Origin of the sequence: Desulfomonile tiedjei (genome assembly GCA_016212925.1) — a bacterium.
Taxonomy (GTDB): Bacteria; Desulfobacterota; Desulfomonilia; order Desulfomonilales; family Desulfomonilaceae; genus JACRDF01.
The window spans coordinates 57,672-115,342 of the sequence record JACRDF010000020.1 but is presented as its reverse complement, the minus strand read 5'-3'; the positions used below and the strand labels follow the sequence as shown (position 1 = coordinate 115,342).

Genomic DNA, 57,671 nt, shown 5'->3' with positions numbered 1-57,671 from the left:
GAGGAATTGGACAATGAACCGCAAGACTATTAGAGAAGCTCTGTTTGTGGCACTGATTGCATTGACGGCGACTGTTGTCGCTGTCCAGAAGGCTGATGCGTGCACCCGCGCGGTCTATCTCGGCCCAGACGGCACGATCATCACGGGGCGGTCGATGGACTGGGCTGAAGAGACGGGTACCGACCTCTGGGCCTTTCCGCTCGGCATGAAGCGTGATGGAGCATCAGGGCCAACCTCGATCAAATGGGTATCGAAGTACGGCAGCGTGATTTGCTCTTTCTACGGGGTCAGCTCTGTCGATGGAATGAATGAGAAGGGGCTGGTTGCCAACGTTCTGTATCTGACGGAATCTGAGTATCCCAAGCCAGACGAAAAACGGCCGACCATGTCCATTGCGGCTTGGGGCCAGTATGTGCTCGACAACTACGCCTCCGTGACCGAAGCCGTCGACGCCTTGCGCGATGACCCTTTCGTGGTTATAGCCCCGGACCTACCTGGTGGAAAACGTGGAGCAGGACATTTGGCGCTTTCCGATCCTACCGGTGACTCTGCCATTTTCGAATACGTCAAAGGTAAACTCGTCATCCATCACGGCAAAGAGTATCCAATTATGACGAACTCGCCTGTTTTTGACCAGCAGCTCGCCCTGAACACCTACTGGGAGCAGATCGGAGGAATGGTCTTCCTACCGGGCACCATTAGAGCATCGGATCGTTTTGCCCGTGCTTCGTTTTTCATTAACGCCATTCCCAAAACGGCCCACATGTTCCAGGCTGTGGCTAGCGTCTTCGGCGTCATTCGCGGGGTCTCCGTACCGCTGGGGATAACCACTCCGGGTCAGCCGAACATTGCGTCGACCTATTGGCGCACGGTCTCCGACCATAAGAACAGGGTCTACTACTATGATTCGGCCACGAGCCCGACCACGTTTTGGGTACCGCTGACGGAACTGGATTTGAAAGAAGGTGCGCCGGTCAAGAAGCTCACTCTGCAAGGTGGAAAGACTTATTCGGGCAGCGCTGCCAGCAAGTTTGAACCGGCTCAACCTTTCGAGTTTCTGCCTGCTTCAGCGAAATGAGAGTCAGCTATCGGTGGGAGTCTGGGGTTTCCTGTCTGGCTAGTGAGGTTTCCACATCCGGATCGTGATTCATTATCATTTCTCCCTGGCACGCGTACTTGGCTCCGCTAAGATTGAGGGGTCTAGTCTCGCTTGGCTCATGTTGGGCAGCCGTGACACGGGCGGGCCATATCACGGCCTTTTCTCACTAGCCTTGCAGGCGCATGGCACGACGCTATGCACGGGTGAGCCCATTTCCTATTTCAAAAAAGAAAGGCCATCCAATGGGCGGCCTTTCTTTCTGCTTTTCCTGGTACGCTGGGAGAGGATTTGAACCTCCGACCCCTGCCGTGTGAAGGCAACGACATCCCCCTGATTAACAAACGCCCTGATCCATTTACCTAATCATTTCAAGTCAAATCAATTCGGTTGAGGTAGTTTCGGTCCGCTTCAGCCTGAAAAAAAGGTAACAAAACGGAAACAAGGTGCCCTGTCACTCATGGCACCCTTGTACGCCCATAGCCTCTCGCAGCATCCTAATGATCTGCTCCACCATGAAACGATTCCGCTTCGTGCTGACCTACTATCGGCCTCAGATTGTGCCACAAGTCTCACTCAGAACCCGGACCAGGTTTTGGAGGTCAGGCCAGCTTGAGGATCCGGCTACAGCTTTCCCCTTGCCCCGGCTCTACCAGGCTGTGTTCGGCTGACGGTCACCCAAACCACTTGACCGGCGGCGTTCGGTGGGGTACGCTCAGAAACAGGAAAACACGGGTTTTTCGCCAACACGAAGACGGTCTTGCCTCTGTCGCGTCTTCTGGGAATGAGCCAGGGCAACTCTTTTGGGGTTCAAGGGAACCATCCCTTGCCCCTTATCGCCCCGCCGACTCCCAGAATGCCAAGCGTGCCGCATAATTCCGGTTTTTACGGATTGCCATTGAATATTTCCCGAATGGCCGACTGTAAGAGGCCCGTTGTCTTCGTTTTGCCTTCGTTGAATCGGACATTTTTTTAGCAAACGCTATAGCTCCAAAACCAACCGGTGGGGATTGGAATTCCTACACAGGAGTCGTCAATGAGAGTTCTCCTAGCAAATCCAGGGTACCCGCAAACCTTCTGGTCTTTCGACAGTGTTCTGAAGATGATAGGCAAAAGAATCCTCTTTCCGCCTCTCGGACTATTGACGGTTGCCGCATTGCTTCCCGAGAACTGGGATGTCAAGATCAGGGACTTAACCGGCCAAGACATATCGGACGAAGATTGGCGGTCTTGCGATGTGGTCATGATTTCGGGAATGGTCACTCAATACACCGGAATCGTCGAACTGATCCGAGAAAGCAAACGCAAGGGGAAGTCTGTTGTCGTAGGCGGTCCCTTGGCATTTCACATTCCGCAGGACATGTTGGAATTCGGCGCGGACATCGTGGTCAGAGGAGAGGTGGAAGAAGGTGTTCAGATGCTCGTGGAGGCACTTGAACGCGGGCGATCAGGGTTCATCATCGAGACGCCTCCCCGACCGGATCTGAAACATTGTGTCCCGCCGAAATACGATCTGTTGGACCTCGACATTTATGAGACCATGGCTATTCAGTTTTCCAGGGGGTGCCCTTTCCGCTGTGAGTTCTGCGACATTACTCTCATGTTCGGGCGGTCGGTCAGGACAAAAGCGCCGCAACAAGTTCTAAAAGAACTCGATATTCTTTACGATCTTGGTTGGAGAAAAGGTATTTTGTTTGTCGACGACAACTTCATCGGGCAGCCGCTCAGCGCAAAGGCGCTGCTGAGACAACTGATTCCATGGATGGACGAACGAGGCTATCCATTCGAGTTCATCACTCAAGCATCTGTGAACCTTGCCGCAGATCCCGAAATGCTGGATTTGATGGTCCGAGCGGGATTCTTCAGAGTGTTTATGGGGATCGAGACACCGGATCGTGAATCCCTTCGTCAGGCAAAGAAATTTCAGAATACTTCGGTGGATCTCGACCAGGTATGCGAGACGGTGAACCGGGCCGGATTGCAGGTAATCGCCGGTTGCATAATAGGCTTTGACAATGAGGAGCCAGGGGCCGATCAACGTTTGATCGAGTTCGCCAACCGCAACCACATACCGGAGATGTTTGTTACCCTGCTGCAGGCAGGGCCGGGAACGGAGATCTGGAAGCGGCTACAGGCTGAAGATCGGCTCCTCTCAACCAGCTGTGACGACAGCTTCGGTAGTCAAACCGGCCTGATGAACTTCCTTCCAACGAGGCCGATGAGCCAGATCGTTGAGGAGTTCATTAATATCCATGAGGTGCTTTATGAGAGGGAATCCTATCTCAAACGCACTTTCGAGCATTTATCGCGGATGGTTCCGCCTCCGGTAAGCAAGGGCTTTGCCACACCGTCACTGTTGGAGACATTGGCAGCGCTAAAGGTTGTTCTGCGCTTAGGGGTAATCCACTCTTCGAGATGGACATTCTGGAAATCACTAATCCGGGGAATGATAAAGTTCCCCAAGAGGATGGGTCATTTTTTCGCCTACTGTGTCACGCTGGAGCACTATTACGCTTACCGTCGAACCATTAAAGACCAGTTGACGGCAAAATTGCCGAAAATTCAGCAGGAAGCTCGCGTTCGACGGTCTGTACCGTTTCAGACAGGTCAAGAGGAAAAAGGTGTTGGGTGTTGAATTCTCCCCTGTAGCTCGTCTTGTGCTATCTCGGAGCCGGTAGCATCATCTGCTCCTCCTTAATCCTGTACAGGGTTCTGCCGCCTGCCCCCTTTGAATCCCGGCCGGGCGCGTCCTGAGAGGGGTCGAGTCTCTTCTTGGCTCATGTTGGACAGTCGTGACATGGGTGCGCCATGCCATAGCCTTACGAATTGGCCTTGCAGGCGCAGGGAACGACGCCATGAAAACGGGTGAGCCCATCTCCCATTTCAAAAAAAGAAAGGCCATCCAGTGGACGGCCTTTCTTCGTGTTTTTCCTGGTACGCCGGGAGAGGATTTGAACGTCCGCCCCCTGCCCGTGCGCCGAATTGACCCAGGAAGCCGTCAGCATCGCTTTTCTGTGGTCGACCAGGACGCTGAGGCAACTCCGAACATGAGCCAAGAGCAGACGTGACCCTTTTCACTTACGTCAAAAGGGGGGGCTCCCATTGAACGCCGAGCATGCCCGGAACGAAAAATAGGATGCTCCTTTTCACGGTTAACATCCTGTTCCCACGTTGCTGCTGGTCATGCGACACCGTGTTGCTGATACAGGTATTTCTGGAAGCCACTGAATACCTCGCTGATCTCATGCGGTCTGCCGAGGTCGGCCACGGCGTCAGAAATGGAGTTGTGGTATTTCAGGCGGAGCAGCGGTGTCAGCTTTTCCTGGTCGAGTTCATCCACCCCTATACTCACATAATGGGACAGCACGAAGTCTAGGAAGACCTGCTGCTTCGTGTTGAAGCGGGTACTAATGACGACCTTGGCCCTGGCAGCGCGCTCCTCGCGGGTCAACGGCGGCAGTGCGTAAGCAACATGGGCCAGCACATCGAAGAGGTCACTCTTTTCGGCATCAATAATCTTTTGCATCTCGGCCAGTTGGTCGCGGCCAAACCCTTTCTCGGCAAGCCCTTGCAAAAGCTTCTTGCGTGTGTCGGGGGCGCTCCAGACGGAACGGAGTTCGGCTTCGTCCTTGAAGAACTCCGGCAGCTTCCCAAACAACAACTCCATGAACTGCTGAGCGGACATGGGCGTGCCGTCGGGATGCCAGAAGCTGGTGCACATCATGTGCTGAATGGTCCGCTCCTTACCGTCGGCCAGTTTCACCTTCGCCCTTTTCTTGCAAACACACGGGCGCTGGCCGCATTTCGGGCAAGTCTCGGGTTCGCAGACGCACGGTGACTGACCGCACGCGTGACAAGGTTGTGGAGGCTCCTTTTAGCACTCGCAGGGGCGGGACCCGCATTTCGGACACGGCTTCGGCTCCTCCGGTTCCATTGGTTCGCCGTCCCATTCCGGATCGCTGAAATGATGATACGCCTTCACGAAATCGTAGATCGTAAAGTAATCCTTGTCGTCATAAAGCCGCGTGCCGCGCCCGATGATTTGCTTGAACTCGATTATGGAGTTGATCGGGCGCATCAGCACGATGTTCCGGATGTTGCGGGCATCCACCCCGGTTGAGAGCTTTTGCGAGGTCGTAAGGATCGTGGGGATGATCTTTTCGTTGTCCTGAAAGTCGCGCAGGTGTTGCTCGCCCAGCTCGCCGTCATTGGCCGTGACCCGCTGGCAATAGTTGGGGTCTTTGCTCGTCTTGATCTGGTTGACCAGGTCACGCACGGCAAGCGCATGATCCTGCGTGGCGCAAAAAACCAGCGTCTTCTCGTCTTGGTTGATCTCCTCCATGAACAGATTCACGCGGTGCTTCTCGCGTTCCTTGATCTCAATGATCTTGTTGAAATCGTTCTCCTGATACAGCTTCCCGGCCTCAATCTCACCCTCGACCAGCGTGTCGTCGGGCGTATAGACATACTCGTCGAGCGTGGTGGAGATTTGCTTCACCTTGAACGGGGTCAGGAAGCCGTCGTTGATGCCGTCCTTGAGCGAGTAAATGTAGACCGGGTCGCCGAAATATGCGTAGGTATCCACGTTGTCCCGACGCTTGGGCGTAGCGGTGAGGCCGAGCTGCACCGCCGGGGCGAAATATTCGAGGATGCCGCGCCAGTTGCTCTCGTCGTTCGCACCGCCGCGATGGCACTCGTCGATGACGATAAAGTCGAAGAAGTCCGAGGGGTATTCGCCGAAATAGGGCGACGGCTTGCCGTCCTTGGGCGGCCCGCTCATGAAGGTCTGGAAGATGGTAAAGAACAGGCTGCCGTTCTTCGGAACTTTGCCCTTTTTGCGGATGTCCGCCGGCTCGATACGCACCAGCGCATCCTCGGGGAAGGCGGAAAAGGCGTTGTAAGCCTGATTCGCCAGGATGTTCCGATCCGCCAGGAACAAAATGCGCGGGCGGCGGGAGGGTTCACGGCTCAGATTCCAGCGGCTGTAGAACAGTTTCCAGGCGATCTGAAACGCGATGAACGTCTTGCCCGTGCCGGTGGCCAGTGTGAGCAGGATGCGCGGCTGGGGCTCCGCAATGGCCTCCATCACCCGTTCGACGGCGATGTCCTGATAGTACCGGCTTGGGTGCGAGCCGCCCTTGTCCTCGAAGGGCACGGCGGCGAAGCGGTCGCGCCAGGCGTTCTCTTCAGCAAAGGTCAGATTCCAGAGCTCGTCCGGCGTGGGATAGCGCGAGAGTTCGCCCTCCTGGCCAGTCTGCATGTCAATGCCGTAGATTCCGCGGCCATTGGTGGAATACGCATACCGCAAAGCCAACTTGCCGGCGTAGTTCTTCGCCTGCGCCACGCCTTCGGTCAGCTCTTCATCCCAGGCCTTGGCCTCGTTCACGGCCAGCTTGGTGTTGCGATAGATCAACACGTAATCCGCCGTAAGCGGCTTTCCTCGCCGCCCGAGGCCTTCGATACGGCCCGGCGTGATGGGATACTCCCGCCGGATGCGGCTGCCTTCGACCACGCCCCATCCCGCCGCTTTCAGGGCGGGGTCAATATGTTCGGGTCGGGTTTCGGCTTCGTTCATATTTCTTTGTGTCTCGCAGATGAGATGTTGATGTGATTATGTCTCATATATCGTCATTCATGAGACATAAGTTGTTTTGTGTCTCGTAGGTAAGACTCAAAACACCTCTTTTCCCTCAGCGATGTTCAGCAACTCCCGAAATGCAAAAATTCCTGGGCGTCGCCCTCTGCCCTCTTGAATCGTGTGCAAAAGATTCTCGCCCCGCAAAAGGGTCAAAATGCGATTCGCAGTCGGCCGCGGAATTTCCGACTGTTGCGTGAATGTTGGCGCCCTGAAAATGGGCGTCTGAAAAATGAAATCAACGGCCCGGATCGAATGCTGTGAGTGCGTCAGATCAACCACTTGAGTCTTGACACGATCGTAAAGCGACAGGATGGCCCTGGCTTTGCGCTCGTTCTCGGCCGCCTGTTCACGGATTCCCTGGAGGAAAAACCTGCACCATCTCGTCCAATCGCCGTCGCGGGAAACGGCTTGCAGGCGTTCCTGATATTCTTCCCGGTTTGCTTCAAGATAACCGCTCATATAAAAATCCGGACTGGTAAGCAGCTTGCGTTGGCAAAGAAAGAGCGGGATCAACATTCTACCCAAGCGGCCGTTTCCGTCTTTGAAAGGGTGAAGGGCCTCGAATTCAACATGCAGGATGGCGAGTTGAACAAGTGCGTCAGGCTCGGAGTCGCTGCCGAGATAGCGTTCCCAATCGTCCATGCCTTTTTGCAGGTGCTCAGGGGCAATCGGTACAAAGCGGGCTTCCTCGATTGTGCACCCTTTGGGGCCGATCCAGTTCTGATCATTCCGGTAGCTTCCCGGCGATTTGTCCCGGCCTCGAACCCCCTGCATGAGCAGGCTGTGCGCTGCTCTCACAATGTGCTGGGAAAGCGGGCGGTACTCCATTTCCGCAATGCACGCCCGCATGGCCCTGCGGTAGTTGAGCACCTCTTCCGCTTCGTCTCGTTTGGGTTGGGTAATTGTAGCGGATTCCCCGCCGGCCTCAATTTCAAGAACCTCCCCCATAGTCACGTGCGTGCCTTCGATCTTGGAAGAGAGAACCGCTTCCTGTGTTGTGAGGGGTGAGAGGAGAATGTTGGCGTTCGGGATAGCAGACAGCAAACCGTCGTAACGCGCCAGCCCCGCACTGGCTGGGCCGATCAGCGGGATCAGTTGCGACCAGTCAAGTTCCTTCGGTGGGAATCCTCCAAGGTGATAGTGTACAGGTGACGATTTCATGGTTGGCGATCTTTATAATTCTCCGCTGAAGGCTTGGTGCAGCAGCGACTTTTTTAACTCCTCCAGCGCGGCGAGCTTGCGCTGGTAGATGGAGGAGAGGAGTCGGGTTTCTTCGTCCAAATCGTTCAGCGTGGAAACAATCTTCTTTTGCACCCCCAGTGTGGGAAAAGGGAATTTCTGGCCCTCGAATGTGCCGAGATTGATGTTGTCACGGGCTGTTCCCTTTCCCTTTTCCTTCAGAATGGCCTTAAAGGACTGAAGCAAATACTCAACATACTCGTGATCGGCGAGCTGCTCATTTACGACAATCCCGATGACGCTATCTGGGAAACAAGCGTCGAAATCCAGAATCGCCGTCTCTCCAACCGTTGCTCCAACGATGGCAATGCAAATCGTTCCCTTAGGCCACAACTTGCTTTGTGCCAAACCGTCCTCGCCATAAGTCTGCGAGTAACTAGTGATCCGGTGGTTTGCGTTGCTGATGTCACCGGTTTGAACAAAAGGGAACTTCCCACCGTATAGTTTCGGCTCGTTCCTTGGACGGTGCTTCGACTTTCCTCGACCAAAGACCTTGGCAATTTCGGCTAGCCGCTTCTCCACCCACCCCGGCCTGCCCTGGGTGAAGACGGCTTGGAGGTGGCTTTCAAACAGAGCGCGAGCGTTCTGGAGGTTCTTTTCGGCGTTGGCTTTGGCGGTGGCGATGCCCTCAAACGCTTTGTCGAGGATGCCGACGATCCGCTGCTGTTCGGGGAGGGGTGGGAGCGGAATGGGGATCTCTCGGAGACTGCCTTGATTGAGCTTCGGGACTGTCAGACCATTTACAAACTCAGACAGGTCGGAGTGGTTGAGAAAATAGATCAGCCAATTGTCGAGAACCGTATTGCGGTGCAGACGGAGCACGTGCGCGTGATTGTTCACCCAGCATTTGCCTTCAACACTGAATGCTGTGTTCTCACCCGATCCCCATTTCGCTCCGTCTTCTCCTACCAGAACAAGCTTCTCGTCGAAAAGATAACCTTCAATATAATCAAGAACACCTGTCGCACCGTAGTAAGGGTATTCACCAGCCACACGATCCCGCTTTGTGATGGGCTTGCGCTTGTGATCGAGCACGTCGCAAAGTTCACCGAGCGACTTTGTTTTCCACCCGTCCTTCATAGGAGGCCCCTGATGTTCCCCAGCACCTCCGCGCTCTCCCCATCCAGTGCGGCTATCTCGTCCATGATCTCCTGCGGGCTGCGGTGGGTGACTTCTTCGCCGCCGTTCGGGTTCTTCACGGAGAGGTCGAAGGTTGTCTGGTCTATGCTCTTGGCATCCAAGCTCCAGCTCTTGGGCGAGTGGGCGAAGGTCTTTTGCAGCTTCACGAACTCGGCGAGGTCGTCATCGTTGAGCGGGTTGGTCTTACCAAGATTGCGGCCAGGGTCGAGCTGGTAGAACCAGACCTTTCGCGTAGGTGCGCCTTTCTGGAAGAAGAGCACCACGGTCTTCACACCAGCGCCTTGGAACGTTCCGCCGGGACAGTCGAGCACAGTATGTAGGTTGCAGGATTCGAGCAGCAGCTTGCGTAGGCTCACGGAGGCGTTGTCAGTGTTGGAGAGGAAGGTGTTTTTGATGACCACACCTCCGCGTCCGCCAGCCTTGAGGATTTTGATGAAGTGCTGAAGAAACAGAAACGCCGTCTCGCCGGTGCGGATGGGGAAGTTCTGCTGAACTTCCTTGCGTTCCTTGCCGCCGAAAGGAGGATTGGCCAGCACAACGTCGAAGCGGTCTTTCTCCTGAATGTCGGCGAGGTTCTCGGAGAGGGTATTGGTGTGGATGATGTTCGGCGCCTCGATGCCGTGCAGGATCATATTCATGATCGCGATAACGTAGGCGAGGGACTTCTTTTCCTTGCCGTAGAAGGTGCGGGTCTGGAGCGCGGTGAGGTCGCGCGTGGTGAGGTTGCCATTGGCCTTCAGGTAATCGAATGATTCGCACAAGAATCCCGCCGAGCCGCACGCGCCATCATAGATTTTTTCTCCGAGCTTCGGCTTCACCACCTGCACGATGGCGCGGATGAGCGGCCGCGGGGTGTAATACTCGCCGCCGTTGCGCCCGGCATTGCCCATTCTCTGAATCTTCGCCTCGTAGAGATGCGAGAGTTCATGCTTCTCGGTCTGCGAGCGGAAGTGCAGTTCGTCGATGTGGTCGATGATTTCGCGTAGGTTGTAGCCGCTCTGGATTTTGTTTTTTATCTCACCGAAGATTTCGCCGATTTTGTATTCGATAGTGTTCGGCCCGCTGGCCTTTTGTTTGAAACCGTGCAGGTAGGGAAAGAGCTTCTGGTTGACGAACTCTGTGAGGTCATCACCGATCAACGCCTTGTTGTGGTCAATCTTGCCATCCTTGCCCTTCGGCGCAGCCCAGCTTTCCCAGCGGTAGGGCTTGTCGAGGATGAAGGAGTATTCCTTGCCCTCCAGCTCGGCCTCCATGGCCTTTTCCTGCTCCATCTCGTCCAAGTATTTCAGGAACAGCAGCCAGGATGTCTGCTCGGTGTAATCGAGTTCGGTGGTGCATCCGGCCTCTTTCCAGAGGACGTCGTCGATGTTTTTGAAGGCTTGTTCGAACATGGGTGCTTTTTTTCCGTCAGATGGATACCTTATGAGGCACCGGGGCGCAAAGGACGTCGTGCTCCAATGTGCCAGAATATACCTCTCCGCTCGTCACCAGGGCAAGCCCGATCTTTCACCGGCCTTCGCCTCAGCGCGGTTCGCTGGTGTCCGGCCACGGAAAATGCCGAGACGCACGGATGGAGCCGTTAGAAGCGGACCTGTACCTCTTTGCATCGGTGTAGACGGGCCTTAGAGGCGTCAAGTCTCGTCTTGGCTCATATTGGACAGTCGTGACAGGGGGGCGCCATATCACGGCCCTTACGCATTGGCCTTGAATGCGCATGCCACGACGCAACAAACAGGTGAGGCAAATTCCCATTCCAAAAAAAGAAAGGCCATCCAGTGGGCGGCCTTTCTTCGTGTTTTTCCTGGTACGGCGGCAGAGGATTTGAACCTCCGACCCCTGCCGTGTGAAGGCACGTTGCCGTCGAATAGTTTGCCAACTACTCTTGTAGTTCATCGAGGATTTCCCGGATTCTCTTTTTGAGTCTCGGAATGTCCCGTTCTGCGGCCACCCAGACTTCGTCCAGATCCACTGCAAAGTAATCGTGAATTAGAATGTTGCGCATGGCTATTATCTGAGCCCAAGGAATTTCGGGAAAGGTCTCCTAGAGATCACGGTCGAGTTTAGACGCGGCCTCGCCCACGGTTTGCAAGTGATGGATCATCCAGACCTGGAGGAGTTCCTCCGAATCAAACGCCTTTTTTCCCTTGGCCACATATCGCTCGATCTTTTCGATGGCCTCCAGCATATCGATCAAGCGTTCTCGGTCGCTCCTCATAGTGGGATAGCCTCTTTCAAGACCCGTTCCCGCATTCGAGGTCGCAAGCCTTTCTCGCTCACCACGTCCACTTCGCACCCCAGCAAGTCCTGCAATTCGATCAACAAAGCCGCATGATCCAAGAGGCTTCTCCCCGCTTCCATTGTCACAAGTAGATCAAGATCGCTTTTCTCGTCAGATTCACCGCGGGCTACGGACCCGAAGATTCTCACATTACCGGCGCCGTGGCGAGCCGCCACGCGAAGAATTTCTTCCCGTTTCCTGTTCAACAGATCCTTGATGCCCATGACTTGATCCCTTGATTCGAATGGCCCCTTTTGTCTATTTATTCTTTTGTCTCGGTGAGTCGAACATAGTTCATAGACTGCTTAACGATCTTCGGAAGAGAAAAAAGGCCCTGCCAACTTGCAGGGCCTAGCTCTTATTCTCTGGTAGGCGGGAGAGGATTTGAACCTCCGACCCCTGCCGTGTGAAGGCAGTGCTCTCCCCCTGAGCTACCCGCCCAGAACACCCCTAGAATAAGTTTCTGCCGGGACTATTGTCAAGGGGTATTTGCCCGAAGGGGCTGACCTGTCTCTTCGCCTGAGACATTTCTCGTATCTTTTCCGTTCCGCCGCGGCGGCTGGCCTGGATGTTCGGTGGGACAGGCTTCCAGCCTGTCTATTAGCACGACCGGCAAGATGAAACTGGCTCGAAGTAAGGGATTGCACACCTCGCCCGTACGGCTCGGTTCGTGAACTGCCCGAAATCAGGGCGCTTCTCGAAGCGCGCCGTACCCGAAAATCCGTCCAATTCAGGGTTTTGCGACAGTCTCTAAATGGTCGGGCTACTCTCCTATCATCCCTGCGGGACGAACAGGATTAACAAGTAGACTAGAGGCTATGCCCGGTGCACGCTTCAAAAAACTCTATGTCACTTGCTTGGCAATTCCGCGAATAGCGGAACCGCCAAGCAAGCAGAATATAAAAGTTTTTGGAGAGGGGTGCGGGGAGACCCTTTTTACAAAAAGGGTCTCCCCGCTATTCCCCCGCATTACTTGTCCGCGGTGGATACCGCGGCTTCCTCGAAGGTGGCCACTTCAGTAAGAATTCGGACAGCGGCTTCCACCAACGTCATTGCCAGGGCCGCTCCGGTGCCCTCTCCCAAACGGAGGTCCAAGTCCAGCAGAGGCTGCTTTTTCAAATGCTCCAGCGCAATACGGTGTCCCTGCTCTACACTGCGATGAGCAGCAATCATGTACTCTGAGGCTGCCGGCGCGAGCCCGTGAGCGATCAACGCTCCGGCTGTGGATATGAACCCGTCGATCAACACCGGCTTGCGCATCGAAGCAGCACCCAGGATCAAGCCCGCTATGCCTCCGATTTCGAAGCCGCCCACCTTGGCCAGCACATCCAGAGCATCTTCGGGATCAGGTTTGTTCTTCTCTAAGCATTTCTCGATAACCGCTACCTTGTGCTCGAACTGCGCATCATCTATACCCGTGCCGCGGCCGGTAACTTCAACCACCGGCCGTCCCGTGACCGCAGCAACGATGGCGCTACTGGGAGTCGTGTTTCCTATCCCCATTTCGCCGGTGCCGAAAAGATCTGTGGTATCGCCCAATTCAGTCGCCACCTGTATGCCGGCCTCAATAGATCGGACACCGTCTTCTCGAGTCATCGCCGGCCCCTGAGCCATATTCATTGTGCCGGACCCGATATGTCTCGACATGATCAATCCCTTTTTTGCCAGATCGCTCAAATCGCCTGCGACGCCCATATCAATTACCTGCACTTTGGCCGCGGCTACACGTGCCAGAGCGTTGATGCCGGCACCACCGTTGACAAAGTTGTAAACCATCTGGCAGGTGACTTCCTGCGGATATTTGCTTACTCCTTCAGCCACGATGCCGTGGTCGCCTGCCATGGTAACGACCACTCTATTCCGTATTGGCGGATTCATGGAACCGGTGATGCCTGCCAGGTCCATGGCCAGGTCCATGAGCCGGCCCAGCGCCCAATACGGCATGGTAAGCTGATCCAGACGTTCCTTGGCCTTGGCGCGGGCATTGGAATCCTGGGGTGATATTTTTCGAATGGTTTCGTCTAAAAGGCTCATTGACATATTCCTTTCTTGTAATGGTTCACCGGGCGCACCACGCGGAAGCGTGGAAGCCCAGAGAACACTTACCCTTTCTTCAACTGTAATGGCAGGCCGCAAGCGACCAAGACCACTTCATCCGCGGCTTCGGCCACGGTCTGGTTGCATCTGCCGACAAGGTCGCGGTAAAGCCGGGACAAAGCATTGTCCGGCACTATCCCCATGCCGACCTCGTTGGTGACAAAAATCGAGGTAGCGTCAAGGTCCGAGCACACCTGGATCACTTCCCGGCATTTGCGTACCATATCGTCTTCTGTAATGTTTTCCCCGGACTGCTGCGCGTGATAGAGGACATTGTTGACCCATAGGGTCAAACAATCCACCAGCAGCACCTTGAAATCTCCCGACCTTCGCAAGGTCTCCGCCAAATCCAAAGGCTCCTCGATCGTATGCCAGCCACGGTCTCGGCGTAGCTCTTGATGCTTTCGGATACGATCTGCCATCTCAGCATCCACAGCCGTGCAAGTCGCGATAAATGCCCTCGGACCGTCCAAGGCTTCCGCGATTTTCCTGGCGTATTCGCTCTTTCCGCTTCTACTGCCTCCGGTGATCAAGATGAGGCGCGACATGGTTCCTCCAGAGCCCAGGCAAAAAAAATCCCCGAGCTTCAAACTCGGGGATGCCGTTTTTCATCCCTGCTGCCTTTGCTCACGATCCGCGGGGAGCAAGAACAGGAAAGGCCGGAAGCAACATGCGGGGGAAACTTTTTTGTGTAAAAAAGTTTCCCCCGCTCCCCCTTCAAAAAACTCTCTAACTCGCCCGCTGGGCCGCTTCCGCTAACAGCGGAAGCGGCCCAGCGGACAGGATACAGAAGTTTTTGGAGAGGGGTGTGGGGAGACCCTTTTTACAAAAAGGGTCTCCCCACAAATTCCGCTTCAAGCCTACTCCAGCGTGGGCAGGTCTTCTGACTTCCGGATCGTTCTACAGGTCGCCCCTTCCCATCGTCTTGGACAGTGGTTCTGGCGACCTTCGTCCCCGGTCACAGCGGCGGGCCCGTAACGGATTCGCACCGTATTCCCTTAGAAATGGTTTCAAAACCTGAGAGTTTCCGGAAGAGTTTCCGGGGAGGGCGTTTTTGCAAAAACGCCCTCCCCGGACCCCTCCCCAAAAACTCCCATGATTTTACACCATTGTCATCAGCGGGCGACAATGGCGGGACGTGAGCAACTCTGACGGCCGCTCCTGCTAAGGGGTTTTGAAACCGTTTCTAGATCCCCGAAAGGGATTTCCCACGAGGCGCACGGATTATAGCACGCGTTAAACGTCCGCAGAAAGGAAATAAAGCCAAGGCAGGCCGTTCCCTATGACGAGGGTTCAAGCTTCATTACCGTTCAATCTGCCGCTGGTTTACATCGGCCTTGACACGTGAGTTTCCTTTTCCTATCCTAGTCAAGACGGGCTAAGGTTTCGATTTTTCGGCAGTGGAGAGGTATGGAACAATGAATATCTTGGTCTCGGGCTCTTTGGCCTATGACCGAATCATGGATTTCCCCGAGAAATTCTCGGACCACATCCTTCCGGACAAAATCCACATCCTCAATGTCTGTTTTATGGTCAACGGCCTCAAGGAGCAGTTTGGAGGCACAGCGGGAAATATCGCTTATAACTTGGCTCTTCTCGGCGAAAGCCCGCTGATTCTGGCCACAGCCGGCAAGGATTTCGATACCTATGAAAATTGGCTACGGGACCACAAATTGCCACTGGAAGGTATTCGACGGCTGACTGATGAATTCACCGCAGGAGCTTATATAACCACCGACAAAGCGGACAATCAGATCACCGGATTCAATCCGGGCGCGATGAAGTTTCCCTGTGAATACAGCATCGACGGAGCATCCGCCGATGACACCCTGGCTATAGTGGCACCTGGAAATCTGGATGACATGGTCACGTATTCCAGATATTTCAAAGACCGGTCGATCCCTTACATCTTTGATCCGGGACAGTCCATCCCTGCGTTAGCTACCGACCGGATCATCGAAATGCTCACCGGTTCGATGCTGTTCATTTCCAACGACTATGAGCTTGAAATGGTGTCGCGTGGGTCGTCCATGCAGAGGGCGGATTTGCTGAAGCTCACGGGAGCTGTGATTACAACGCTTGCCGAACGCGGAGCGGTGTTGTCCACCAAAGACGGAGACGTGGAAATCCCCGCTGTCAAAGCTGACCGAGTGATGGACCCCACGGGCGCGGGCGACGCGTTCCGCGCGGGCCTTATCAAGGGCCTGGTAATGGGGAAAAGCCTCCCGGACGCCGCGAAGATGGGCGCAGTCTGTGCCAGTTTTGGCGTGGAATGTCAGGGAACTCAGTGTCACAGATTTTCACAGGAAGATTTCTGGGCCCGCCATAAAGCGAACTTCGGATGAAGAGCTAGTGTAAGACTTGAGTCTGCGAGGTGAGCGATGTCAAGCAACTCGGAGATAGGAAACATCCTGGCTGGAGATTGCGCCGGTAGACTGCCGAACGTGGTTTTTCGTGAGATTCGCAATGCCTTCGTGGAACTTGGGATCTTGAATCAGGATCTTTCGCTCGAACACGAGGGTGTCAGGTATAGGATCTCCTGCGATGACAGGATGTTCATGGTGTACAGGGTTAACGAAAACACGGCTCTGCGCCACCACGTGCCGGGATGGCCTGTTTGCCTCGTGAACTCCGAAACCATCTTTGAAGAGTCTTGCTCGCCGGGACTTGGAGATGACCACTACACATGCGGCCTTAATATTGAAGAATGGCTCGAACTGATAGGCAGCCGTGCCTGGTAGGACCTCATTTCAAGGGGTCTGACGGGGAACAGCTTTGTGCAAAGAGGAATTCCCCGGCTCCCTTCCCCCAAAACTCCTACAGATTTTTCGTAAAAGGCCCAATGGTTCGTGAAGAGCGGCAGGCTCCGTTCATTGAAGGCAACATTCCCTTGGCTTTCTAACAACATCTGCAAGGACTTCCTATGCGATTCTTGGTGACAGGAGCGACAGGCTTTATCGGGAGCCATATGGCGGAGCTGATCCTGGCAAAGGGCTGGGAAGCAGTCTGTCCGGTTCGCGACTCTTTGGCGCTGCGCAATCTCAAGGGAATTCCGGTACGGGTAATCGCCGCTGGTGATTTGGAGGCAGAAATCTCGGTTAACGGCGCCTTCGACTACGTCATACATCTGGCCGGCGCAACCAGGGCACCAGATTACGACGGCTACTGGGAGTCGAACGTCAAGTGGACGCGGGAGTTGCTGGAAAAGCTTGTCAATTCCTCTTGGAAAGACTCGCTGAAACGGTTTGTGCTGGTCAGTTCCCAGGCCGCAATCGGACCATCGACTGACGACGGGGCCTGCAAGACCGAATCCGACCCTTTGTGTCCTGTTTCATTATACGGCCGTTCCAAAGCCGAGGCCGAGCAAGTGGCTCTGAGCTTCATGGACCGCGTGCCGGTCACAATCGTCCGCCCTCCAACTGTTTTCGGGCCGAGGGACACGGATGTCCTCGGGGTTTTCAAATGTGTCCGTTATCGAATAGCGCCATATATAGCAGGGCCTGACAGGCTCGTAAGCATAATTTACGTGGAAGACCTGGTAGAGGGGATCCTCGCCGCGGCTATGTCACCGGCTTCGGAGGGCGGGGTCTATTTTCTGGCGAACCCGGAGCCTGTTGTGTGGCGGAAGTTCGCTCTGGAAGTGGCGCGTGTAATGGGTAAAAGCTCTGTGGCTGTGCCGGTGCCTCTATTCGCCATGAAGCTCTTAGCCCGTGCCGGCGACATTGTCGGCAAGTTCCGAGGTGTGACACCACTTTTCAGAACCGAGAAATTGGAAGAAATGAAGCAGATCGCATGGGTCTGTTCGCCTGAAAAGGCATTCACAGACCTGCGATGGAGACCCCGTTTCTCTTTGGATGAAGCGATCCGTAAGACCGCTGCATGGTACCGGGAAAACGGTTGGTTGTAAGGACAAACCGGTGCACACCTAGCACCCGAATGCTCTCCCGCCACAACAACTCTCCCCAATTCCAAGAGCAATGCCGTGCATCTCGGCAAGCCCGTTGACAGGTCTTCCCGTTCAATTAGCTGTATATCATCCCACAGCGGTATATTGTCACAACAGTCGCCGCCGCCGGCCGAATATTAGTGAAACTATGAACAACACCAGAAAAACGACGAAGAGGATCTTCGCTATTTCCATCGAAATTCCTGCTACTCCGACGAACCCCAGCACGCCGGCGACGAACGCAATGATCAAAAAAGTTATTGCTAAGCCCAACATGGCTCTTCCCTCCTATCCTTGCTGGTGCGCCACCCGTGTTGCAGACTAGCAGTCCACAATCAATACTTCGGGCGAAGCCTTACGAACATAAGATGCACCATGTTGGATTAGGATTCCGACGGAGGTAAGGCTATGACTTGACGCCCGCTTTGCACGGGGCCTATTTGTGTTCGCCCTGCCTTTCCATGAGGCATTCGTATATTTATCTGAAGGAATAGGTCTCAATTAATGGCCTTTACCAATATCGAGTCCGCGGTTTTGTGATCCAAGAGAATTTCGCTGCCATCCTGACGCCTTATGGTCCACAGAGTATCGTCAGCTTTGCGAGGTCCTATTGTAACCAATTCTCCCGAATGGAGATTCAGGAACTGAGCTTCCTTGCCTGCTTCCGCTATTTTGGCGGTTCTACCTTCTCGGAGTGAGCTGATGCGGTAGACCATTCCTTTGTCAGCTTCGATAGCGTTCTCAGGGATTTCAGAACCATGCGGGTCATGGGTGGGATGCCCGAGCAGCTCGTCCAAATAAGCAACGGATTCCACATCGTGAACATGTTCAAGCTCATGAGCGCGTGCATGAACTTCACTCGGCGCCATGCCGACGTGGCGTAGGTACGTCTCCCAGAGTCGATGAGCCCGAAGAATGCGCCTGGCCTCCTTTTCGCCTTTCGAGGAGAGGATATACCCTTCGTTTTGGCTCACGAGCAGCCCGTCTCTCACCATGCTTTTAACCGCGGGGGCCAGCGCTTCCTTGCGGGTTGCCAAAAGCTCGCTCAAATCTGCAATTGCCGCCGGTCGGTCGCGGAAACGCACAACTGAACCCAGAATGTCTTCGACCAATTGTTGTGGAACCATGCGTTTCAAACGCAGCCAGTTAGACAACAGCCCGTACCGCGGGGCCATTATCAGGACCACAAGGAATTGGAATGTGCAGAAGAGCATTACCGCCCCTCCACCCGCCGAGTCCAGCCAGATACACAAATAGAGGCCGCCAACCACGCTCGTTACTCCAAACACGGCAGCCAGGACCATCATCCTATCGAGTCGATCGCAGAGCAGATAGGCGGTTGCAGCGGGCGTAATGAGTAAGCCGACGACCAGAATCACCCCGACCATGCTCACGGCACTTACCACAACCAACGAAACGCAGGTAGTCAGCGCATAATCGATCAGAGCCACCGGCATGCCAATGGACGCGGCCATCACCGGATCAAAGCTAGTGAGCTGGAATTGTCTGTAGAACAGCACAATTACCGACAGCACCAAAGCCGCGGCGATCGCGGCCACCCACAGGTCCTGATCAGCCACGCCGAGCACGTCGCCCATGATAAAATGAACGAGATCAATGTGGATGTAATTCCTGAAGATGGAGACCAGCACCACACCGGCGGCAAAGACACCCGTGTACATGATGCCGATAGCTGTGTCCTCTTTGACCCGTGAAACCCTGGAGACAAACCCAATGGAAGCCACAGTGACCACCGCAGCGATTAATGACCCAAGCAGCATGGAAGGAGCATGGGCTTCGGTATTAAACAGGACCTTCATGAACAGGTAGCCGCCGGCCACACCCGCTATCATGGCGTGTGACAAAGCGTCTCCCAGAAAGGCCATGCGCCGGAGAATAACCAGGCAGCCCACCACGCTGCACACGACGGCAGCCACCGAGCCGCCTATGAGGGCTTTAATAAAGAAGGTTTCACGAAGAGGTGCGATTAAAGTGTTATAGATCAATTCCATTATGGTTCTTGGCCTGTTCGTGGCAAGTTGGCGAAAATGCGCAGCTTACCTTCATACACCTCGGAGAGCAGCTCAGAGTTCAGCACCCGGTCAGGACTGCCGTACGCAAAGACCCGTTGCTTGATCAATACAAGCCGGTCAAAGTATTCCGCCGCGGTGGCAAGATCATGGTGAACCACCACAAGGGTTTTGCCGGTGTTTTTCGCACGATCCAACACATCGAGAATCGCTCTTTCGGTAGCCGCGTCCACACCGGCGAAGGGCTCGTCAAGGAGCAGAATGTCAGCGCCTTGAGCCAGTGCCCTGGCCATGAATACCCTCTGCTGTTGGCCGCCCGAAAGCTGGCCGATCTGGCGGTGGCGAAGATCTTCCATGCGTACCATCTCAAGCGCTTCGTTGGCCAGCCGCTTGTCCTCGGGGGTCGGGTCTCCCCACCAAGGGATGCTCCCGTAGCGCCCCATCATGGTGACCTCATACACGGTTATAGGATAATCCCAATCCACGGCCCCTCGTTGAGGCACATAGGCCATTCGTCCCCTCGCTTGTTCCAGCGGGGTCCCGAACAGACTGATCGTGCCTATGTCGGGTTTCACGAATCCGAGAACCGCCTTGACCAGAGTCGATTTGCCTGCCCCGTTAGGGCCGATCACTCCCACCAGAAGTCCCTGATCTATCCGGAGAGAAACGTCGAGAAGCGCGGGCTTCGGGCCAAAGCTTACCGTGAGATGTTCCACCTCAATGGCCGGAACGTTACTCAAGTCAGTGGCCATGAGTGTCTGCCTCCGGAGTCTTTTCGGGCTCGATATCCACGCGGAACGTGGTGGCTACCGTCGAGCCGGCTTCGGACCAGATAGATTGATCCGCTACGGGCATGGAGCCTCTAAAAACTCTGACTCTCACTGCCAGGGAACGGTCCGCTTGCTCCACAGGCGGATTCGCCTCGAGGTATATTTCATTGTGACCTTGAACCAACCCCGGAACAGGCTCCAGTCGGAAAGGGACCCCCCTTTCGACTCGGTCGTTGCGGCGGAGCGCTTCCTTGCCGTTGACTCGTACCAATAGGGCAGGGGCTTCGCTTTCCGTTTCGGTTTTTAGAGCAAAGGGATCGGGTTCCAGGTCAAATGTGGTGGTAACTTCCAGGGCAAAAGGCTCTGTAACTGCACGGACTTCATAAGATCGCGCGGGGTTGATCTTTTCTCGCGCGTGCATGTAGGCACTCAGTCCACCCACCAGGGCCACCCAGATAAGAACCGCGAGAACCGGACGCATTTGGAATCCTTGCTATAACCGTTGACTAAGACAAGCTCAAGGAGCTGGAATCGCGATGAAGGAACCAATATCCCTTTACCTGAGGGAAGTTGCTATTACCAGTACGTTCTCTCGCATCATTCCAATGTATGACTCGCCAGCAGACCCGGCCGGGCCCATTGAGTCCGAGTAAAGTTCTCCACCGACTTTTACTCCCGCTTCGTTGGCAATTTCACGTACGAGCTTCGGGTTTACGCTAGTCTCGACAAAGACGGCTTTAACTCGAAAGCTTTTTATCGATTCGATGACCTGCTTTCTGCGTTCGGGGGTCATGCCGGCGCCGACTTCCGCTCCGGTGGACCAACCGACAGGTGCCTGGTTCTTGAATCCGTACTCTTTTGCGAAATAGTTGAACGCGTCGTGGCTGGTGACAAGGATCCGGCTGTCAATCGGGATGGAGTTGAACTGTTCTCGAATCCATGAATCCAACACTCTGAGTTCCTGAAGGTACAGTTTGGCTCTTGCTTCGTAATCGGCTTTGTGAGCCGGGTCCAACTTAGAGACACCCCGAACGATGTTGTTTACGTATATCGCTGCGTTTCTGGGCGTAAACCACGTGTGCGGGTCATTGACCTTCTGTCCTTCGGCTTCCAGCTCAATGGGTTGCACGCCTTCGGTGCATGTCAATAGAGGCTTTCCGGCATCTTGGGCGAGGGTCTGCATCCAGTTTTTGCCTTCCAGGTGCATCCCGTTTTGAAGGCACAGATCAGCTTTGAGCACCAGTTTTGCGTCTCCGGGCGTCGGCATGTATGTGTGCGGGTCAGCACCCGGCGCCAAGATACAATGGACCTCACAGCTATCCCCGACCACTTGGCGAGCGAAGTCGGCGACCTGGGTCGTTGAGCATACCAGGATAGGTTTGCGGGTCTTACCCGTATCTATCGGCTTTTCCTGGGCCTGGGCCGGCCATGCCAGCAGAATTGCCAGCAACAAACAAAAGGTCATTTCACGGTACATATTTCCCAACTCCAGCGGAAGAGTGCTTGTCATGCCGGGGACGGCGCACTCAATTCATTCAATTCGATCCGCGCGCCTACAGTTTGCCCATACACACCAATTAGACACTTGTGTGGTGGCCACGTGGCTGTCCGGTGAATCGTCGGGACACTACTAATAGCTGCCGCAAGTCTACGAGGTTACTATTTTAATAACCGCTTTTGCCCAAAACGTACAGGGGCACAAAGCGTGATTGGTAGAACTATATCATTTTCCCGCGGAGTTGAGGAGATTGATTTATGCTTCAGGTCGTGTCGGTCAGAATTTGGGAGAAAAGGTATTGATGGGAAGAGAAAGGTTTGGTGAGAGCCCCGGAAGGCAGGAGAGACAGGCGTAAGGACCAAGCACTCCGGTAAGGACAGGCAGTTGAAGTGGGTAAAAGCCGAGCGGTCTTCCTTTTGCACCTATTGAATGCGGGCAAAATCCTTTTGCGTCTTATCGGCAGGAGCCAGACGAGCGGTCCGATGGTATAGTCCCCGATATTTCTTAATGAATTTGAGCAGGCTGGCCAAATGGACGGCAAAGTAGTAAAAGCTCTTCCTGCTCAATCTGGCCGCGTGGTGATAGACGACAAGCTCCGGATGGTGAACCACCGAGAACCCGTGCCGCCACATTTGAGCGCACAGATCCACATCTTCGAAGTAAAGGAAAAACCTTTCATCAAAAGATATAGGGTAGGGGAATAACGAGTTCCTCACAAACATCGCGCTACCGCTTCCCCAATCGATCTCATACGGCCCCGGACCATCTTCTTCGGAGTAATAATGCTCCTGAAGAAATTCGGGTCTTTTTTTCACAACCCAGGTGGTCCTCACCCACAAGAGGGAACTCAGAGTGTAAAACTTTCGCGCTGAAGGTTCAGTTTTTCCTCGCCGGGTCACCAATTTCGGGATCACACACCCGACTTTGGGATTGTGGATCATGTAATCCAAGACATCCGCTAACTTTTCCTGATTCAGTATGGCCGTGTCCGGATTACAAAGCATGACCAAGGCATCTTGATCAGGAAGTTGCCTCAGTCCCGTGTTCAAACCCGCTCCATATCCCCTGTTCTCTTGTCGGATTACAAGTATGGGAAAATCAGCCTTAAGTTCCTGAAGACGGTCCGATCCGGAATGGTCCACTATGATCAGCTTTTTCAAACCGTCAACCCAGCGCAGGGATTGCAGCAATCTATCTATTTGATTTTCATGATTGTAGTTGACCGTGACCACATAAAACGGCGGCCTTGCGCCTTCACGCGTCGTCACCCGATGGGCTGAATTTCCTCTCACCGGATCTGTAGTTTCCGGGCTTTCAGCTTCCTTTTCTCGGGTCTCCAAGGGATCGCCTTCCAGGTATCCCTGGTCCAGCCAAGGCTTACTGTAGACTTTCCTGAGGAGGCCCTGGGTTGATTTCCTGATTGTTTTTGCAGGAAGGGTCCACGGCTTGGGTTGGAGTCCGTTCACCATCCATGCCTTTCTATCCATACGTTTTGCGCTAAGGTACGCCTGGGGGGTTGGGCTGCTTGCTCCCCCCCCTCTCATTACTGTAATCAAAGTCGGGATGTAGGCGACGCGAATGCGATAAACCAGGAGAACCCGCAACAGGAATTCATAGTCAGCTGCATGTCCCACGTCCAATCGAAACGCCCCGTGATCCTCATACACAGACCGTCTGACGAAAAAGGTCGGGTGAGGAGGCACCCAGCCGCTATCCATAAGGTTGTCACGGTACGACGTCGATTTCCAGTACCGTACCACTCTGGAACTGTCGTTCTTATCGATATAGGCCAAATCTCCGTAGCATGCTTTGACCTCAGGGTCTTTAAAAACTTCCTGCACAATAGACAGGGTCTTATTGTGCGGATAGAAGGCTTCGGCATGTAGCGTCCCCACAATGTCGCCTGTAGCGATCGAGATGCCCTTATTTATAGCCTCATACAACCCCTTGTGCTGTTCGGAAACAATCAGTGCATCAGGTCGTGCATACTTCTCGGCTACGGCTACAGTTTCGTCCCTCGAATCTCTGTCGACGATGATGTGTTCCGCGGAGCAATTCTGGTTCCTAACGCTTTGCACGCAATGCCGCATCGTTGAGCCCGCATTTAGGCTTGCCGTTATTATCGAGATCGTTGGAACCTTCTTGCTCATCCTCGAAACCTGGCGAGCCTTCCATTCAGGGGGGTCAGAAAAGGCCAGAGCCGCTTCCTTAGCATGCGCCATATCAAAGTTTTTTTCGCCGAAACCCCTCGCTCCCATGACTGTTAGGAAGCCCCCTTTTTCAGTCCGCACCTGAATAACATCTGTAGCGATTTTTTTCAAGACGAAGCCGTCAAATCCCTCAAGAGCGTCTTTCATCCCCTTATTCTTAGCCTCATGTTTCAGATCCTCGGTCTCCTCGGCCTAATCAGCCCCGACTGAGGTTCCAACAGGGGACAATTACTGTCTGCGACCTATGAGATCGAACAGCGCCCCTTCTCGGCTTATGCTCCACAGCCATGAAACCTGGGTTATAAGACGCTGATAAGCATTTCCGGCATCAGTCTTCGTATCCAAGGAGACCGCGTCTTCTCCCGGGGTACCTAGTATTGGCGGATAACAGTTGAGCCTGAACATTTTAGATACGGTGTACCTGGAACCTGTTGGCACCTTCGGACTCCAATGTTGCTGTTTTTATGTCATCCGGTTTTGACAACCATCGCGGGGCCTCATGACACGTGGCGAAAAGACACGATACGCGTATCTAATAAATATTACAAGCAATAAGAAAACCGATGCATAAACGAAAGCAACAATATAGAGCGCGTAATCGTACATGACATATGAAATAGGGAAGAAGATCATGGCTGGGATAAGATTTACGGTACCCCCGAGAATTAGCAACGCGGCAAGAGACACTATAGCTCTAATGGAGACATAGGGGGCAGACAGCAGGGCAATTACTGAAAGACCCAAAATAATCCAGAGTTGGAAACTGAACTGAAACATGCCGTGTTTCGTTCCCAACACTGCAAAATCGTCGTTCCCGCCCCAGGCTGAGGGTTTGTAAAAAGCTATCACCTTCGTAAACCAGAGGTCAATAGCAGCCTTGGGATTCTCCTTAATCAACTGCATTGCCAGATCCCGCGCATCAACTTCATAATCTCTCCACCCCGAGAAAGGAGACTTACCCAATTTGACGCGGTGTCCGCAGACAGCAACATAGGTATTCCCGTCGATACCGATCCGGCCAGGCCTCCATAAATCCTCGGGAAAGTATGAACTCTCATCCTTTAGCCTATCGTTGAATATCGGAGATGCCTGCATGGACGTGATCACGCTGTGCCAAAAAACATGACCATCAGTACCAACTCCGGCTCTCCACTGAGGCATGGCATATGTCTGAATCCCTTGGAAGACAAAGAGTCCCCCTAATGCGCAGAAAGTGACAACTAGCGGCCAGGCGCGATCTCTTATCATACCGGTTAGCACATTCCAACGACCAGGCGGCAATTCAGGATTTTTCTCGACGTCCCTTTGAGAACACGCGGACCTGATTCTGTACATATCAAAACAGATAGTAACCAACCACAAGCTTCCCAGGAAGATGACTTGTGCCAGAGCCGACCTCCTCGTATTGATGGTCATCATGAGCAATGCCGTCTGAAAAAGAGCGGCCGCCACCGCCCAGCGGTCTATGGGCCATCGCTTAAAAATCAGGAGAGCCAAATGGAGCGATGGTATTGTCCCTAGCATCACAAACGCGCGCTGACGTGCCATGATTGCCCCCATGCAGGCAGGGAGATCCAACTGCTGAAGAACCAGGGCATAATGAGCAACAGCGATTAGCAATAGCAACAGCAAGGGTTCGGTGTTCCCGCGGAAAGATAGCAAAAAAACAACGCTGGAAAGAAAAAAGAGAAGGAAGTACACAATTTGCGGGCTCTCCATGCGAAAACCGAAAAGAAGAAATGACACAATGTACCACCACGAAGCTCCTTTATCGTCGTCCTCAATTGTACGGCGTAGGGGTTTGCCGGAGACACGCACAAGGTCAGCCGGCAAAGAACATGCTTGCGATATCCTTTGATTAAATTCCTCGAGGGACACAGGATCATTATTTCCCTGAAGAAGCCGGGCCACGGGATCGTCATAAGTCAAAAGCGGTGCTTTATGCTTCAGCACAGAAATTGCGACCCCGACTGTCCGCCAAAAAAAGCAATCCTCCGCGCAAATCCTATCCCCCTCTCGACTCATCTTCACAGCTAAGACACCAGTTATGCCAATAATGATTACAATGGCCATGATAATAGCGAGGCTTAACCAACGCGGACTAATCCGGTTCATAGATCCTCCAACAATTCTTGTGCATTTGTCTCACCCTTCGGCAGTGATTTACCTTAATACTTCTGTAATCTCTAGAAGCGGTTTCAGCTGATCATAGATTCGGGACCGGCTCCAAGGTGCGCTTCAGATCAGGTTGCTTCATGGCTATCCTTCACTGCCATGACTCCGAAGTTAATCATGAACGGGTAAAGGAATCTGCCCCAGCGATCCACCGCCTTGGACAACGCTCGCCCAAATTTTATCTGAAAGGGCCAGAGGTGACAGCCGCTCAAACTAATCTGTTTCATACCTGACCGGCGCATGATTCTGGCCGCCTGATACGGGAAAATCCAGTTTTCGATGCCCGAAAACTTGCGAAGTCCCAGCGCTTGAGCGAGCACCAGCACCGGGTACCAAAGTTTATTTGGAGTGGTAATGCACACCACGCCCCCGGGTCTGCACACCCGACACATCTCTTCTATGGCCGCACGAGGATTTGTGGTGTGTTCAATGCACTCGGAACTGACCACCGCATCAAAGGAGGCATCCGCGAAAGGCAAAGAAATTGCATCACCCACAACTCCGCTCTGGCAATCCGGAGAGACGGTTGAGACCAACCTTTGCCCGATGTCAATGACCGTCAATCTCGCGCCGCATCCGACTATCCTCCTTGAAATACGGCCGGTCCCGGAACCAACTTCCAGGACCTCACTTCCCCTAAGATCCAAGTCTTTGAGTAAAGATGAAAAAATAAGGCTTATTCTTTGCTCAACGTCGTAATCATCCATGAATTCGTCGAACTTCTCACCCAGAGACTCGAAGTAAAGAAGCTTTTTTTTACCAGCTAGTCGGTCAGATGAAAGTTGCTTGTTACCCAATTCCGGCATTTGGCTCCTTTCAGAACCGGTTGCAAAACCTCACCAACGTCTTGGCACGATCATGACGCAGGCAATGTGTATAAGAGAGTCAAGCAGCAGAGTAAAGCCGTCATGCTCTCGGATTCGCGGTGATCCACACTGGGGACCGGGACCCTGTCATGGGGTGTCCCGGTCTCCAAAGTCTATTTGATCGAAGCTTTTAACTTTTTCAGATTTGGGGAAAAGCTGCAAGCACTCCGGCAAGGCTGGGTTGGTTATGCGCTTTCCGGGTAACCGGTTTCCGGTTCAAGGCCCTTTTCGGACTATCTTCTTCACTTTTCTGACCATCTTCTTTGCAATGTCCTTCAGGGAACTCGTTCGGGTCGGAATAGAGGCAAATTCCTTGCATTTGGCGGGACCAGGCTTGGGCAGCAACTCCGGAGGGCACATTAGAAAGATTCTCTCTTCCGGATACCCCATGTCTATCAGCTTTTGTCTTTGTTCGACACAGTCAGGGAGCAAAAGAGCTATGAGAATTGCCTCCGGAGACATGGAAATAATTTCTTCGTGGCTCAAGAGTTTGGAGTTCGGTGTGTAGTTCCCGTAATTATCCGAATAGACGTAGTCGCCTATCCGTTCCGGACAATGGGTTCCCATGGCTATGACATTGTCCATGTTTATTCCAAAAATGTCATACTCGAAAAGGAATTTGATATTGAAATTATCTCCCAAAATTGCTATCTGCCGGCATTTAGTGAGACTCTCACGAACGCTCTGAGCATAGTGCCTAATTTCGGGAATGTCATATATGTGACCGTGAAATGCAAAAAAATTGTTGCACTCATGTATAGGCACGTTGGGACACCCGATATTCTTCACTATTGGGGATAAGAGATTTATTTCGCGCTCTACATAAGTGCCACAGGACGGGCAGAACCCGCCCAGGAAGATTTTGTCGTCTCGCACAACTAACCGAGGATTTTGGAGCCCATAGGTCTTCAGGTAATGAATAAGGGCATTGTGCAGCACCTTTACAAACCGGTCGTCGGGAATCTCCGTGAGATTGGGTAGGATGGGTTTTCCAAACCAATTCTTCTGAAATAACAGTTCTGTTACGAAATCGGTCCCAGAGTAGAATTTCGGTAGCATTTGCAGGAACTTATATTCATCGGGAATGAGACCTTTATTCCGCGCTCGCTGGTATATCGCGGTTCCCGGATAAGGGATCGTGTAACCGAAGCTGCAACAAATGCCCAACTCTCTATCAATGGACAGTGTCGCCGCAATATCTTCCTCGGTCTCACCCTCATTTCCAAACATCAGTCCGCCTTCAATGCTAACAAACCCACTCTTTCGAGCCTGATCAACAAACCTACGTATGTCCGTGGTCGTGGTCCCCTTGTTCATAAGCTTCAAAACTTTGTTACTCCCTGATTCGACTCCAATGCCTATATGCACGCAACCCGCGGCCTTCAAATGAGGCAGAACTTTTGTATCCATATCCATTCTCAACAAACACATAAACGGGGTGTTATACCTTTTGGCGTATTCCTCACAAAATTCTATCATAGTGTCCTGTTCGTCAAAAAAAATCTCGTTCATGAAGTGAACCATGGGCACCTTCAAATCATTCACCAGGAAATCCACGTCCAGAAAGATGTCCTCAAAAACCCTCGCTTTGAAGGTTCGGTGAGAGGGTGAACAAAACCGACATGCCCCTGAACATCCCCGCCCGGTGATTACCGGGATTGGTTTGCTGCCAACCGGCCAGGACGAGTGGTCAAAAAAAGTAAAAGAAGGGCGGGGCCTTAGCACTGCCAAATCGACCCGCTGTTCCGAAGGGGTCCTGACAGGAGAGCCATCGCCGGCACGGTAAACTATTCCTCTCAGGTCCCCCAATTCATTTTCGTTTGCGACTATTCTCTCCAACAACAGAGGAAGGGTGACCTCAGCTTCACCCAGGACTGCAAAAGCAACGGGAATGTGCTTGAAGAGGATTTCGTTATTGACATCGCGAGCCACGTATCCGCCAATAATACAGGGAATGCTGCTATCTGCCGCCTTGATTCGTTTGAACATCCTTTCCAAATAACCGAAATCCGCGACAAGCCCGCCTGAGCCAACTGCGAAATACTCTCCTGAACCAATCAATCTGCGCCAATCCGGCTCTTCCACGGAACAATCAACATAATCATAAGCGACATTGCTGCGTTCCAGAGTCGAGGCGACGTACGAAAGCCCCATGGGATAATAAGCGTAGTCGGGCTTGACCAGCAGGAATTTTCGAGGGCTGCTCATAGGGATAGGTCCTTTTCTGGTGTTCGATGGACCCTCGCTGCCTGCCTTGGCCATCCGTAATTGAAGACTTGTCGATTACAAGTTGTCATCAACACCGTCCAAAACGCCACGGCATGAACTGGCCATCGATCACGGGATTGTATAGTTGTGGCAGCATCAATCTCGACGTTTCGGGGAATTGGTCAATTGTCTAAGCCGTTAGGATCTTTCGGATGATCCTCAGCTTGTCACTCAGCCGCAGTCGACTACATTCCTCGAGGAAGTTACCGTAACCCGACCCATAACTTGCCGGAGGGCGATAGTTCGCGTCAGACATGTCTACCGGGCAGACAAACTCCCTGTCCTTCGCCTTCTTCAATACTGCCAGAATCCCTGCGTCGTGATATTTCAGGTCCTGCACGCGTGAATAAGGATCGACAAATGAGGCCTTGATGTTTTCCGGCAGCGCGTACGGCACAGGATTGGCTTCGATATCCATGCGGACTTGGCCATAGTTGTTCTCACGGCAAAGATCCCAGAAGAAACGAGCAGAATAAATAAAGAGGCCGTGATCGGGAAAACCGAGGAATGGAAGTTCGTGGAGCATATATCCACCGGGTTTCGTTAGGTCGTGGATCACCTTGAACACATTGAACTGGTTCATGACATGCTCGGTGGTTCCAAGGTTCATGACCAAGTCGTATTTCTGAAAGTGGTCCGGAGGCACGGAATCCCAATTTAGATCCATTTGAAGCGCGCCATGATGTCCGTCAAAATCTATGCAACAGTACTTGAATCCTACGGTTTCAAACAACAGACGCGCGGGGCCTTGCCGAGCTACAGTGTCGACAAGATGCCGGTCAGGATTGACGCCAAAGGCTTTCAGGAAATCCTCGACGGCAGATTCATGCTGCTCGCAAAAGACATCCGTGCTCCCAATTTCGATCACTGATTTCACGTTGTCGAAGGATTTAGTGTTTTTCAAATCCAGAAATGTCTTGAGAATTTGTGGACCCAAACCCATGCGAATCCTCCTTTAAGACGGAGCTGTGTTCACCTAAGGAAAACGTGAGCGTAACCAATAGACTTATTTCCCGCGCGATTCTTAAAATATTGTCTCAACCGATCAGAATTCTTTTCACGATTCTCACCTTTTCCCGTAACCGCATCCGACGGCATTCATCGAGGAAATTGCCGTACCCCCGGCCATACCCCGCAGGGGGGCGCCAGTTCACGTCAGAGACGTCGGTCGGACAGACGAATTCTCTGTCGTCCGTCTTTCTCAAAAGTGCCAGGATCGCCGCGTTCTGATATCTAACATCCGAAAAGTTGCCATAAAAATCCTCAAATGAAGCCCTAATGTTCTCCGGTAATTGGAAGCTCTCGGTGTCTGCCTCAATACACATAAACACCGGAACATAATTGTTCTCCCGGCAAAGATGCCAGACCATACGAGCGGAATAGACAAACAGTCCATGGTCGAGAAATCCGAGGAATGGAACGTCGTGAAGCATGTAACCCCCGGGTTTGGTCAAGTCGTGCAGCACCTTGAATACGTTGAACTGATTCATAACATGTTCCGATGTCCCAAGATTCATTACCAGGTCGTATGCCTGGTAGTGTTCCCGCGGCACGGAATCCCAATTCAAGTCCAATTGCAGCGCTCCATGACGTCCGTCAAAGTCTATGCAACCATATTTGAAGCCGACGGTTTCGAAGAGGAGACGCGCGGGCCCTTTTTCGGCTATTCGGTCAACTAGATTCTTCTCAGGGTTGACTCCGAAAGCCCTCAAGAAATCTTCGAGTGCAGCAATATCTTTTTCGGATTCGACATCCGTGCTACCGATTTCCATGACCGATTTGATGTCGGCGAAAGAGCCACTTTTTTTCAAGTCGACGAACACCTTGAGTACTAGCGGACCTAATGCCATGAACTTTCTTCCTTTTTATCGACCGATCACTGTCTATTCACGAGGGTGGTCAAATTTTGCCTCTTCCGTCTGAACCAAGGCCGGAGCCCGCGCGAGAAATTCGCACCGTCTTCCCATGAGCTTCTGCCTCGACATAGGCCTCGTACACCTTTTCGCTATCGCCGTATCGCCATTTCACGTTGAAATCCTTGGATAAACCGCTTGCCGGGTCGCCCAGTTTGTTCACATCAATGTAAAACTCACATTCCTCTTCACCGTCGCATTCCAGCGCAACCGCGGCCGTAACGTTTCCCCGAGCCACCCTTGAGCACGACGATTCCTGAGCGGGCTCCTTCAGGCAGTTCCAGCCGTACGTGGCCTCGATTATAGATATGCCCGCCCTGTTTCGCGTCGGAGCAAGTTTCGATTTGGGAGCAGTGCCCGATAAACTCAAGCCGGGCATTCTGACCCCACATTTGTTGATATAACCGTACACTTCTTCCGTGATGGCGGGCAACACAACATCTCTAACTTTGGCTGCCTCATCCCGTAATCTCTCTCGCCTGGGAATCCATGGTGTAGTGGTGTCCGAACACATTTCGCCGTTCAGCACCATTTTGTAGCGCTCTCCCACCAGCTTATCCCTAAATCTTTTGTAAAAAGCCTGGAAGGGTATCATGAACGGGGTATCATGACGCTTGGTGAGAGCGACACATAGCCAAAGCAGATTGGATCTCTCCTTTTCCGGAACACGAAGGTACTGGTACACTCCCTCTTCTAATGGTATCACTCCCGACGGAATGCTGAGCCACTTGCCGAGCAATTCATATCCGTTGGTATGGGCAAGTTCCTCAAACAAAACCACATCGTACATGAAATAGTCCTGATCGCTAAAACCCATGAACGGTACTATGTGCACCATCAGTCCCCCGACCGAAGTGTAATCATGGGCCAACTCGAAGAAATTCTGTTGATGTAAGATGTTATTGGAAACACCGAAATTGCAGACTAAATCAAAACCGCCCCTCTGACCTTGAGGAACCCGGAACTGGTTGAGATCATGACAGTTATCCACTTCCCTTCCAAGACTGTGAACCGTCGACAGCAGTATCTCACATTCACAACCCATCTTCTCCAGAACCAGGGCCAACTGGTTGAACGATGAAACATCCTGGTCGTGGCGGCCTTCGTAATCGGCCTTCGGATTCATGGCCTCAATGAATGTTCCCAGATGCCGTCTGTCAAGTTCCTCTGCCAGAATAGGGTCCCCAATCGCCAAGAAACGACCAGGTTTATCGATTTTGCACCTCTTCCGCAGGTTTCCGAAAAGATTGAACATGGCGGAGCTGATGACGGGCTTTGACATGGCGACACCCTGTGAAACAGTTTCCGGCGCGCAAAAGGGATGGTCCATGGCCTTGCGAAAAACCGCGGCAAGCACATAGTACTGATTATCAACTGCCAGTGGCAGCCTAATATAGTCCCACACGCGTCGGTTCCATGGGACAATGGCCCTCGATGTCAGATGGTCCCCGGGTAGGAACAGCCACAATCCCACTATCTCATAATTGTTCGCCATGGCCAGACGCTCGAAAAAAATTGGCTGATGATAAAAAAAGAGATCGTCATATCTTCCCATAAACGGAAGATAATGGAACATATAGCCTCCACAAGTAGCGAAGTCGTGGACAGCCTTGAAGGAATTATACTGATTGAACGCATGATGAGTTACACCAAGATTGGTAACCAAATCATATTTGTTTCTTTCAATAGCGGAGACTTCATCAAAATTCACGTCAAAAAGCTTTCTGAGGAACACATGGTCGGGGTCTTCAATTACGTCCACGCAGGAATAAGAACAGCCAACGAATTGGTATAGGTTCCGAGCCGGTCCGTGTGAAAGCTCTTTCAGACATCCCCCCGGTATCTCCAGCCCTGGACAGAACGCTTGAACAAATCTCTTGACGCTCGGTTCAAATCCTGTGCAAAAAATCTCCTGAGCACCAATTTCGAGCACATGCTTGACTTCTCCAATGGCCCCAGTTTGTCGAAGATTAGCCAAAAAGTCTATCATATCTGGAACATACATGCTGACATCTCCTAACAGCCTTCTAGAGTCTCCGCTTGGACCATCTGGCCCCCCTCACCAAAAAATCGCCGAAGGACTCTATCAAGTTCAGGACAGCCAGAGTGAATCTTCTGGCCCTTGTCAAACATTCTTCAGGTCTCCTTTGCTGAATCGGTTCTCGATGATCACTTGGCATGGCATTCCTTCGGGTAAACGACTCATCGCTGTTACTGCCCAGGGACCCCGTTTTTGACCCCTCCGAGGCTTCTGGTCCTGCCTTCGTACAGGCGGCCACAGGTGAGCGAGATATATTGGTCGCCACGAGCTCCAGAAGTTTTTCAAAGTCATAACGGGTTTCATTGGTAAAAACGGGTTTGAATTCGTCCTCGCCCATAAGGAATCGAAGCGTATATAACAATGCTCTCCTGTCAAAATCATCTTTAAGTAACCCGGTACCTTCTGGCAGTTTCCGCACCATGTCTGCTATGGCGGTCCCTGGAAACGGTTGAAGTCTTATTAGCACTAACTCGGCCCTTTTTTTGGGCAATTTCCCGATAGTGTCAAGGGTCTCTTCGAAGGCATTTGCGTCGACAAAGGGATTGTGAGTAATGAGGTGGTATTGAATCATAACCGAGGGATACTTCTCGAAGAGAGCGGCGAACTCCACAATCTTTTGCAGGGTCGTGTGGCGATTGAAGACATTCTTGTTGACACGATCGCTACCTGACTGGAGGCCGACCGCCGTGTAATCCATGCCTGCATGAACGGCTGCATCCAGGATGTCTGGATGAGACAGAATCTGAATTGGGTAAAGCTGCGCAAAGAAGGGAAGACGAATTTCTTTCTCGTACTTACTGAAGAAATCAATAAGGTAGTTTCTTGGGGCCATCAAAAACGAGTCCAAAAACACTACCTTCTGGAATCCATACCCCTTGGCGAACTTGAGTTCTTCGATCACATTTTCAATGGGCCTCATCCATCTGTTTCTTCCCGAAGACAGCCGTGCCATTTTCCCCGCACAACAGAAGTGGCAGTTGTTTACACAGCCAATTCCTACCATGGTATGGTAGCTGGCCATGTCGCTATGGGATGGGATATGCTTTTTCTGCAGAAAAGGATCGGCTGAGAAGACATGTCCGCCCTCAACAACGAAGTGCCTCACCGAAAGTGTAGCGAAATTGTAGAGGAAATCCTCCTTCCCATGAAATTGCAGGGGGTTCCGAACCACTGCCCCGTTTTCTCTGTAAATGAGGTTTTCGATCCCGGTGAAAGGTTTGTCCTGACGATCAATGCGGTCGGCCATGTTCCTGAGGGCTATCTCACCCGGTCCCACGCAAACGCAGTCAAAGTGTTCCAGATATAGATCAGGGTTAAAGGTGGCACCAAATCCTCCTGCCACTTTTAGCGAGCCTGGGACATCCAGAATACTAATAATTTCAGAGAGCTGTTCTTCATAACAACTCCTGGTTGACAATCCTATTATGTCCGGTCTGATGGTCCTAAGGAGGTCTCTGGCAAGGGTGATCTCCGCATGGGTCCACGGGTTTGTGTCAAAATTATAGGTTCGAATCCCGAAATGGGTTCCGAATTCCGTTGTAGAGATTGATTCATAATGGGTCGCATGTTCCGAGTATCGGGGCGTAAAACCCGTAGCGGGAAGCTTGAAATGAACAACTATCGCTTGATGTCCGGCTGCCTGCAATGCATTTGAAATACTTCTGACGCCCAGCGCTCTGTGATCATACATACACACTAGTGCTATAACAGCCATCGACCCTCCTCACTGCAAAAACGCTGTAACCGGACTCCCACATGACCTCCAGATGGTCTTCTTAAGAAGAGCGCTTCCAGTTTAATAACCTTCGATAAAAGTGGGCCTAGTCTTGTCTTGATCTTGGCTCATCTCTTGAAAACCAGTCCCTGGCCGGTCGGTAGTTCCAGGATGAAATAACCCTGACGAGCCATGAATTCGTCGTCCACCTGTTTCTGCTTAAAGAACTCCAGCCATCCATAGTCATCGAAAACTACTACTCCACCGGGCACAACTCTGTGGAAGAGGCTGTTCAAAACCGCTTTCTCCGCTGCCGGCGAGTTGATATCAATATGAAGATACGCGATCTGAAGAGGGGAGACCTCTTCGAGCACATCGGGCAAAACACCCTTTACAATTCTGACATTTGGAAATTGTGCGAATCTTTCGGAAACGTATTCGAACAAGTTGCCGCTGCTGTAAGCTTCTTGAGCAAATTCAAAGAACCCCGGATTGTGAGGAAAATCCTCCTTGGAGGAGTACTTGTGGGAAAACCCTTCGAAGGTATCATACAAATAAAAGGTTCGGTCCATCTCGGCAAACCGCACAGACTTCGCAACAACCCAGGACATGTCGCCTTTGAAGACTCCGCATTCGACAAAATCCCCCGGTACCTGTGCGGCGCACTTGGCCGCCCAAACCAGCGTATGCAGGCGCCAGGCGATGCCATCGGGGCCCGAATATTGGTCATAGTCGTGAGATCCGCGTATCTCCTCATATGCCTTTTTGAAATCCGGGTCCTCGTAGAATCCTGAAGCCTTGTCCAGGGAAAGTAATCTGTCTCCCCAAAACACGCTCCTGTGCGTTTTCGTCAGCACCCGGGACACAACATTGTTGACCAGTTCAGCTGCGCGATCCGAGTTGTCCGCGACCTCTGTCAAGGCCCCAACCTCTGCAAGCTCTTGTCTCAATTGTAAACATTCCGCACGCAACCGCTGGATTTCTGATTCCTTGACAATGGCGTACCCCCGGGACGCAAAAAAACGTTTTATCAACTTTCTTAACATTTCAGCTCCTGCGCCAAAACACCTTTTTATCGAGTCTCAGGTCTGCTCGCCTCGCACGTTGATGCCCTGACATCAGAGGAACGATGTAGCATTTTCAGAGGTGACCACGTCATTGCTTTTGCAATGGCAAGAGTGGAGGCTTTCTTGGAGTTCTGGGTCTCCCGGCGGGACTTCATAACGGGCCCGAGGGCCGTGATCCCATCCGCCAGCCCTGCCCACGCAGCCCTTGCCTGCCCGCTCATGACCTCTCGAAACAGCAGCAGGACTGTGACGAGCACATGGGGTAAGAGCAAAAAACAGATCAACACGTCCGGCACGTTTTTGACAAATGTCCAAAGCCGATTGCGAAAGCCGTAGTACGTGCTGAAAGCGCTTTTTTTGCCCGCGCTCTGAGATCCTACGTGGAAAACCACCGAATCCTTGACCTGCACGCATTCATGGCCGAGCAGCCTCATCCTGAACCCCAAATCAACGTCCTCGCAATAGCAGAAGAAATTCTCGTCGAATCCGCCTACCTGCCTGAAGACATCAGCCCGGTAAAGCGCGGCCGCAGCGCACGGAGAAAAAACAAAGCCTTCTTCGGGGAGTTCCGATACCGGATGTCCATATTGTCCGCGCCACATCAGACCTGTACATGAGTATACATCTCCCGCTCCTTCCAGAATCGAATGATTGGACTCATTGACCTGTGTGGATCCGAACATAGCTACACCGGGATGTCTCTCCGTGGCTTCGAGCAACCGCTTGAGCCAATCACCGGCGGGAATTGCGTCGGGGTTCAGGGTCGCAACCCAGTCTGTTGACACGCACCCGGCGGCCAGATTGTTAGCCGCGGCGAAGCCGATGTTCTTCTCCAGCTGAAGTAACGCAAATCTCTCGTCGAGTTCCTGACAGCAAGACGCTGACCCGTCCTGAGAGGCGTTGTCCACGATTATGGCGCAAAAATTCACTTCGCTTTGCATGGCCAGGGCAGCAAGGCAACGTTCCAGATACGGCCCACTATTGTAGTTGACCACTATTACAGCCACAGGGGAATCAATATTCGACAGCCGCCCAAGGTTGGAGAGGCTCTCACTTGAAATTGGCCGGCTTGAAAACATGGTCCGCCATGCGGCTTCCGGCGAGGCCGTACAGCGGGTCATAACACCTGCCTCAAAAAACCGGACTCCTGGTTCACGAACCGGAGTCTAGTTGGAGTTATCTCTTTTCGGGCCATCATGAGGATCAAGTTTGTCGTTTGCTTGCGCTTTCAAGATATTCGTCAACGACCTCCAGCCCACCGATGCTGGCAATCCGCCCGTGATCCAGCCAAATGCAACGATTGCAATACGCTCTTATATGATCCATGGAATGCGACACCATAATTAACACTTTGGATGACCCCATCCGGCTCTCGAGCCTCTTGAGGCCTTTCTGAGTCCAGTAGGCATCGCCAGGCGCAAAGACCTCGTCCAAGATCAAGATGTCGGATTCAATGCACATACTTATCGTAAACGCCAAACGGGCCCACATTCCCAGGGAGAAGGTCTTGACCGGCTGATGTCTAAAGTCTTCCATTTCGCAAAAGCTGAAAATATGGTCTATTAACGGCCGAACTTCGCGTTTTCCCAGGCCGAAGAATGCCATGGACAAATAAACGTTTTCCTCCCCCGTGTACTCCGGGTTGAATGCTAAGCCCATTTGAAGCAGAGGAAACATGCTCCCGGTGGTTTGAATCCTTCCTGTCGTCGGAGGATAGACCCCTGAAATGAGTCTGAGCAAGGTGGTTTTGCCGGAGCCGTTTGGGCCGATTATGCCGAGACAGTCACCCTCTTTGACTGTGAAAGAGACATCTCGAACCGCCCAGAGATGAGATGTGCTCCGCCTGGAATTCCAAGACCCCTTGAACAGGCGGATAATCTCACCTTTGAGGGTTCGTGGCGGTCTAAGGTCGAACCGTACGCCGATGTTCTCCACGTTAATCATAACGTTGTCGTCGGATTGACTCGTATTATTCATATGCCACTCTGCTGTCTTGCTACACGACGAAAACCACGTCCCTTTCATATTTGCGAAACACGGCTATGCCTATCACCAGCATGCCCAGTGCCAATGCGGCTGAAATCAAGAGGTGGCCAACGGACGGCCACGTGTGAAAATACAGAGGTCCATTAAAGTTGCTGACAAAGAAATAGAGAGGATTGAGTTTTGCCAGATCAACATACTGGGGCGGTACCATTGTGATCGGATACAGCACGGGAGACCCGTACAAAAGGATCTGCATCAGGATTCCCGTTATGTGTCTGGTGTCCGCGAAGTAGACCCCCAGTATTGAGACCGTGAGGGTGCACCCAACCGTGAATGCGGTTAACAACACAAGGCTTGCCGGAACTATGACCTGACTGACGGAAAAGGAGAAGCCAAGAAAAAGGCCCGCACAAAGAAGTACTGTATAGCCTAAAACGAAATCGAATAATGCGATGGATACCGACACTAGCGGAAAAATCATCTTCGGAACGTAATGCCTGGTGTAATAGGACGCGTTCACAACCAGGCACTCAGTCCCTGCGCTCACCGAGGCCATGAAGAAGCTGAACGGCATCAGTGAAGTCAGCAGGTAAATCACGTAATTATCCATCTGGATTCTCAGGACGACGGAGAACACGAAACTGTAGATAGCCAGCGTGAATATCGGATGCAACAGAGACCAAAAGAAACCGAAGAAAGACCTTTGGTAACGGATTTTGATCTGCTGACGAAACAGGTTGACAAAAACCTCTCTGCCCCAGATCAACTGCTGGTGGTAAGGCATTGCCGAGACGTTCTTGTTGACAAGTGAGCTTGGGTTCGCTGACATAATCTTTTTTTCCTGAACGATCAAACGGTCATAGCTGAGCAGCCTGTCTCGAGAAGTGCTTTTATCGGGTTCAGAGGAAGATCACACCTTGAGATCCACGATGATTCAAAGCATAGCATCCGATCGCCTGGGCAAAATCCCATGTGGAACTGTTCCAAGCTATGTCATCGGCAATAATCAACCCGTGCCCGGTCATGTAAGGCAAGGCCGCGTTGAATTCAAACCACATGTGATCGTAGCTGTGATCGCTGTCATGGTAAAACATATCGACCGAACCCACGTCCTCAAGCAATTTCGGCAACAGTTCCTTGGCGTCACCGTTCCAGCAATCGAAAGAACTCTTCAGGCCATCCGGCACCAACCACCCGGAGGATCGACCGGGAGGAATACAGACCCCATAGGGTCTGGGCTGTTGCCACGAGGGGTCATCGGGATCGTAAACGGCCGGAATATCGATGGCATGCAGCCGGCCTCCGTCTCCATTGTGCTTCAGTGCCAATGTCATGTAAGAGCAGGAGGATCCGTTACTGACACCGGTTTGAACTATGCTTTTCGGTCGAAGAAGCCGAACAACGTAATAGAGGAACATCCCGTCTTCGTCCGCCACACTACCGGACGCGTAGCTTCCCGGAAAGGACGCATTGAGGTATGAGATAAAGTCTTCCAGGTCCTTTACCTTTTCCTGAAAGTTCCGATAGTCCGGGTCGTCTCCAAGATTTGCCGTCCACGCCTTGACGTGATCCGCCATGAAATCGTAATTGTCAGGACCAGGGCCACACAATGTCATGGTTTTTTCCCTGAGAAAATGCTGAAACAGGACATTTGCTCGCGAGCTTTCAGTTCTCGAGGTCTGGGAGAACACGTTGAAAAAGCAACCAGGGAAGTTTCTCACTACGGTAGCATCATAGCTGGGGTGGTTTGGATTAAAAGTCTTGGGGGCCAACATGGCCGGGCCCGTCTCAATTTCGGGTGCGCCATCGGAGGCGCAGGGGCGGTGGCCGCGTTCCCGCATCTCAGACGTCTCCTGCTTCACCTGAGATAGGCTTTGATCCGAGTCACTACTTGCGTTTTGTAGCGTTTTGGCCCTGACAACATCGAAGCCGAATGCCCGAAATGCCGAATGAATGGCCCTCTTTATCACGTTTTGCCTCCGTCTAATGGCTTGGTGATCGGTAAAGACCGCTCAACACCATACTCGCTTCAAATTGTCGTAGAAAGTCGGCCCCGGCCCGCATCCCCAACCTGGCAAAAGCGGTGTTTTTCGTTTTGAGCATAGTCTGTAATGCCCTTTGGATCGCTTCGTCGCCGTCGGTGCTTTTCCACGCACCGTTCAAACGTTCTTCCATTTCCACCACCACGGCCAGTATCTCCTCCGGGGAGTTCCAGTCCATTTCAGGCATCATAGGCTGCTGGTCATCAGCGGGCGTCAAGTCCACGTCTCCGGATTGCAGCGGCCAATCTTCCTTCTCGGTGTCCCCAGGTTTCTTTTGATCCAAGCTTTCAAAAACACCGATCGAATCCTCAAAACCCATAAAGCCGATTTGATCGGACAGGCGGATCTTAGGAAAGATGAACAAATCGGCGCATCCATAAAAACTGCTTCGAGAGTTTGGTATCCAGTTGAGATGGACAACCGGTCTGCGGAATGTAGTCGCTACACCTGCAAACTCCGACCAGGAGCCGACGAAGAAACGGCATTTTGCAGGCAAGAAAATGTCCATGAAATCCGACCGCTTATCCCCAGAATAATTGACAATCATCGGATTTTGGATGATCAAGTCCTTCTTTCGATCATCGTCGCTTACCCATACCACACGGTAGCCGCGGCGGGCCATCTCCTCCATTGTGGGGAGGAAGTCGGATGCCGGGGCGGACTGTCCACTCCCGGTTGCTTCCTTCAAGGAACCGGCGTGAACGCAGATAAAGGGGGCATTATCAGGCACGCCCAACTCACGAAGTCGTGCAACCCCCTGATCTTCTTCAGCCGGGGTGAACCGCAAGTGCGGCTCCGTTGCCCCCAGCTTCAGGTAGCTATCAGTCATGTCCAGCGGCTCCAAGAGGTGACGTCGGGCGCCTGGCAAGTTCTGATTTGCGGCTGCCACGTACGCCATACCCGGGTACACCTGGCCAAGGGCACGCTTGCACATCTCAAAGATTTGGGGATTCGTCACCTGTCGGTCATAGTAGAAGAATTCGAATCGAGTGCGGGATCGCGTCAGCCGCAACTCTCTTTGGCACAGGTACATTTCGCTGAAGGCTGCCATCTCTCCCGGATTCCCCGCGTCGATCCTCCCTATCCGGATCAACACGAAAAGCCCGGCTACCCGAAGGCCCGAGGCCAGAGCTATTCCAAGTATAGTTCCAATGGCTATTGTCAGTGAGCTGAGCCCCGGTATAGGCCTCTTTTCCACCCGGATGTCCCGCCCCATCTCTCGCGATTGGCGCACGAACTCCGTCCACGCTTCGACCGTGAGAAGTTTCAACCGCTTCCACTTCCGCCACATGTTGGACCGGAAATCAGACCTTAAGACTGAGCGCAAGAAAGAGCTGCGTACCAGTGAGGCAGACACGGCAACCGCCAGAATTCCCGATTCAATTCGTTTTCCAAGGGAGAACAGCCGCAAAAGCAGGCTTCCGACGACGGTGGGCTTGTACCTGGTCCGACCTATGTTGGCCAAAAATCTCCGGTTGCTTTGATTCAAGTCTACGAGCGCAAATTTCTGTAGATTGTAAAGGTGCTTCTTTTCCCAATTCTTCACGTAGTCGCTTGGAAAGAGTCCGGGATAATTGCACACCATCAACATCTTGGCCCGCTCAACTATCTGCGACCTTATGCTCACATCTGTTTCGCCTACAACCGAATAGGCGGTCGCCATTTTCCTCCATTTGGCCAGGGGCTCCGGGATAAAGCAGCATCCGTGCTTGAGCGCCATCACCTGATAAAGAAAGCCGTCGCAGGCATGCCGTAATTTCTGATCGAGATCTCCCTCTTGGAGCCTGCTTTCTCTCCGTTGAACCACTGTCGGAGCGTGGAACCAGTGCAGAGAGTGCTCCAATAGTAAATTCTCCAGAATGGACATTGCTTGTTCGGGAGCAATGTAACCGGGCTCTTGCGGAACGCCCGGGGTGTCGACTACCCCGTGGCTTCTTTCCTTGTCATCGATTTCCAAACACAACGCGCTGCAAAAGGCGGCCTGTGGATATCGGCAAAGCATTTCTACAGATTTCTGAAAAAGTCCGGGCATTACAATGTCATCGGAGGCAGCGGAATAGAGAAACTCCCCGCAAGCTATATTGGACAGCACGTTGAGGTTATAGATGACTCCCCGATTCTGCTGATTGCGAAAAACCTTGATTGTGGGATACTTCTCCGCGTATTCCGTCAGTATTTCCAGGCTGTTATCAGTGGAACAATCATCAATGACAAGTATTTCAGTAGGAGGGTGCGACTGCTCCAGCATGGCGTCAAGGGCTGTGGGCAGAAATTGCGCATGGTTGTAATTAGGTAAGATTACTGAAAGTGTGGGACGATCCAAGATTCCGCCTTCCCTGTAGAGTCATTTCCAGTTATCGGTACAAGCTCCAGTGCCTCTACACGGAGCCTGAAGCTTGGACGGCAGCTTTCACGCCAATACGCGTCCAAATAAGCACCCTTGACAGGCCGGTTCATCGGCGGCCCCGCCAGGGCCGGCTTCACTCTCGGTCCCTTCTTTGAACCCGTGTTGACATCAATCTTGGGGAAAACCCCCGAGGGCCTTAGGGTTGAGGAAAGCCGTCTGAATGGTCCATCGAACATCCGGGGGCTCAATGCCCAGATGGGACCTGATCCGATCGATGTTAAGGGTGGTGTTCCCGGGTATGGGCTCACTTAAACCGAGTTTTTCCCGAGCCTGAACCGGTTGAACCAGATCTTTGCGAACTCCCATGATCTCAGCGCCCATGAATGCAGCATCTGCATAAGACAGGTCCGTACTGGCCGATACTTGTAGTATTCCCGAGAGGAGCCGATCGCTCACCAGACCCAACACCGAGACCGCACAAGACAATGGCACGGGAGCAAAGTACATATCTGAAAAAGGATGGATAGTGTGGCCACGCTTCATTTCCTTGGCCCATTCAGCGAACAGCGGCTGGCCTGGTCCAAGGATCTTTGTGAAGCGAACAATTACCGCCGCGTTTCCGAGACGGGCGATCTCTTGCTCCGCTCTGGCCTTTTGCCGGCCGTACTCTGTTACAGGACAATATGCATCGTCCTCGTGCCGGAACGCCACTGACCCGTCAAAAACCTGATTAGTAGACAGAAAAATTACAAATGCCCCCTGGGAAGCCAAATTCCGTGCCAGGGTCGTCAGGCTTCGAACATTCACTAGTTCCGTATTTTCAGGGTTTTTCCTGCAAACATCAAGACTGGTGACACCGGCACACAGCACAGCCACCTTCACCGGGAACGGGCACTGCCATTGACTGAGGTCCTGCGAGAGGTCCAGGGGCAGACAGGCCTCACCGACCATTTCAGCACGTCTCGTGGTCCCCACCGCTGACCTGCCTGCTCGCCTCAAATGACTCAGTAGGGCACGCCCGACGAGACCATCCGATCCCACAACCAAAGTGACAGGTGCGGATGCAGAAGAGGAGATCAAACTGTGCAAACCCTTGGTGCTTGGCTCCGCGATGAGGTTTCGAATTGCCCCGGTGGGAATGGCAAAGTCAAGCGGTTCTACGGAAATCGGCACGAATTCTTGCGTTCGTCCCGGGTCTCACGCCAGAGTTCTCCTGCCGACCGCCACTGCAATCAGGTAGTGGGTCATGGGGGCAAAGCCGGTATGAACGACCTCGTCATTCATTCCAAACATGAACACATTATGAAAGAATTTCAGCATCAGAGCCTTGAGTTCGTCCTGAGTTTTGCAGTTTACGTGTCCGATTTTGCTCTGCGGCGATGCATAAGCCTGTGAATACATCGACGGACTGCCCATGATGAGAACACCGTTTTCTACGAGAGATCGGGTAATATTCAGAATGGCCCTTTCGTCGTCCTCTTTGGGGATGTGTTCGATGAGGTCCAGTGAGTATGCCGCATCAAATGTCCCGAGCACGGGGCCGGAAAGTATGTCGTGAACGCGACAGTCGAATTTCCAGCGTTCAGTCACCCGGTCTTTGACATCCTGGATAAAGATCGGGTCAACGTCGACCGCGACGATATCCCCAACCTCTTGCAGCACAATTCGCGTACCAAACGCGTCAGCGCATCCCACCTCTAAGACCTTGCGCTTTCCGCTGAGCATCTTTGCGATAAATTTGTACCTGGAAAGGGTAAAAACCAGGCGCCGAGGGTCGTCATGCCATACCTGATTGGTCATAAGTCCAAGCTTGGCCACTCCGACGGCGTCACGAATGTCCAGCAGAGCCTGATATTGGAGTTCCTTGGTTTTCTCTTCGGTCACGGCAAGGGCGCCTCTTTCTTTCCGACACGGGCGAAGGCGGCAACCGCTTACGGGCCTATCCCTTCCGCATTTGCGGGCCGCGGGCAGCCGGATTACATCGCGATAAGGACCCTTCCTGCTTCCCCGCTGCGCACAAGGTCCAGCGCTTCGTTGATCCGGTCAAGGCTGAATCGATGCGTAATCAGCCCGTCAAAATTCAGCTTTCCAGCTCGCCACAATCCCACCAAGCGAGGGATGTCCACGTGCGGCTCCGCGCTACCGCCGTGGGACCCGGATAGCACTTTTTTGAAATGCAACGGCAACGTGTATATGGAGACCTTGTTTCCCTTGGTCGGAACACCGACCAGAATCGTCTTGCCGTCAGGATGCGTTAATTCGTATGCTTGCTCGATGACACGTGGATTGCCGGTGGTGTCCACCACAACATCTGCTCCCTTATTACCCACGATGCTACGAATTTGAGGGTCCAGGTCCTTAATTTTCTTTGAATTGAGGCAGACTGTGGCGCCGAATCGCTTTCCCATATCCAGCTTGCTGTCCACGATGTCCACCCCGATGATTGGATTGGCCGCAACCAAATTGGCGAACTGAACTATGTTCAATCCTACTCCGCCTATACCAAATACGACGACTGATTGGCCGATCTTCACGGCCGCGTCATTATTGATCACACCCACAGCCGTAGTCACTGCGCAGCCCAGTAAAGGGACAAACTCGAGATTAAAATCCTCCGGAACCGGTGTGAGACGGTTCTCGGAGACAACTGCGTGCTCATTAAACGTGGTCACCCAGCCGGCGTTCACCGTTTTGCCGTCCCATTGGTACTTCGGAGTATCTGATTGAAGCCCGTCACTGGGTCGCCAATGCATACAGACGCGATCGCCAGGTTTGACCGTCTTGACTCCCGGCCCAACCTCCAGGACCGTTGCAGCCCCCTCGTGTCCCAAAAGGTGGGGCAAGAACTTGTCAGGTCCCTTGGCGCCTTCGATTTCGTTGATCTGGGCTCCGCATATTCCACTATAGTGTACTTGCACCAGACATTGACCGAAATGCAGCTCTCTTGGCAGTGAAATCTCCGCCACAGCAAGGGGCTTCTTGGTTTCCGCCAAAATGGCCGCTTTGGTTCTTTGTATTTGCACGGTGAGTCCTTTTTCTGGCCATTATTCAAAATAAATGAATTCGTAATCTCCCGTGTAACCGAAATGATTGTACAGCCAAATCCATTCGGCCGTATCAAAGAAGGACTCACAGGTCAAAGCCCAACACTGAAGATTGAAGAGTTCCTGTTCGTTGCGATAGCTCTCCAGCATGACGTAACCGTTTTTTCCCACGCGTTCGATCTCTTGCAAGGCAGTCTGCAATTCGAAAATTCGCAAATTATGGAGACAGCCCAAAGAAATAACCAGGTCAAAGTAATTATCTCCCCACGGGTACCTGTCCTGGGCGCGATACCGAATCAAATCGCCCCTGACTTCTTCTTTGGCGTCTGCCAGGCCGTGGTTGGATATATCAAATCCGACGATCTCAGCCTCCGGCAATAATCGCTTGAACTCATAGAGCAGGTATGCCTTGCCACAGCCCACATCGAGTATCTTGGCGTTCGGGGGCAGGTTGTGCATTTCGATCAACGGTTGGGCAACCTTCTTCCAGCGATCGTCGATATATCTGTAGCCGCCATAACCATAGCGTCGATCACCGTCCCAGTAATCGAACTCGTATTCCTTGGCCTTCAACATGCAATGGACTTTATCGTCCACCATGCGGCCGATGTAATCACGCTTGGTCATCTTGTGGAGTGGTGTAACAAGGTTCAGCAATCGACCCATATCCTGCCTCTCTGTGAGTTCTATAGTTTTAAAAGTCTGTCAATGGTGGAGACAATCTCGCCCGAGGAGATACGGTAATGTTCCATTAGGCTGTTCTGAGACCCGTATTTCTCTGGAAAGACATCAGGAATGCCGATACGTGAAAAACGTTTGATACTGTCGAAATTGGCCTCTGCAACCACTTCCGCGACTGCGCTGCCAAGGCCGCCAACGATGGTGTGTTCCTCAACAGTTACAATCACAGGCACCTTAGCCGCATGGTACAGGATGCACTCCACGTCCAGAGGCTTAACCGTAGGAACGTGAACAACAGCCACGCCGATCCCTTTACCTTTGAGCGAGCCCGAGGCTTCCAGGGCCTGCCTCAAAGTCACGCCGGTGGTCACCACGAGCGCATCGGATCCCGACCGCATAGGAATGGCTTTGCCAATCTCGAACGGCACGTCGTCGGTGGTGACTATCGGATCGCCCCCTTTGCCCAAGCGGATATAAATGGGACCCGGGTAGTCAGAGGTCTTGGGCATTAACCGGCGCATTTCGTCCGCATCCGCGGGAGCGACGATGGTCATGTTGGGACAAGCCCTCATGATGGCGATGTCCTCCACCGCCAGGTGAGTCGGTCCCAAAGGCGCGTAAACCAGGCCGCCTCCATTCCCGATAAGCCTCACCGGAACATTGTGCAGACACACGTCCAGGACTATCTGCTCGAAACAACGCCTCGTAATAAACGTGGCGATGGTGTTCACATAAGGTATCTTGCCTTCCAAAGCCAGTCCTGCTGCCATCCCTATCACATTGGCTTCCGCGACACCTTCCATGAAGAAACGATCGGGAATCTCTTCCTTGAATTGGCTCAAGGTCCCAAACCCCAGATCAGATCCGATGAAGAAGATCCTTGAATCGGACTTGGCCATTTCATAGACTTGGTCCAGACAGGTTCTGCGCATCATGCAACCTCGAGGCTTTGGATAAGGGTTCGTATTTCCTCATCACTCAGGTTGCTCTTGTGATGCCATCTCAAATCATTCTCGATGCATGCGACTCCTTTGCCCTTTACCGTGTGGCAAATGACAGCAGTGGGCTTGTCGCGATCGAGAGGCGACCGGGAGAGCACTTCTTTCAAAGCTTTCACGTCATGGCCGTCTACTTCGGTTACAGCAAAACCGAAGGATTTCCACTTGTCTGCAAAAGGCTCAAGGTCCAAAACGTTGAACGTGGAATCGTAGGACTGGCACTTGTTGTAGTCCACGATAACGGTCAGATGTTGAAGCTTGTGCTTGGACGCGCACATAGCCGCTTCCCAATTGGAGCCCTCGTCCGATTCTCCATCACCAATGATCACGAAGGTGCGATAATCGGCTTTTTCGTACTTCCCGTTGAGGGCAAATCCGATCCCTATAGGTAAACCATGCCCGAGACTCCCCGTAGATGCTTCCACTCCCGGGATTTTACCGTATTCAGGGTGCCCTCCCAGGATTCCATCGCTTTTGCAGAATTTCCATAACTCCGATTCCGGAAAGAAGCCCTTGTCCGCGAGTAGGACGTAGAGAGCCAAGCATCCGTGACCCTTGCTGAGGATGCATCGGTCACGGTCGCGCCACCCGGGATTGCTGGGGTCGTAACGCAGCACATCGTCGTAAAGAACGCGAAGGATCTCGACCAAAGAAAAAGCGGACGCCAGATGGCCTCTTCGGGCCATCTCCATGACACGGACAATTTGCCTCCGCAGGCCGATTGATCGTGCGTCAAGGCCCGAACAGCCCAAGTCTCTGTCGTCAGGGCATGCAAGTGAAGTTTTCGTACTCATTCAAAGTTCTCTCCAACATGAGTCTCGCTTTGGCGAGCTGTTTCATTTGTAGCTCTCTCCGATCCAGTGCCCCTTTGGCGGAAAAATTCCTTCGGAGAAACTCCCTGGGAAGAAACTCATTGAGGATTATCAAGCACCATTTCAGGCCGAACAGAGGGTATACGACTTTGATTCTCGTTGCAAGCGCTTCGTATTCGTGAAAACCTTCCAGAATGCCGTCAAAAAAATAGCGCTTCAGGCTCTCGCGCAACTCCATCCCCGGATGAAGAATGAAATCACATACCATTTTGGCTGGATCGTCCCATCCGAAGTACTCAAAATCGAGGAAAATAATGCGGCCGGTTTCAGTCTTGAGGGCATTGTGAAAGCCAAAGTCCGAAGGGCTGAGAGTCTGCCGGTCTCGACCGATTCTGGAAGCAAAACCGATACCGATTTTCCCGGCTTCATCAGTGCACCAGGCAGTAATCGTTTCAACCGAGGGCATGAGACTGGTGTTCAGGAAATCGTGAAAGTCCTTTTGGTGCGTTTCCATGTTGGGACATTTGGCCAGTCGGTCCAGGCGCATCCAAAGGTTCCCCACGACATCCTCGATAGAAAAGAACGCTTCCGACGCATCGGGAAGCCGCTCGCTCCCGTCTCGGTCCTTAAGGCGATTCAGTGAGATCAAGAATTGGACACATTGCTCTACGTCGGCTTCTGTCGCAAGCCGGGAATCAATTGGCCGGCCTTCCAAGAACTCAAATATCGCAAGTCCCAGCCCGCGATCTTCGGCGATCACTCCGGGGACTGGCCGGACTCCGTTTTCTCGCATAAAACGCAAACTGTCCACTTCGACAGCTTGCCTGTCTCGAGGGTCACCCTCGTGGCGGAAATAAACCTTGGCAATGTATTTTGCAGAGTCTTGGCAGTGCACCTCGTAAACCTGACTATTCCGTCCGCCGCCCAAGGGTCGTACCGACCGAACCACGGTACGCGTCAGCTTTTCAATCGCTGGGACCAGTTCCGATGGGTCTGTAGTTGTCAAGGTTTCTAAGTGCTTTGCAGCAATCATTCACTTACGTGCGGGAGCGTCTCCCATGCCCCGAAGGGGCAGCCCGACGGTAGCCACGGGCGTAAGCCCGTGGAGAATGGCCCACACAATCGTTTGGATCACCGACCCTGGAGGGGTCGCCCATGAATGTAAGTTGGACTTCGGGATTGGTCGACCCCTTCAGGGTCGGTGACTCAGGGCTGTGGCAGTGCTTCCGGTCCACGGGTTACACCCGTGGCTACCATTGGTACGCCCCTTCAGGGCTAAGGATCCCTTCCACCCCTGCAAGACTGAATGGTTACGCTTTGCAGAGAGAACCATTCGAAAACCGCCGAGCCTTTTAAGCCATCCGACTTAACCAAAAAAATAGGTGATAATCTCGTCCCAACTTGTCACGGATCTCACGCCAACCGCGGAATATTTTTCGCCGTGAGGATTAAAGAGAATCTTCTCGACGCCGCAGGGAAAGGACTCGTCCAAATACGTTTCTTCGAGGTCGTCTATAACATGGGTGCACTTCAGCTCGGTTATACGTTTGATTTTGTCTTTTCGGGTAGACTCGAAATGGACATTGCCTTCGGGTAGATTCATTCCGCTAGGATCGAATAGCCCGTTGGCCCGCATCCACTCAGTGGCGGCCATACGCAAGTTGGTATGGGTGGCATCATAGTTCGAGAACTCTGTTTTGTGACTTACTATGTGAGCTTCCACGCCTTTTTTGCTGCATAGCTTGAAAAAAGTATCCACTTGGCCGATCAGCTTGGCTTCTCCCATCCTTGGCCCATACACAACCCCCTGGACCTTCTGCCACGCTTCGTCACCCTCAATTGATTGCCAAACAGCATCCCTCACTTGTTTCTTAGTCTTGCTTATGTCCGCGGCAATGAACCCGAGTTGCACTGCGACGCTGTGCATCAGGCAATCGTAGGTGACTATGGTATTGTCAAAATCAACTCCTATAATCATATTGTCCGGTTCCGGTTCAACGGGTCATGCCTCGCCTGTGTAGTCTGCGCGGGAAAAACCATCCACGACTCTCAACCCTGTTTGAGCTGACCGGTACAATGCGTCCACCAACTTCATAGTGTCGTCCGCGATTGCCAGATCAGGGGAAGTCCCGGCCTCAACATGGCTGAAGAAATCATCCATCAGTCTTTCCAGAGGGTCGGCCTTGGGGCCTGTATAATCCGTGCTCAAAATGTGAGATTCCGTTCCAAACACTTCGAGGCGCACTCGTGCCTTGGTGGACATCCTCATGTCCCAGCCGGCCCTGATTGTCACGATGACGTTATCGTCCACGGTCACTATTGCCGCGGACGTGTCTTCAACCGTTGAATTGGGCAGCCCGTGGTCCAAGTTGACGCACCATGCTGCGAAACGCTCCCGAGTCGGCAGCAGTAGGAGCGCCATTTGCAGCAGATGCACCCCAAAATCCATCAACACCCCGCCTCCGGATTCACTCGCACTGTGCAACCAGGCCTTTGAGAGGAAGGGGTCAGTCCTAAACCACTCGAAGCTGACTAACCTGGGCTTTCCAACGGTTCCCCGGTTCACGCTTTCAATAAGCCAATGATTCTCGGCCCTGAATTGGTTGTTGAAAACAGGATAGAAAGTGTGGGAATAGCTTGCAGCTTGTTGAAGCAGGGAATGGGTGTCAGAGTAGTCACTGCATATGGGCTTCTCCAACAGTATGTTCTTGTGGCTTTGCATTGCCGCCAAAGCGATCTCGGTATGAACAGACGGAGGGGTGCAGATCATTATCGTGTCAATGTCGGCCCTTTCCAGAACATATTTGTAGTGGGAATATACCGACTCGACGTGGTAGGCGGCGGCCAGTTCTTTCGCAGTCTGGACGTTACGGCTGCAAATGGCCACGACCCTGCAATCATCCCGCTTGGAATGAAGAGGCAGATACCGAGTCCGGACAACGTGACCGGCTCCTATTAGACCGATCGATCGCCTGTCCATTGCTCACTTCAGCTTCACGGCTTGCATAGTCTTGATATTGTAATACTTTATATCCTCCATAGGATTGGGCAGCTTGCCCGACGCAAACGCTTCTTTTATGTCAGTTACAGCTTCCTGAATAGTGTGCTTGGCCTCGAAGCCCAGTTCTCTCCTGATCTTTTCGGAGCACACATGGTAGGACCGGTTGTCGTTGCTCGGCGTGACCTCGATTGGCACTTTGCCGCCGACGGTTCCTGCAACAATATCGGCGATTTCCCTCACCGTATAGTTCTGGTATCCGGCATTGAAAATCTTCTTTTGAAGCTTGTGGTCAGGCTGTTCTAGCAGGAAGAGGTAAAGATCCGTCATATCCTCTATATGGATGTTCGGTCTTTTCTGGTCCCCCCCGAAGACCGTGATCTTTCCCCTGTCTATTGCGTGGGTGGTTAGTATGTTCACGGTGAGGTCCAACCTCATCCTCGGGGAATACCCGCAAACCGTCGACGGCCGGATTACAGTTACGATGAAATCGTCGGTCGCTTCTCCAAGGAGGACTTCCTCGCATGCGGCCTTGTACTTGGAATAATCGGTCAGCGGTTCAAGCGCGAGGTCCTCTGTGACTTCAGGCTCTGACTTTACGCCGTAAACACTGGAACTCGAAGCGTACACGAATCTCTTGACCTTGTGTTTCTTGGAGAGTTCAACCAGAGGGATAAATGCATCATAATTGATGGACTTGCCCAGTGCCGGGTCAAGTTCATAGCTGGGATCATTGGAGATACACGCCAGGTGTATCACGACATCGGTTCCGGGGATTTCGCGCTCAAGCAACTCTTTGTCTCGTATGTCTCCCTTGACCTCTTTTAAAGCGGGATTCCCCTGAACGGACCGGAGGACATCGTCCCCGTAAAGGTAAAGGTCGATCACTTTGACTTCGTAACCTGCGTGAATGAGCTTCGGCACGAGGGCAGCTCCCACATATCCTGCGCCTCCGGTAACGAGCACTTTCTTAAAATCCGACATTCGTCAGCTCCTCGGTTTGTAGGCTAAAATAAGCCGAAGAAAAGCTCTTTGAGCAAGGAAGCTTCCCTTCGGCCTTACTCTTCAAAAAACACTGTGTTTTCGTGGCGTCGAGGCTTTCCAACCTGAGTTAGGCCGGCAGACGCGGACACCCGATGGTGTCTTGGTGCAGGCATAGAGATCTGTGCAAAGAAAACATCTCTGACGATCTGATGCCCGAGTTGTCAGTTCCTTTCAGGGTAACGGGCTTGCACCAGCCGGGCGGGTGATGGCGGTCCAAAGCTGCGGGACAGTCTCCGCATGGTGGCCGCGAACGTAGAAACTTTTTCCACCGTCCGCCACCGTTCTAACCAACATGGTCTTCCAGGGCCGAAAATAATAGGCGGGCTGGTCTCGGGACGGCTCGTCATGATACGAAGGCGGCAGAGCATGAAGGTCGCACACCAGCGTAGTGATCTTGGATATGCTTTTTCCTTTTTGTCGACCGACGTTCCTCACCATGGCCAAAGCCTTGAGATAGACTTCGGGTCCCATCACGGAACTACCGAAATTCATTACCACACCGCCGTCGACTGATTCCAACGTCTTGGTAAATTTCAGAAAATCCGTGTAGCTTGTAGCGCCGTAGGCTGCTCCATCGCAGTTGGGATGCTCATGGAGTATGTCGTACCCGATACCTACGTGAACTGTAATCGGAACTCCATATCTGTACCCCGCAGCGAGTACGCTGGTCTCTTTGAAAGGAAAGCCTTCTTCCTCGATGACCCTACCCACAGCCTCCCCCAGCCCCAGCTTTTCTTTGGCGGCTTCGGCAACGATGTCATTTATCCTACCCGTTTCCTTCCAGAGACCGAAGCGGCCGTCCTTGATATACCGGGCGACGCTTTCAGTGGTGGCTCCAATCAAGGAGAACTCGAAGTCGTGGATGACACCTGCGCCGTTCAGGGCAATGCACGACAGATGCCCATTCTTCAACAGATCGATGAGATACCTCTGGACCCCGGCCCTGAGTACATGCGCACCCATCATCAGTATTACGGAAGATTTAGTCTCGCCTTTGCAGGCTTCCAATATTTTCGAAGATACCTCGACAAATGCCGGTTCCACGACCGGACGAGGTTCAAGGTCCAGGATAGTGGATATTTCCAGATCGTGCAGTCGATCGGCAAGAGGAAGTATTTCCAGATTGGAGCGGTCGAAAATAGGGCTCGAGGTTTTCTCCATGCGCAGCAGTGGCGCTCCGTATCTATTTCATTATGGAAGTGATGTATTTGATTACCGACATCTTATCAATGGATTTCATGTTGCCCACTATGCCCACCGCCATGGACCCGGCAATGGTCCCCAAGAAACCCAGCACCTCATTGGGCAATCCTTGGCACGCTGCAAGAGAGGTGAGTGAAAAGAAGGCATCGCCGGCCCCCACCCGATCCACAACGTTCGGCGCGAATGAGGGAATTTCTATGAAACTCGATTCTTCACGCCATACCAGGCATCCTTTGCGGCCACGTGTAACCACAAATCTGGAACACCCAAGTTTCTTCGCCAAGGCATCCATCATCGGCCGCACACTGCCGTTGGCCATGCGAGTCTCGACACGGATCTCGTGCTCGGCCAGGCACACGTAATCGGCCCTAGGATATCTGCTAATAGTGTGAAATCCTCGATTGCCTGCATTGGCCTGCGTCATTACGGCCAGGAATTTTGCGGAATCGGTCATTTTCCCGACCATTTGCTCACTTATGGTGTGATGACCAAAGTCCGCGGCGATAACCAGATCGAAATCGGCTAAGCGCCGGTCAAGCCACCGGCAAGCTTCATTGTTTGTTTGTTCAGGCAAATCCGAATCGTCCATGAGATAGATCTCAAGAAGCTTGTTGAGCGTGTACCCGTCTATGTACCTGCGCTTCAATACTGTTGGAGCGTTGGGCCTGTAGATCCAATGCGGGGTCACGTTGGCCTTGAGGCGAGAGTTGATGAATTCCTCATGGGAGTCTTTCTCTCCCAGCACGGTTAGGAGATCCACCGATGAAGCAAAATTCGCAACGTGATTTGCAACGGCCAGTGCGCCACCTGCAAACATCTCACTGGACTCGTACTTCATGGCAATTATTGGATCTTTGGATGACTTGCCTATGGCCTGGCCGTACTGATACTCGTCAATAATCGCGTCCCCGACCACCAGGACTCTCAAAGAAGACAGGTCTTCCAGGTAATTAAGTACCTCGTCGAGACTGTGACGATAACGAAATAGGCTCAAGTACTCGGTGACTTCTTGCGGGAAACCCGAGAAATAGCGATTTATCAGGTTGCTTGAAGAGAACACGATATCGTCGGTAAAGGCAAGCTTCGCCCCGATTTCACGAACAACCGCTTCCTCTTTTCCTATCTTGCCCGTCGCGTCCAGCGCCACGTTCCTGAACTCGGATCCCTTCACGTAAAGGTCGGGCCGCAATAACCTCAGCGTCTCTTCTGCCGTGGGCCATTCATTTATTGCAACATAATCCACGCACTTGAGAGAGGCTATTCCCTCCGAGCGCAATGTTTCCGGGAAAGCCGGCCGGTGAGGTCCTTTATCCACAAAACGATCCGGAGTGACCGTGACCACAAGAACATCTCCCATCCGTCGAGCCTGCTCGAAGTAGCGGATGTGGCCAATGTGAAGCAAGTCGAAGACGCCGTGACAGTGGACGATCACCTTCCCTTGCTCTTTCAACGATCTTACAGCGGCTACCAGCTCGTTGAATGGCGTAACTTTCGGGCTAAACACCGTTCCTGTGTCTCCTCAGAATGGCATTCCTTCGAAAATAGTCTTTTCCGGGTTCGCAGACACAAGGCAAGCGACAGGTAGCGTCGCTTAAGAGTGGAGGTCGCAGATTGTGGTGGTTGAGATTATATAAGAACAGGCTCCGCCCCCGCCTAAATCCCATATCTGGCTAACAATGTTAGGCATTTACATCACCATTACCCCTCGGAACCTATTAAAACCACAAATTGTAGCTGTTGACCCTTCCGTTAGATGTTCTTGTCCGACGACCGGCAACCGGATGGGTCATCAGAGGATTCTTCCCTATTAACGATTGTACTTTGACATGATTTCCTACTGGAGTCAACGACATTTTGCTTGGCCCTGAGCATTGACTCGGCGCATGGCCTCATATTAACCTCGGTGGGTTAGATGGGGGTATTGTTCGCTTTCGGCAGTCTGTGCTAACTTACCTGCGGGTAGAGAAGGGCCGAACGAAACACGTTGTAGTGCAATGCGATTCCAGGATGAACTGCGACCAAACCCAATGACAAAACAGCCAGTCAAATGGTCAAGAAAGCCACTGTTAACCCGCACCGTCGCAAGTCGCCTGAAGGAGCACCCTCTCCTTTGGAAGTGCGCACTAGCCCTGTTCGCTTCAGCGGAATGGATATTGGGGCTTCTCCTGCCGTTGCTGGAGCGGCACATCTTGAGGAGGCCGATAAGGTTCCTCAATATACCTTGCCAGCACATAGGTCATCTGGCAGTCGAAACGGACTGTTTTGTCAAGGAGGGCCTCCTTGGCCGTCGCCCTGATTACCGAGGCATAGTCCTGTGTTCGAAAACACGTGTGTCCAACCCTAGCCTGCTGAAATACATAAAGACAAACCTCACCGTCATAACCAACCCCTTTGTTTGCGCAGTTCTCAAGCCTCTGGCCAGGGCCGGACCTATGCAATATGACGTCACCGGATACGCCCAGATCGTCGGGGGCACTTCTCTGGCCCCAACGATTAACAGAGAATGGGGGGATCGTACGCCGGTCTGGAGGCTGTCAGACGAAGACATCAGGCGCGGGAGGGAATGCCTCCGGAGTTTCGGCCTCACCGATGACTCGTGGTTTGTGTGCGTCCATTGTAGAGAACCAGGTTATCTTCAATGGGACATTCATGATTATCGGGATGTAAATGTCCATGACTATATTCCGGCGATGCAAGCGATAGTGGAGCGGGGCGGCTGGTGCCTCCGCATGGGAGATCCGTCAATGCAACCCCTTCCCAAGCTGGAAGGAGTCATAGACTACTGTCACAGCGACCTCCGAAGCGATTGGATGGATGTCTTCCTGTGTGCGAGTTCACGATTTTTCCTGGGTTCCGGATCAGGTCTCTATTGGGTATCGGGGATATTCGGTGTTCCGGTGGCTTGCGCCAATTTCACTCCCATGTCTTCGGTTCTTGCTCTACGACCAGGCGACCTGGGTATTCCCAAGCTAGTTTGGTCTGAAACCGACGAGCGTCTCCTGCCTTTCCGGCAGGTGCTCGGCACTCCTATTGGAGACTACCGGTTTACGCTGGAGTATGAGAATTCTAAAATCAGGCTCATTGACAACAAGCCGGAAGACGTCAAAAAGTTAGCCGAGGAAATGCTCGACAAAACTGAAGGAAAAGCCGTCTATACGGAGGACGACCGCATGCTGCAAGAAAACTTCCTTGCCCTGCTGCATCCGGGCCATTTCAGTTACGGCTCCGGGGCGCGGGTTGGACGTGACTTTTTGAGGGATTACCGAGCACTTATGTAAGAGGCCGAAGGCAACTAGCAATTGCCGGAATTAATGTCCGATTGCCCTTGAATAGACCCACCTAATCTAGCCGCATGGTGCCATTACTGAGGAGTCACTTTGTAGCGGGTGCCACTGCTGGCTTGTCCAGCGGTGTGTCCTGAGAATGCACTGCTGGACAAGCCAGCAGTGGCACCCAAGCCATAGCCCCAGTCGCTGGTTACCGGGTGGAAACAAGCAAAAATTCTGGCAACAGCCATAATCGTCAACCCACAAACAGCATCGGCCGGGAATACCTTGTAATTACAGGAATATCAACCCCTGCTTGCCGTCTTGATTGTGGCCATAACATCCGATGCGTTCGGCAAAATCCCACGTCGCACTCGTCCAGCCAATGTCATCCACAACGATGACTCCATGCGGATTCATGTAAGGCAGGGCGCATTCCAGCTCGAACATGAGATGATCGTAGCTGTGATCGCTGTCGTGATAGAACATATCGACTTTGCCGGCCTTCTCAAGGACTTCCGGCAAAAGCTCTTTGGCATCGCCGTTGACAACATCAAATCCATGCTGCAAGCCATCCGGAACCAGCCACCCGGACCCTTTTCCCGGCGGGATCAAGACACCGTAAACAACAGGCTGTTGATAAAACGGATCGTCCGGATCATAGATGTAGGGGAGATCCACCGCTAAAAGCATTCCTTCGTCTCGGTTTTTCTTGAGGGCCAGAGCGATAAACGCGCAGGAAACTCCATTGCTGGTCCCTGTCTGAACCACCACTTTCGGCCGTTGGGACCGGACAATCCAGTAAAGGAAAAGCCCTTCTTGAAGACTGACAGATCCGGGATGAAACTCGCCAGGTTGTGCTGCATTGACTTTCCTGATGAACGATTCAAGCTCAGCGTGTTTGATCCGGAAATTGCGATAATCCGGGTCGCCTTCAAGCTCTTCTGCGCATTGACGCAGAACTTCGCTCAGATGCTCCGGGTCGTCGAGCCCCTCCGCCCGCACCTTTGCCAACAAGGGGTTGGTGCGCGAGGATTCCGTCAAATCGGTGGGGACGTTCACCGGATAGATTTGCCCCGGCCGGTTCTTCACCAAATCGAGACTGTACCTCGGACTCGCCGGGTTGTAGGTTCGCGGGGCAGTTTCGTACGGTTGTTCTTCGGTCGACAGCAGGTATCTGGGCCGTGGAATAAGTTCGAAGCCTTTCATCCGAAGAATAGGAGCCACCAGGAGCCGAAAAAGCCTTGATCCCAGGTGCCCCGGG

At 52.7% G+C, this 57,671-nt stretch carries 44 protein-coding genes, 1 tRNA gene, 2 pseudogenes and 1 riboswitch (1 of these 48 only partly in view); of the genes and pseudogenes, 6 read left to right on the top strand and 41 right to left on the bottom strand.

Going from position 1 to position 57,671, the window contains the following annotated elements; translation table 11 throughout:
- The first annotated feature begins 13 nt into the window (after positions 1-13).
- Positions 14-1,078, top strand: a complete 1,065-nt coding sequence (locus HY913_09480; protein MBI4963494.1) for a linear amide C-N hydrolase — start codon at positions 14-16, stop codon at positions 1,076-1,078.
- A gap of 1,054 nt (positions 1,079-2,132) precedes the next feature.
- Positions 2,133-3,731, top strand: coding sequence for a B12-binding domain-containing radical SAM protein (locus HY913_09475; GenBank protein ID MBI4963493.1), 1,599 nt, complete (start codon positions 2,133-2,135; stop codon positions 3,729-3,731).
- Between the two features lie 546 nt (positions 3,732-4,277).
- Here HY913_09475 and HY913_09470 read toward each other — a convergent pair.
- The 9 genes and pseudogenes from HY913_09470 to cobU all read right to left on the bottom strand — a co-directional run bounded on the left by HY913_09470 (position 4,278) and on the right by cobU (position 14,036).
- A pseudogene (locus HY913_09470) lies at positions 4,278-6,671 on the bottom strand (DEAD/DEAH box helicase family protein).
- A 96-nt stretch (positions 6,672-6,767) separates the two neighbouring features.
- Positions 6,768-7,895, bottom strand: coding sequence for a Fic family protein (locus HY913_09465; GenBank protein ID MBI4963492.1), 1,128 nt, complete (start codon positions 7,893-7,895; stop codon positions 6,768-6,770).
- A gap of 12 nt (positions 7,896-7,907) precedes the next feature.
- Positions 7,908-9,053, bottom strand: coding sequence for a restriction endonuclease subunit S (locus HY913_09460; GenBank protein MBI4963491.1), 1,146 nt, complete (start codon positions 9,051-9,053; stop codon positions 7,908-7,910).
- A complete protein-coding gene (locus tag HY913_09455; GenBank protein MBI4963490.1) occupies positions 9,050-10,504 on the bottom strand; it encodes an N-6 DNA methylase in 1,455 nt (484 codons plus the stop codon). Before HY913_09455 ends, HY913_09460 begins: the two co-directional genes overlap by 4 nt.
- A gap of 485 nt (positions 10,505-10,989) precedes the next feature.
- A pseudogene (locus HY913_09450) lies at positions 10,990-11,328 on the bottom strand (DUF86 domain-containing protein).
- Positions 11,325-11,615 carry a nucleotidyltransferase family protein gene (locus HY913_09445; protein ID MBI4963489.1) on the bottom strand — a complete coding sequence of 97 codons (291 nt, stop codon included), beginning with the start codon at positions 11,613-11,615 and terminating at the stop codon, positions 11,325-11,327. The pseudogene HY913_09450 and the gene HY913_09445 overlap by 4 nt, the downstream one beginning before the upstream one ends.
- A 142-nt stretch (positions 11,616-11,757) precedes the next feature.
- A tRNA-Val gene (locus tag HY913_09440) sits at positions 11,758-11,832 on the bottom strand.
- Between the two features lie 528 nt (positions 11,833-12,360).
- A complete protein-coding gene (gene cobT, locus HY913_09435; GenBank protein MBI4963488.1) occupies positions 12,361-13,425 on the bottom strand; it encodes a nicotinate-nucleotide--dimethylbenzimidazole phosphoribosyltransferase in 1,065 nt (354 codons plus the stop codon).
- 68 nt (positions 13,426-13,493) lie between these two features.
- Positions 13,494-14,036 (bottom strand): bifunctional adenosylcobinamide kinase/adenosylcobinamide-phosphate guanylyltransferase, encoded by a 543-nt coding sequence (cobU, locus tag HY913_09430; GenBank protein ID MBI4963487.1) that lies wholly within the window; start codon positions 14,034-14,036, stop codon positions 13,494-13,496.
- A 307-nt stretch (positions 14,037-14,343) separates the two neighbouring features.
- Positions 14,344-14,524: riboswitch (cobalamin riboswitch) on the bottom strand.
- A gap of 382 nt (positions 14,525-14,906) precedes the next feature.
- Here cobU and HY913_09425 point away from each other — a divergent pair.
- The 3 genes from HY913_09425 (at position 14,907) to HY913_09415 (ending at position 17,395) form a co-directional block, all read left to right on the top strand.
- Positions 14,907-15,833 carry a carbohydrate kinase family protein gene (locus HY913_09425; GenBank protein ID MBI4963486.1) on the top strand — a complete coding sequence of 309 codons (927 nt, stop codon included), beginning with the start codon at positions 14,907-14,909 and terminating at the stop codon, positions 15,831-15,833.
- A gap of 36 nt (positions 15,834-15,869) precedes the next feature.
- On the top strand, positions 15,870-16,229 hold the full coding sequence (locus HY913_09420; GenBank protein MBI4963485.1) for a hypothetical protein: 360 nt from the start codon (positions 15,870-15,872) through the stop codon (positions 16,227-16,229).
- Between the two features lie 182 nt (positions 16,230-16,411).
- Entirely contained in the window at positions 16,412-17,395 is a 984-nt protein-coding gene (locus HY913_09415; GenBank protein ID MBI4963484.1) for an NAD(P)-dependent oxidoreductase, read from the top strand.
- A 147-nt stretch (positions 17,396-17,542) separates the two neighbouring features.
- Here the strand turns inward: HY913_09415 and HY913_09410 are convergent, their stop codons facing one another.
- The 31 genes from HY913_09410 to HY913_09260 all read right to left on the bottom strand — a co-directional run bounded on the left by HY913_09410 (position 17,543) and on the right by HY913_09260 (position 54,645).
- Complete coding sequence (locus HY913_09410) at positions 17,543-17,710, bottom strand: DUF1328 domain-containing protein (protein ID MBI4963483.1); 168 nt, start codon at positions 17,708-17,710, stop codon at positions 17,543-17,545.
- 221 nt (positions 17,711-17,931) lie between these two features.
- Positions 17,932-19,446, bottom strand: coding sequence for a metal ABC transporter permease (locus HY913_09405; protein ID MBI4963482.1), 1,515 nt, complete (start codon positions 19,444-19,446; stop codon positions 17,932-17,934).
- On the bottom strand, positions 19,446-20,216 hold the full coding sequence (locus tag HY913_09400; GenBank protein ID MBI4963481.1) for a metal ABC transporter ATP-binding protein: 771 nt from the start codon (positions 20,214-20,216) through the stop codon (positions 19,446-19,448). Before HY913_09400 ends, HY913_09405 begins: the two co-directional genes overlap by 1 nt.
- Complete coding sequence (locus HY913_09395; protein MBI4963480.1) at positions 20,206-20,715, bottom strand: hypothetical protein; 510 nt, start codon at positions 20,713-20,715, stop codon at positions 20,206-20,208. Before HY913_09395 ends, HY913_09400 begins: the two co-directional genes overlap by 11 nt.
- A 75-nt stretch (positions 20,716-20,790) precedes the next feature.
- On the bottom strand, positions 20,791-21,711 hold the full coding sequence (locus tag HY913_09390; GenBank protein MBI4963479.1) for a zinc ABC transporter substrate-binding protein: 921 nt from the start codon (positions 21,709-21,711) through the stop codon (positions 20,791-20,793).
- Positions 21,712-22,154: 443 nt separating this feature from the next.
- Positions 22,155-24,089: a glycosyltransferase gene (locus HY913_09385; GenBank protein ID MBI4963478.1), complete on the bottom strand. Its 1,935-nt coding sequence runs from the start codon at positions 24,087-24,089 to the stop codon at positions 22,155-22,157.
- A gap of 315 nt (positions 24,090-24,404) precedes the next feature.
- A complete protein-coding gene (locus HY913_09380) occupies positions 24,405-26,057 on the bottom strand; it encodes a hypothetical protein (GenBank protein MBI4963477.1) in 1,653 nt (550 codons plus the stop codon).
- 128 nt (positions 26,058-26,185) lie between these two features.
- Positions 26,186-26,923, bottom strand: a complete 738-nt coding sequence (locus HY913_09375; protein MBI4963476.1) for a class I SAM-dependent methyltransferase — start codon at positions 26,921-26,923, stop codon at positions 26,186-26,188.
- A 276-nt stretch (positions 26,924-27,199) separates the two neighbouring features.
- The gene (locus tag HY913_09370) at positions 27,200-29,191 is read right to left on the bottom strand and encodes a B12-binding domain-containing radical SAM protein (protein MBI4963475.1); all 1,992 of its coding nucleotides are present in this window, start codon (positions 29,189-29,191) and stop codon (positions 27,200-27,202) included.
- Between the two features lie 190 nt (positions 29,192-29,381).
- A complete protein-coding gene (locus tag HY913_09365; GenBank protein ID MBI4963474.1) occupies positions 29,382-30,194 on the bottom strand; it encodes a methyltransferase domain-containing protein in 813 nt (270 codons plus the stop codon).
- A 94-nt stretch (positions 30,195-30,288) separates the two neighbouring features.
- Positions 30,289-31,101, bottom strand: coding sequence for a hypothetical protein (locus tag HY913_09360; protein ID MBI4963473.1), 813 nt, complete (start codon positions 31,099-31,101; stop codon positions 30,289-30,291).
- 49 nt (positions 31,102-31,150) lie between these two features.
- Complete coding sequence (locus HY913_09355; GenBank protein ID MBI4963472.1) at positions 31,151-33,169, bottom strand: hypothetical protein; 2,019 nt, start codon at positions 33,167-33,169, stop codon at positions 31,151-31,153.
- Between the two features lie 22 nt (positions 33,170-33,191).
- Complete coding sequence (locus tag HY913_09350) at positions 33,192-34,919, bottom strand: radical SAM protein (GenBank protein ID MBI4963471.1); 1,728 nt, start codon at positions 34,917-34,919, stop codon at positions 33,192-33,194.
- A 128-nt stretch (positions 34,920-35,047) separates the two neighbouring features.
- A complete protein-coding gene (locus tag HY913_09345; protein MBI4963470.1) occupies positions 35,048-35,965 on the bottom strand; it encodes a class I SAM-dependent methyltransferase in 918 nt (305 codons plus the stop codon).
- A gap of 26 nt (positions 35,966-35,991) precedes the next feature.
- Positions 35,992-37,107, bottom strand: a complete 1,116-nt coding sequence (locus tag HY913_09340; protein MBI4963469.1) for a glycosyltransferase family 2 protein — start codon at positions 37,105-37,107, stop codon at positions 35,992-35,994.
- Positions 37,108-37,189: 82 nt separating this feature from the next.
- On the bottom strand, positions 37,190-37,963 hold the full coding sequence (locus HY913_09335) for an ABC transporter ATP-binding protein (GenBank protein ID MBI4963468.1): 774 nt from the start codon (positions 37,961-37,963) through the stop codon (positions 37,190-37,192).
- A gap of 19 nt (positions 37,964-37,982) precedes the next feature.
- Positions 37,983-38,801 (bottom strand): ABC transporter permease, encoded by an 819-nt coding sequence (locus HY913_09330; protein MBI4963467.1) that lies wholly within the window; start codon positions 38,799-38,801, stop codon positions 37,983-37,985.
- A gap of 70 nt (positions 38,802-38,871) precedes the next feature.
- Positions 38,872-39,942, bottom strand: a complete 1,071-nt coding sequence (locus HY913_09325; protein MBI4963466.1) for a class I SAM-dependent methyltransferase — start codon at positions 39,940-39,942, stop codon at positions 38,872-38,874.
- A gap of 13 nt (positions 39,943-39,955) precedes the next feature.
- Positions 39,956-42,337, bottom strand: a complete 2,382-nt coding sequence (locus tag HY913_09320; GenBank protein MBI4963465.1) for a TIGR04372 family glycosyltransferase — start codon at positions 42,335-42,337, stop codon at positions 39,956-39,958.
- A 192-nt stretch (positions 42,338-42,529) separates the two neighbouring features.
- The gene (locus HY913_09315) at positions 42,530-43,534 is read right to left on the bottom strand and encodes a sugar nucleotide-binding protein (protein MBI4963464.1); all 1,005 of its coding nucleotides are present in this window, start codon (positions 43,532-43,534) and stop codon (positions 42,530-42,532) included.
- 24 nt (positions 43,535-43,558) lie between these two features.
- Positions 43,559-44,161: a class I SAM-dependent methyltransferase gene (locus tag HY913_09310; protein MBI4963463.1), complete on the bottom strand. Its 603-nt coding sequence runs from the start codon at positions 44,159-44,161 to the stop codon at positions 43,559-43,561.
- Positions 44,162-44,337: 176 nt separating this feature from the next.
- Positions 44,338-45,384 (bottom strand): zinc-binding dehydrogenase, encoded by a 1,047-nt coding sequence (locus tag HY913_09305; protein ID MBI4963462.1) that lies wholly within the window; start codon positions 45,382-45,384, stop codon positions 44,338-44,340.
- 21 nt (positions 45,385-45,405) lie between these two features.
- A complete protein-coding gene (locus HY913_09300) occupies positions 45,406-46,071 on the bottom strand; it encodes a class I SAM-dependent methyltransferase (protein ID MBI4963461.1) in 666 nt (221 codons plus the stop codon).
- A 20-nt stretch (positions 46,072-46,091) separates the two neighbouring features.
- Entirely contained in the window at positions 46,092-47,018 is a 927-nt protein-coding gene (locus HY913_09295; GenBank protein ID MBI4963460.1) for a transketolase, read from the bottom strand.
- Positions 47,018-47,878 (bottom strand): transketolase, encoded by an 861-nt coding sequence (locus HY913_09290; protein MBI4963459.1) that lies wholly within the window; start codon positions 47,876-47,878, stop codon positions 47,018-47,020. The genes HY913_09295 and HY913_09290 overlap by 1 nt, the downstream gene beginning before the upstream one ends.
- Positions 47,847-48,902, bottom strand: a complete 1,056-nt coding sequence (locus HY913_09285; GenBank protein MBI4963458.1) for an aminoglycoside phosphotransferase family protein — start codon at positions 48,900-48,902, stop codon at positions 47,847-47,849. Before HY913_09285 ends, HY913_09290 begins: the two co-directional genes overlap by 32 nt.
- Before the next feature lie 360 nt (positions 48,903-49,262).
- Complete coding sequence (locus HY913_09280; protein ID MBI4963457.1) at positions 49,263-49,874, bottom strand: hypothetical protein; 612 nt, start codon at positions 49,872-49,874, stop codon at positions 49,263-49,265.
- 24 nt (positions 49,875-49,898) lie between these two features.
- Positions 49,899-50,876, bottom strand: a complete 978-nt coding sequence (locus tag HY913_09275) for a Gfo/Idh/MocA family oxidoreductase (GenBank protein ID MBI4963456.1) — start codon at positions 50,874-50,876, stop codon at positions 49,899-49,901.
- Between the two features lie 3 nt (positions 50,877-50,879).
- On the bottom strand, positions 50,880-51,878 hold the full coding sequence (locus HY913_09270; protein ID MBI4963455.1) for an NAD-dependent epimerase/dehydratase: 999 nt from the start codon (positions 51,876-51,878) through the stop codon (positions 50,880-50,882).
- Positions 51,879-52,109: 231 nt separating this feature from the next.
- Positions 52,110-53,099: a hypothetical protein gene (locus tag HY913_09265; protein ID MBI4963454.1), complete on the bottom strand. Its 990-nt coding sequence runs from the start codon at positions 53,097-53,099 to the stop codon at positions 52,110-52,112.
- Between the two features lie 22 nt (positions 53,100-53,121).
- Positions 53,122-54,645: an adenylyltransferase/cytidyltransferase family protein gene (locus HY913_09260; protein MBI4963453.1), complete on the bottom strand. Its 1,524-nt coding sequence runs from the start codon at positions 54,643-54,645 to the stop codon at positions 53,122-53,124.
- Between the two features lie 685 nt (positions 54,646-55,330).
- Between HY913_09260 and HY913_09255 the strand changes: the two genes are divergently transcribed.
- Complete coding sequence (locus HY913_09255; protein ID MBI4963452.1) at positions 55,331-56,419, top strand: TIGR04372 family glycosyltransferase; 1,089 nt, start codon at positions 55,331-55,333, stop codon at positions 56,417-56,419.
- A 282-nt stretch (positions 56,420-56,701) separates the two neighbouring features.
- Here HY913_09255 and HY913_09250 read toward each other — a convergent pair whose 3' ends face one another.
- On the bottom strand, positions 56,702-57,671 hold the 3' portion of the coding sequence (locus HY913_09250; protein ID MBI4963451.1) for a class I SAM-dependent methyltransferase. Its footprint extends 155 nt past the window's final position; only the last 970 of its 1,125 coding nucleotides appear in the window; the start codon falls outside the window, past its right edge; its stop codon occupies positions 56,702-56,704.

Excerpts from the sequence above, each read along its gene's own strand:
- HY913_09335 (MBI4963468.1), bottom strand. The coding sequence starts at position 37,963 with ATGAATAATACGAGTCAATCCGACGACAACGTTATGATTAACGTGGAG.
- HY913_09475 (MBI4963493.1), top strand. The coding sequence starts at position 2,133 with ATGAGAGTTCTCCTAGCAAATCCAGGGTACCCGCAAACCTTCTGGTCT.
- HY913_09345 (MBI4963470.1), bottom strand. The coding sequence starts at position 35,965 with ATGTTAAGAAAGTTGATAAAACGTTTTTTTGCGTCCCGGGGGTACGCC.
- HY913_09380 (MBI4963477.1), bottom strand. The coding sequence starts at position 26,057 with ATGAACCGGATTAGTCCGCGTTGGTTAAGCCTCGCTATTATCATGGCC.
- HY913_09445 (MBI4963489.1), bottom strand. The coding sequence starts at position 11,615 with ATGGGCATCAAGGATCTGTTGAACAGGAAACGGGAAGAAATTCTTCGC.
- HY913_09465 (MBI4963492.1), bottom strand. The coding sequence starts at position 7,895 with ATGAAATCGTCACCTGTACACTATCACCTTGGAGGATTCCCACCGAAG.
- HY913_09480 (MBI4963494.1), top strand. The coding sequence starts at position 14 with ATGAACCGCAAGACTATTAGAGAAGCTCTGTTTGTGGCACTGATTGCA.
- HY913_09405 (MBI4963482.1), bottom strand. The coding sequence starts at position 19,446 with ATGGAATTGATCTATAACACTTTAATCGCACCTCTTCGTGAAACCTTC.
- HY913_09365 (MBI4963474.1), bottom strand. The coding sequence starts at position 30,194 with ATGGGTTTGGGTCCACAAATTCTCAAGACATTTCTGGATTTGAAAAAC.
- HY913_09355 (MBI4963472.1), bottom strand. The coding sequence starts at position 33,169 with ATGTATGTTCCAGATATGATAGACTTTTTGGCTAATCTTCGACAAACT.
- HY913_09375 (MBI4963476.1), bottom strand. The coding sequence starts at position 26,923 with ATGCCGGAATTGGGTAACAAGCAACTTTCATCTGACCGACTAGCTGGT.
- HY913_09290 (MBI4963459.1), bottom strand. The coding sequence starts at position 47,878 with ATGAGTACGAAAACTTCACTTGCATGCCCTGACGACAGAGACTTGGGC.
- HY913_09360 (MBI4963473.1), bottom strand. The coding sequence starts at position 31,101 with ATGGCATTAGGTCCGCTAGTACTCAAGGTGTTCGTCGACTTGAAAAAA.
- HY913_09395 (MBI4963480.1), bottom strand. The coding sequence starts at position 20,715 with ATGCGTCCGGTTCTCGCGGTTCTTATCTGGGTGGCCCTGGTGGGTGGA.
- HY913_09295 (MBI4963460.1), bottom strand. The coding sequence starts at position 47,018 with ATGCGCAGAACCTGTCTGGACCAAGTCTATGAAATGGCCAAGTCCGAT.
- HY913_09385 (MBI4963478.1), bottom strand. The coding sequence starts at position 24,089 with ATGAAAGACGCTCTTGAGGGATTTGACGGCTTCGTCTTGAAAAAAATC.
- HY913_09310 (MBI4963463.1), bottom strand. The coding sequence starts at position 44,161 with ATGACCAATCAGGTATGGCATGACGACCCTCGGCGCCTGGTTTTTACC.
- cobU (MBI4963487.1), bottom strand. The coding sequence starts at position 14,036 with ATGTCGCGCCTCATCTTGATCACCGGAGGCAGTAGAAGCGGAAAGAGC.
- HY913_09400 (MBI4963481.1), bottom strand. The coding sequence starts at position 20,216 with ATGGCCACTGACTTGAGTAACGTTCCGGCCATTGAGGTGGAACATCTC.
- HY913_09280 (MBI4963457.1), bottom strand. The coding sequence starts at position 49,874 with ATGATTATAGGAGTTGATTTTGACAATACCATAGTCACCTACGATTGC.
- HY913_09390 (MBI4963479.1), bottom strand. The coding sequence starts at position 21,711 with ATGTACCGTGAAATGACCTTTTGTTTGTTGCTGGCAATTCTGCTGGCA.
- HY913_09265 (MBI4963454.1), bottom strand. The coding sequence starts at position 53,099 with ATGGAGAAAACCTCGAGCCCTATTTTCGACCGCTCCAATCTGGAAATA.
- HY913_09350 (MBI4963471.1), bottom strand. The coding sequence starts at position 34,919 with ATGGCTGTTATAGCACTAGTGTGTATGTATGATCACAGAGCGCTGGGC.
- HY913_09420 (MBI4963485.1), top strand. The coding sequence starts at position 15,870 with ATGTCAAGCAACTCGGAGATAGGAAACATCCTGGCTGGAGATTGCGCC.
- HY913_09370 (MBI4963475.1), bottom strand. The coding sequence starts at position 29,191 with ATGAGCAGCCCTCGAAAATTCCTGCTGGTCAAGCCCGACTACGCTTAT.
- HY913_09410 (MBI4963483.1), bottom strand. The coding sequence starts at position 17,710 with ATGTTGGGCTTAGCAATAACTTTTTTGATCATTGCGTTCGTCGCCGGC.
- HY913_09270 (MBI4963455.1), bottom strand. The coding sequence starts at position 51,878 with ATGTCGGATTTTAAGAAAGTGCTCGTTACCGGAGGCGCAGGATATGTG.
- HY913_09455 (MBI4963490.1), bottom strand. The coding sequence starts at position 10,504 with ATGTTCGAACAAGCCTTCAAAAACATCGACGACGTCCTCTGGAAAGAG.
- HY913_09330 (MBI4963467.1), bottom strand. The coding sequence starts at position 38,801 with ATGTCAGCGAACCCAAGCTCACTTGTCAACAAGAACGTCTCGGCAATG.
- HY913_09415 (MBI4963484.1), top strand. The coding sequence starts at position 16,412 with ATGCGATTCTTGGTGACAGGAGCGACAGGCTTTATCGGGAGCCATATG.
- HY913_09425 (MBI4963486.1), top strand. The coding sequence starts at position 14,907 with ATGAATATCTTGGTCTCGGGCTCTTTGGCCTATGACCGAATCATGGAT.
- cobT (MBI4963488.1), bottom strand. The coding sequence starts at position 13,425 with ATGAGCCTTTTAGACGAAACCATTCGAAAAATATCACCCCAGGATTCC.
- HY913_09275 (MBI4963456.1), bottom strand. The coding sequence starts at position 50,876 with ATGGACAGGCGATCGATCGGTCTAATAGGAGCCGGTCACGTTGTCCGG.
- HY913_09300 (MBI4963461.1), bottom strand. The coding sequence starts at position 46,071 with ATGGGTCGATTGCTGAACCTTGTTACACCACTCCACAAGATGACCAAG.
- HY913_09460 (MBI4963491.1), bottom strand. The coding sequence starts at position 9,053 with ATGAAGGACGGGTGGAAAACAAAGTCGCTCGGTGAACTTTGCGACGTG.
- HY913_09340 (MBI4963469.1), bottom strand. The coding sequence starts at position 37,107 with ATGACCCGCTGTACGGCCTCGCCGGAAGCCGCATGGCGGACCATGTTT.